Annotated in this window: 52 protein-coding genes and 1 tRNA gene (2 of these 53 running past the window's edge); 27 read left to right on the plus strand and 26 right to left on the minus strand. The window is 52.8% G+C overall.

All coding sequences use genetic code 11. The features are described 5' to 3' along the window. Positions 1–543, minus strand: partial view of a SulP family inorganic anion transporter gene (locus AC0LWE_RS12305; RefSeq protein WP_219347543.1) — the 5' end (the start) only. 705 nt of this gene lie to the left of the window's left edge; the window shows 543 of its 1248 coding nt (coding positions 1–543); its start codon is at positions 541–543; its stop codon lies beyond the left edge, outside the window. Between the two features lie 241 nt (positions 544–784). On the opposite strand from AC0LWE_RS12305, the gene mqo reads away from it, so the two are divergent. Continuing rightward, positions 785–2440, plus strand: coding sequence for a malate dehydrogenase (quinone) (gene mqo, locus AC0LWE_RS12310; protein WP_219347685.1), 1656 nt, complete (start codon positions 785–787; stop codon positions 2438–2440). A gap of 37 nt (positions 2441–2477) precedes the next feature. Here mqo and eco read toward each other — a convergent pair whose 3' ends face one another. Beyond that, positions 2478–2987 (minus strand): serine protease inhibitor ecotin, encoded by a 510-nt coding sequence (gene eco, locus AC0LWE_RS12315; RefSeq protein WP_202693211.1) that lies wholly within the window; start codon positions 2985–2987, stop codon positions 2478–2480. 207 nt (positions 2988–3194) lie between these two features. On the opposite strand from eco, the gene AC0LWE_RS12320 reads away from it, so the two are divergent. Next, complete coding sequence (locus tag AC0LWE_RS12320; RefSeq protein WP_059179497.1) at positions 3195–3455, plus strand: DUF2534 family protein; 261 nt, start codon at positions 3195–3197, stop codon at positions 3453–3455. Positions 3456–3511: 56 nt separating this feature from the next. Here AC0LWE_RS12320 and AC0LWE_RS12325 read toward each other — a convergent pair. From AC0LWE_RS12325 to AC0LWE_RS12335, 3 genes are all read right to left on the minus strand, one after another. Then, positions 3512–3588: transfer RNA gene (locus AC0LWE_RS12325), tRNA-Pro, on the minus strand. Positions 3589–3662: 74 nt separating this feature from the next. Then, the gene (gene yejM, locus AC0LWE_RS12330) at positions 3663–5423 is read right to left on the minus strand and encodes an LPS biosynthesis-modulating metalloenzyme YejM (RefSeq protein ID WP_219347544.1); all 1761 of its coding nucleotides are present in this window, start codon (positions 5421–5423) and stop codon (positions 3663–3665) included. A 19-nt stretch (positions 5424–5442) separates the two neighbouring features. Next, positions 5443–5670 (minus strand): YejL family protein, encoded by a 228-nt coding sequence (locus AC0LWE_RS12335; protein WP_059179284.1) that lies wholly within the window; start codon positions 5668–5670, stop codon positions 5443–5445. A 142-nt stretch (positions 5671–5812) separates the two neighbouring features. Between AC0LWE_RS12335 and yejK the strand changes: the two genes are divergently transcribed. Then, on the plus strand, positions 5813–6820 hold the full coding sequence (gene yejK, locus AC0LWE_RS12340; RefSeq protein WP_059179283.1) for a nucleoid-associated protein YejK: 1008 nt from the start codon (positions 5813–5815) through the stop codon (positions 6818–6820). 51 nt (positions 6821–6871) lie between these two features. On the opposite strand, the gene rplY is transcribed toward yejK, so the two are convergent. Continuing rightward, on the minus strand, positions 6872–7156 hold the full coding sequence (gene rplY, locus AC0LWE_RS12345; RefSeq protein WP_059179282.1) for a 50S ribosomal protein L25: 285 nt from the start codon (positions 7154–7156) through the stop codon (positions 6872–6874). Positions 7157–7280: 124 nt separating this feature from the next. Then, complete coding sequence (gene radD, locus AC0LWE_RS12350) at positions 7281–9041, minus strand: DNA repair helicase RadD (protein WP_219347545.1); 1761 nt, start codon at positions 9039–9041, stop codon at positions 7281–7283. A gap of 150 nt (positions 9042–9191) precedes the next feature. Between radD and rsuA the strand changes: the two genes are divergently transcribed. The 3 genes from rsuA (at position 9192) to AC0LWE_RS12365 (ending at position 11787) form a co-directional block, all read left to right on the plus strand. Beyond that, positions 9192–9899, plus strand: coding sequence for a 16S rRNA pseudouridine(516) synthase RsuA (rsuA, locus tag AC0LWE_RS12355; protein WP_059179280.1), 708 nt, complete (start codon positions 9192–9194; stop codon positions 9897–9899). Positions 9900–9914: 15 nt separating this feature from the next. Further along, on the plus strand, positions 9915–11111 hold the full coding sequence (locus tag AC0LWE_RS12360; RefSeq protein ID WP_202693207.1) for a Bcr/CflA family multidrug efflux MFS transporter: 1197 nt from the start codon (positions 9915–9917) through the stop codon (positions 11109–11111). Positions 11112–11442: 331 nt separating this feature from the next. Then, positions 11443–11787, plus strand: coding sequence for a YejG family protein (locus AC0LWE_RS12365; protein ID WP_059179278.1), 345 nt, complete (start codon positions 11443–11445; stop codon positions 11785–11787). 3 nt (positions 11788–11790) lie between these two features. On the opposite strand, the gene yejF is transcribed toward AC0LWE_RS12365, so the two are convergent. From yejF to AC0LWE_RS12410, 9 genes are all read right to left on the minus strand, one after another. Next, positions 11791–13380 (minus strand): microcin C ABC transporter ATP-binding protein YejF, encoded by a 1590-nt coding sequence (gene yejF / locus AC0LWE_RS12370; protein ID WP_219347546.1) that lies wholly within the window; start codon positions 13378–13380, stop codon positions 11791–11793. Between the two features lies 1 nt (position 13381). Continuing rightward, positions 13382–14407 (minus strand): ABC transporter permease, encoded by a 1026-nt coding sequence (locus tag AC0LWE_RS12375; RefSeq protein WP_219347547.1) that lies wholly within the window; start codon positions 14405–14407, stop codon positions 13382–13384. Continuing rightward, positions 14407–15501, minus strand: a complete 1095-nt coding sequence (locus AC0LWE_RS12380; protein ID WP_059179275.1) for a microcin C ABC transporter permease YejB — start codon at positions 15499–15501, stop codon at positions 14407–14409. The genes AC0LWE_RS12375 and AC0LWE_RS12380 overlap by 1 nt, the downstream gene beginning before the upstream one ends. A gap of 9 nt (positions 15502–15510) precedes the next feature. Next, positions 15511–17313, minus strand: coding sequence for an extracellular solute-binding protein (locus AC0LWE_RS12385; RefSeq protein WP_202667472.1), 1803 nt, complete (start codon positions 17311–17313; stop codon positions 15511–15513). 89 nt (positions 17314–17402) lie between these two features. Further along, positions 17403–18959, minus strand: a complete 1557-nt coding sequence (locus AC0LWE_RS12390) for a cyclic di-GMP phosphodiesterase (RefSeq protein WP_216981131.1) — start codon at positions 18957–18959, stop codon at positions 17403–17405. A 194-nt stretch (positions 18960–19153) separates the two neighbouring features. Further along, positions 19154–19723: a bifunctional murein DD-endopeptidase/murein LD-carboxypeptidase gene (gene mepS, locus AC0LWE_RS12395; RefSeq protein WP_015959769.1), complete on the minus strand. Its 570-nt coding sequence runs from the start codon at positions 19721–19723 to the stop codon at positions 19154–19156. Positions 19724–20133: 410 nt separating this feature from the next. Further along, positions 20134–20850 (minus strand): phosphatase PAP2 family protein, encoded by a 717-nt coding sequence (locus AC0LWE_RS12400; RefSeq protein ID WP_219347686.1) that lies wholly within the window; start codon positions 20848–20850, stop codon positions 20134–20136. Between the two features lie 32 nt (positions 20851–20882). Then, a complete protein-coding gene (locus AC0LWE_RS12405; protein WP_059179494.1) occupies positions 20883–21869 on the minus strand; it encodes a CobW family GTP-binding protein in 987 nt (328 codons plus the stop codon). A gap of 122 nt (positions 21870–21991) precedes the next feature. Further along, positions 21992–23458, minus strand: a complete 1467-nt coding sequence (locus tag AC0LWE_RS12410; protein ID WP_219347548.1) for a mannitol dehydrogenase family protein — start codon at positions 23456–23458, stop codon at positions 21992–21994. Between the two features lie 205 nt (positions 23459–23663). Here AC0LWE_RS12410 and uxuA point away from each other — a divergent pair, with 205 nt between their 5' ends. After that, complete coding sequence (gene uxuA / locus AC0LWE_RS12415; RefSeq protein ID WP_204771483.1) at positions 23664–24854, plus strand: mannonate dehydratase; 1191 nt, start codon at positions 23664–23666, stop codon at positions 24852–24854. A 33-nt stretch (positions 24855–24887) separates the two neighbouring features. Here uxuA and yeiP read toward each other — a convergent pair whose 3' ends face one another. After that, positions 24888–25460 carry an elongation factor P-like protein YeiP gene (yeiP, locus tag AC0LWE_RS12420; RefSeq protein ID WP_015959764.1) on the minus strand — a complete coding sequence of 191 codons (573 nt, stop codon included), beginning with the start codon at positions 25458–25460 and terminating at the stop codon, positions 24888–24890. A gap of 165 nt (positions 25461–25625) precedes the next feature. On the opposite strand from yeiP, the gene AC0LWE_RS12425 reads away from it, so the two are divergent. Next, positions 25626–25880 (plus strand): YkgJ family cysteine cluster protein, encoded by a 255-nt coding sequence (locus AC0LWE_RS12425; protein ID WP_202667477.1) that lies wholly within the window; start codon positions 25626–25628, stop codon positions 25878–25880. Here AC0LWE_RS12425 and setB read toward each other — a convergent pair. Next, on the minus strand, positions 25877–27058 hold the full coding sequence (gene setB / locus AC0LWE_RS12430; protein WP_059179270.1) for a sugar efflux transporter SetB: 1182 nt from the start codon (positions 27056–27058) through the stop codon (positions 25877–25879). The two genes, AC0LWE_RS12425 and setB, sit on opposite strands and share 4 nt — an antisense overlap. Positions 27059–27423: 365 nt before the next feature. Between setB and fruB the strand changes: the two genes are divergently transcribed. From fruB to fruA, 3 genes are read left to right on the plus strand one after another with little or no spacing between them, the layout of a single operon-like run. Further along, on the plus strand, positions 27424–28554 hold the full coding sequence (gene fruB / locus AC0LWE_RS12435; protein ID WP_202693199.1) for a fused PTS fructose transporter subunit IIA/HPr protein: 1131 nt from the start codon (positions 27424–27426) through the stop codon (positions 28552–28554). Further along, the gene (fruK, locus tag AC0LWE_RS12440; protein WP_059179268.1) at positions 28554–29492 is read left to right on the plus strand and encodes a 1-phosphofructokinase; all 939 of its coding nucleotides are present in this window, start codon (positions 28554–28556) and stop codon (positions 29490–29492) included. Before fruB ends, fruK begins: the two co-directional genes overlap by 1 nt. A gap of 16 nt (positions 29493–29508) precedes the next feature. Then, positions 29509–31200 (plus strand): PTS fructose transporter subunit IIBC, encoded by a 1692-nt coding sequence (fruA, locus tag AC0LWE_RS12445; RefSeq protein WP_216981136.1) that lies wholly within the window; start codon positions 29509–29511, stop codon positions 31198–31200. Between the two features lie 49 nt (positions 31201–31249). Here fruA and nfo read toward each other — a convergent pair whose 3' ends face one another. Together nfo and AC0LWE_RS12455 are read right to left on the minus strand one after the other, a co-directional pair. Further along, complete coding sequence (gene nfo, locus AC0LWE_RS12450; protein ID WP_174343167.1) at positions 31250–32107, minus strand: deoxyribonuclease IV; 858 nt, start codon at positions 32105–32107, stop codon at positions 31250–31252. A 64-nt stretch (positions 32108–32171) separates the two neighbouring features. Then, the gene (locus AC0LWE_RS12455; RefSeq protein ID WP_059179265.1) at positions 32172–33218 is read right to left on the minus strand and encodes a YeiH family protein; all 1047 of its coding nucleotides are present in this window, start codon (positions 33216–33218) and stop codon (positions 32172–32174) included. A 98-nt stretch (positions 33219–33316) separates the two neighbouring features. Here AC0LWE_RS12455 and yieE point away from each other — a divergent pair, with 98 nt between their 5' ends. The 3 genes from yieE (at position 33317) to cirA (ending at position 38076) form a co-directional block, all read left to right on the plus strand. Then, entirely contained in the window at positions 33317–34183 is an 867-nt protein-coding gene (gene yieE / locus AC0LWE_RS12460; protein ID WP_059179264.1) for a DNA-binding transcriptional regulator YeiE, read from the plus strand. 158 nt (positions 34184–34341) lie between these two features. Beyond that, positions 34342–35811: a lysine-specific permease gene (gene lysP, locus AC0LWE_RS12465; RefSeq protein WP_059179263.1), complete on the plus strand. Its 1470-nt coding sequence runs from the start codon at positions 34342–34344 to the stop codon at positions 35809–35811. A 294-nt stretch (positions 35812–36105) separates the two neighbouring features. Then, on the plus strand, positions 36106–38076 hold the full coding sequence (cirA, locus tag AC0LWE_RS12470; protein WP_216981137.1) for a catecholate siderophore receptor CirA: 1971 nt from the start codon (positions 36106–36108) through the stop codon (positions 38074–38076). Positions 38077–38125: 49 nt separating this feature from the next. Here cirA and fghA read toward each other — a convergent pair whose 3' ends face one another. Next, on the minus strand, positions 38126–38962 hold the full coding sequence (gene fghA, locus AC0LWE_RS12475) for an S-formylglutathione hydrolase (protein WP_202667481.1): 837 nt from the start codon (positions 38960–38962) through the stop codon (positions 38126–38128). A gap of 138 nt (positions 38963–39100) precedes the next feature. On the opposite strand from fghA, the gene AC0LWE_RS12480 reads away from it, so the two are divergent. The 7 genes from AC0LWE_RS12480 to mglC all read left to right on the plus strand — a co-directional run bounded on the left by AC0LWE_RS12480 (position 39101) and on the right by mglC (position 47298). After that, positions 39101–40249 carry a YbfB/YjiJ family MFS transporter gene (locus AC0LWE_RS12480; RefSeq protein ID WP_216981138.1) on the plus strand — a complete coding sequence of 383 codons (1149 nt, stop codon included), beginning with the start codon at positions 39101–39103 and terminating at the stop codon, positions 40247–40249. Between the two features lie 104 nt (positions 40250–40353). Then, positions 40354–41022: a GTP cyclohydrolase I FolE gene (folE, locus tag AC0LWE_RS12485; RefSeq protein WP_204771478.1), complete on the plus strand. Its 669-nt coding sequence runs from the start codon at positions 40354–40356 to the stop codon at positions 41020–41022. Between the two features lie 16 nt (positions 41023–41038). Continuing rightward, complete coding sequence (gene yeiB / locus AC0LWE_RS12490; protein ID WP_219347550.1) at positions 41039–42196, plus strand: DUF418 domain-containing protein YeiB; 1158 nt, start codon at positions 41039–41041, stop codon at positions 42194–42196. 155 nt (positions 42197–42351) lie between these two features. Beyond that, positions 42352–43374 carry an HTH-type transcriptional regulator GalS gene (gene galS / locus AC0LWE_RS12495; protein WP_219347551.1) on the plus strand — a complete coding sequence of 341 codons (1023 nt, stop codon included), beginning with the start codon at positions 42352–42354 and terminating at the stop codon, positions 43372–43374. Positions 43375–43671: 297 nt separating this feature from the next. Then, positions 43672–44670 carry a galactose/glucose ABC transporter substrate-binding protein MglB gene (gene mglB, locus AC0LWE_RS12500; RefSeq protein WP_059179257.1) on the plus strand — a complete coding sequence of 333 codons (999 nt, stop codon included), beginning with the start codon at positions 43672–43674 and terminating at the stop codon, positions 44668–44670. A gap of 81 nt (positions 44671–44751) precedes the next feature. Next, positions 44752–46272: a galactose/methyl galactoside ABC transporter ATP-binding protein MglA gene (mglA, locus tag AC0LWE_RS12505; protein WP_059179256.1), complete on the plus strand. Its 1521-nt coding sequence runs from the start codon at positions 44752–44754 to the stop codon at positions 46270–46272. A gap of 15 nt (positions 46273–46287) precedes the next feature. Then, positions 46288–47298 (plus strand): galactose/methyl galactoside ABC transporter permease MglC, encoded by a 1011-nt coding sequence (gene mglC, locus AC0LWE_RS12510; RefSeq protein ID WP_015959746.1) that lies wholly within the window; start codon positions 46288–46290, stop codon positions 47296–47298. A gap of 48 nt (positions 47299–47346) precedes the next feature. Here mglC and sanA read toward each other — a convergent pair whose 3' ends face one another. From sanA to AC0LWE_RS12530, 4 genes are all read right to left on the minus strand, one after another. Then, a complete protein-coding gene (sanA, locus tag AC0LWE_RS12515) occupies positions 47347–48066 on the minus strand; it encodes an outer membrane permeability protein SanA (protein ID WP_015959745.1) in 720 nt (239 codons plus the stop codon). A 127-nt stretch (positions 48067–48193) separates the two neighbouring features. Next, positions 48194–49078: a cytidine deaminase gene (gene cdd, locus AC0LWE_RS12520; RefSeq protein ID WP_219347552.1), complete on the minus strand. Its 885-nt coding sequence runs from the start codon at positions 49076–49078 to the stop codon at positions 48194–48196. 128 nt (positions 49079–49206) lie between these two features. Beyond that, the gene (locus AC0LWE_RS12525; protein ID WP_059179254.1) at positions 49207–49902 is read right to left on the minus strand and encodes a CidB/LrgB family autolysis modulator; all 696 of its coding nucleotides are present in this window, start codon (positions 49900–49902) and stop codon (positions 49207–49209) included. Beyond that, complete coding sequence (locus tag AC0LWE_RS12530; protein ID WP_059179253.1) at positions 49899–50297, minus strand: CidA/LrgA family protein; 399 nt, start codon at positions 50295–50297, stop codon at positions 49899–49901. The genes AC0LWE_RS12525 and AC0LWE_RS12530 overlap by 4 nt, the downstream gene beginning before the upstream one ends. A gap of 215 nt (positions 50298–50512) precedes the next feature. Between AC0LWE_RS12530 and AC0LWE_RS12535 the strand changes: the two genes are divergently transcribed. From AC0LWE_RS12535 to AC0LWE_RS12555, 5 genes are all read left to right on the plus strand, one after another. Beyond that, positions 50513–50776: a hypothetical protein gene (locus AC0LWE_RS12535; RefSeq protein WP_059179252.1), complete on the plus strand. Its 264-nt coding sequence runs from the start codon at positions 50513–50515 to the stop codon at positions 50774–50776. 87 nt (positions 50777–50863) lie between these two features. Continuing rightward, positions 50864–51796: a tRNA dihydrouridine(16) synthase DusC gene (gene dusC / locus AC0LWE_RS12540; protein WP_219347553.1), complete on the plus strand. Its 933-nt coding sequence runs from the start codon at positions 50864–50866 to the stop codon at positions 51794–51796. A 183-nt stretch (positions 51797–51979) separates the two neighbouring features. Next, positions 51980–52813 (plus strand): transcriptional antiterminator BglG, encoded by an 834-nt coding sequence (gene bglG / locus AC0LWE_RS12545; RefSeq protein WP_059179250.1) that lies wholly within the window; start codon positions 51980–51982, stop codon positions 52811–52813. A gap of 136 nt (positions 52814–52949) precedes the next feature. Beyond that, positions 52950–54806 carry a PTS beta-glucoside transporter subunit IIABC gene (bglF, locus tag AC0LWE_RS12550; protein WP_219347554.1) on the plus strand — a complete coding sequence of 619 codons (1857 nt, stop codon included), beginning with the start codon at positions 52950–52952 and terminating at the stop codon, positions 54804–54806. A 15-nt stretch (positions 54807–54821) separates the two neighbouring features. Next, the gene (locus AC0LWE_RS12555) at positions 54822–56219 is read left to right on the plus strand and encodes a glycoside hydrolase family 1 protein (protein ID WP_202667488.1); all 1398 of its coding nucleotides are present in this window, start codon (positions 54822–54824) and stop codon (positions 56217–56219) included. A 45-nt stretch (positions 56220–56264) separates the two neighbouring features. Here the strand turns inward: AC0LWE_RS12555 and yohP are convergent, their stop codons facing one another. Continuing rightward, the gene (gene yohP, locus AC0LWE_RS12560) at positions 56265–56348 is read right to left on the minus strand and encodes a small membrane protein YohP (protein ID WP_015572324.1); all 84 of its coding nucleotides are present in this window, start codon (positions 56346–56348) and stop codon (positions 56265–56267) included. Between the two features lie 220 nt (positions 56349–56568). Here yohP and mdtQ point away from each other — a divergent pair, with 220 nt between their 5' ends. Beyond that, positions 56569–57671 carry the 5' portion of a multidrug resistance outer membrane protein MdtQ gene (gene mdtQ / locus AC0LWE_RS12565; RefSeq protein WP_219347555.1) on the plus strand. Its footprint extends 316 nt past the window's final position, so only the first 1103 of its 1419 coding nucleotides appear in the window; its start codon is at positions 56569–56571; the stop codon falls past the right edge of the window.

The raw sequence follows: 57671 nt of genomic DNA on the forward strand, positions 1-57671 counted from the left end.
CGGAACGCTTTTAATAAAGCGCGGCACCCACAGAACGATCAGGAGCGTCAGCACAAACAGGCCGACAATCAGCGGGCTTTTGGTCCAGAAATGGGGAACCTGCGCAAAGAAAATCAGCACCCCGAGGGCATTAACAAACCCGGTCATCACGGGCTGCGGAATAAATCGCATCAGGCGCGCCATACCGAGAACGCCAAACAGAATTTGAATGATCCCGGCCAGGATCACGGCAGGCAAAATGTACTGCACGCCATGCTGAGCCACCATCGGGCCGATGACTAACGCAACGGAACCGGCTGCGGCAGTGACCATCGCCGGACGACCGCCCATTACGGAAAGCGCCAGACACAGCACCACTGACGCAATCAGACTGACTTTCGGGTCAACGCCCGCGACCACGGAAAAGGAGATCACTTCAGGTATCAGGGCCAGCGCCGTAATAACGCCCGCTAAGGTTTCACGCATGAACAGTTTCGGTGAACGCAGGACGTTCGCAACGCGGCCATCATCAGGCGTCAGGGTAGAGGAGTGTGGTATTGACATAAAATTCGCAGGTTAGGGCAGGCTTCCGTGCGCGCGATCACAAAGTGCAGCATAGTAGCCAGAAAAGACGCGTTTTGCCAGTCGGCAAAATAATACCCTTATAAACATTCCATCATTAAATTTCACAATTACAATAATTTCGTAACCTTTAAACGCGAGTTGATAATTGATACCGTTGCCCCGCAGCTTATTTCACCTGCAATTCCACGTACAAACCAAGACAACAAGTAAGGCATAAATGATGAAAAAAATGACTGCCATGCTCTTCTCTATGGCGGTGGGGCTGAACGCTGTCTCCATGACCGCGATGGCCGATGCGCCGAAAGAGCAGGAAACGGATGTCCTTTTAATTGGCGGCGGTATCATGAGCGCCACTCTGGGAACGTATCTGCAAGAATTACAGCCGGACTGGTCAATGACCATGGTTGAACGCCTCGATGGCGTGGCAAAAGAAAGCTCGAACGGTTGGAATAACGCCGGCACGGGGCACTCGGCACTCATGGAACTGAACTACACACCGCAGAAAAAGGACGGTTCCATTAGTATCGAGAAGGCCGTTGAGATCAACGAAGCCTTCCAGATTTCACGCCAGTTCTGGTCACATCAGGTCAACAGCGGCGTGATGCACGACCCGCACTCATTTATTAACACCGTGCCGCACATGAGCTTTGTGTGGGGCGATCAAAACGTAAACTTCCTGCGCGCACGTTACGCCGCTTTGCAGCAGAGCAGCCTGTTCCGTGGCATGAAGTTCTCTGAAGATCATGCTCAGATCAAAGAGTGGGCACCGCTGGTCATGGAAGGGCGCGACCCAAACCAGAAGGTTGCAGCAACACGTACTGAAATCGGCACCGACGTTAACTACGGCGAAATTACGCGTCAGCTGGTTAGTGCCTTGCAGAAAAAAGATGATTTCCATTTGCAACTCAGCACCGAAGTGCGCGGCTTTAAGCGTAACGCGGATAACAGCTGGAGCGTGACGGTTGCCGATCTGAAGAACAACGAAGCAGAACACGTCATTAAGGCGAAATTTGTCTTTATCGGCGCGGGTGGCGCAGCGTTAAAACTGTTACAGGAAACCGGTATTCCAGAAGCTGACGACTATGCGGGCTTCCCGGTCGGCGGACAATTCCTGGTATCCGACAATCCGGAAGTAGTGAATCGTCACCTGGCGAAAGTGTATGGTCAGGCTTCTGTCGGTGCGCCGCCAATGTCTGTGCCACATATCGACACCCGTATGCTGGACGGTAAGCGCGTGGTGCTGTTTGGGCCGTTCGCCACCTTCTCCACCAAATTCCTGAAAAATGGTTCGCTGTGGGATCTGCTCAGCTCCACCACCACGTCTAACTTCATGCCGATGGTGGATGTGGGCATGGATAACTTCGATCTGGTGAAGTACCTGATGAGTCAGGTGATGCTTTCCGATGACGATCGTTTTGCGGCACTGAAAGAATACTATCCGCAGGCGAAAAAAGAGGACTGGCGCTTATGGCAGGCTGGTCAGCGCGTGCAAATCATCAAGCGTGACCCGCAAGAAGGCGGCGTATTGCGTCTTGGCACGGAAGTGGTGAGTGATAAAGACGGCACAATTGCGGCACTGCTGGGTGCCTCTCCGGGCGCATCAACGGCCGCGCCTATCATGCTGCATTTGATGGAAAAAGTGTTTAAAGATAAAGTTGCCAGCCCGGAATGGCAGGCGAAACTGAAAACCATTATTCCGTCTTACGGCACCAAGCTGAACGGTAATGTGGCAGCGACAGAACAAGAGCTGGAGTTCACCAGCCGCGTTCTGCAGCTCAAGTACGAAAAACCGCAAACGGCTGTTGCTGCGCCACAAGCGCAACCGCAGTTAAAACCTCAGCCGGACTCTAAACCGGTCGCGGATATCGCACTCTGAGTATAAAAAAGCCGGGTATCGATACCCGGCTTTATTTTTAACGCACGACCGCGTTTTCGATTTTCTCTTCCGCTTTCCAGACCCGATATTTCACGTCGATATTCTCAGGCGTATACACCACGATCGGTAGCTTGCTGTTATAACGCAGCAGACTATTATCACCCAGATACGCCGTCACAAACTTCTGCGTTTTCGTGTTTTCCGGACAAGCCATCATAGTAGATACCGGAGAGGTGACGTTATCGAAGACGTAATAGTCATAGCCCCAGCCTTCCAGCGTTTTGCTTTCCAGTTTGCCGCCAAGACGATGCTGGTTGCAGTCTACTTCCAGATTCTGGCCAATCAGCAATTCAACCTTGTAACCGGACTCATCATCCTGAGCAGGGAGCTGGATAACCTGTCGCTTCATCCCTTTGTCGGCCTGCGGCCACGGGGCGATTTTTTCCAGCGGCTCATTTTTCGGCGTCTCACTGGCGAACGCGCTGGTGTTCATGCAGGCAGCGGCGAGAAGGGCAATAGCAAATTTAGGTGCGTTTTTCACAGTCATTCCTTGTATGTCAAACGATCGGTACAAGGCTAGCATAGCAAAATGTGAAGGTTGATATTATTTACTCATATTTTCATATTAAGCAGTATATGTGCCTGGTGATTTTGTCTTTTTGTGGCTGTAAATGCTGATATGGAACGAAAGGGGTGAACGTGTTAGGGTTAGCAGCAAATATTGTTATTCATCTGTGAAGGGAAGAGAGACATGATGGTTCGCGCTAAGCTTAATACGCCCGAGGGCAGAAAATTTTTAGTGGCACTTTTCGTTGTGTTTATGATTGCCGCGACGTGCGTGGGTCGGGCGACCATTGTCGGGGTGATCGAACAATACAACATTCCGCTTTCGCAGTGGACCACCAGCATGTTCGTGCTGCAATCGGCGATGATCTTTGTCTACAGCCTGGTCTTTACGGTTCTTCTTGCCATTCCGTTGGGGATATTTTTCCTCGGGGGCAGTGATAAGAAATAAGTCATTAGACATAAAAAAACCAACCCTGAGCGGTTGGTTTTTTTATGTCGTAATTTTGGTCGGCACGGAGAGATTTGAACTCTCGACCCTCGCCACCCCATGACGATGCGCTACCAGGCTGCGCTACGTGCCGTTACCGTAGAAATTTATACTAACCTTTTGCAGAATGAATGCAAGTCTGCGTCACGCTAACTGACTCATTTTTAATCAGTTAGCGATAAACCGTTTCTCGTCAGTCAGCACCTGAAGGAGCAGACTCAACTGCGGTTTCTGGTCATGTATTTTCTCGCCCTGCAGATTATACGTCTGGTAATTACCGTTGCTGCTGAGCACTAAGGTTATTGCTGGCGTCGTCACTGCCAGAGTATTTCCGTTGGCTGCCGTCACCCAGTTGTGGCGACGCGTTGCGCTGAAAATATCCTGCCCCTGCGAGTACTCATTCGCCGGTGTGCTGACGTGCAGCAACCGCTGCATCAACGTCGTCATAATATCTTTATGATCGGTCAACATGCTGATGCGTTGTGCAGGTGTGCCCGGCCAGTGAACAACCAGCGGGACGTGCAGGTTAGGGCGCGACCAGTCCATTTCTTTTGTCTCATCACCCAGCGGCACACCGTGGCCTGCGGTAATGATCACCACGGTATTATCCAGTTTGCCGGATTCACGGAGTGCGCTAATGACGCGCGCGATCTGCGCGTCGACATCACCCGCCGCACGGCTGTAACGTCGGGTAAAGCCTTTCTGATTGCTGTCATCCAGCGTCGTGCCGTTAAACGCAACCCAGGAGAACCAGCGGTTATCTTCCTGCGCATAGCGATTCAGCCAGTTCATCCACTGATCCGCCGTTTTTTCGTCGGACTGACTCTGCGCAGCAGGCAGCGAGAAGTCGGATAACAACGCCTGGCGATAAAGCGGGCTGCTGAAACCGTCCGATGAGAACAGCCCCAGTTGATAACCCTGCTGATTAAGAGAGGTAATCAGTGCCGCTGGCGTACGGGAAGACAACACACCGTCCATATAACCCGCAGAAATGCCATAGAACAGACCGAAAATGCCTGCATCGGTGCTATTCCCGGCGCTCATATGTTGCGTAAAGTTAATGTTCTGCTCGGCGAATTCAGCCAGCGCGGGCATCTGTTTCTCATAGCGAGAATAATTGAGACCGTCGACGGTAATGAGCAAGACGTTCTGGCCTTGTCCCATATCGCGATAGCGCAAATCACTCAGAGGATACTGTACCGATACGGCCTCTGGATTGCCTTGCTCGACCAGACGACGCTGATATTCCTGCGCATCAAGCAGCCCGTGTTTTTCAAGGAAGCGACGCGCCGTCATCGGATAGGAAAGCGGCAAGTTGGCGCGCTGCATGGTAATAGGGCGATAGAAGTTGGCATCAGCCCAAATGTACATCACATGCGAGCTGATAAACGCCACGAAAAATAGCGCGGCGACAGGTTTGGCGTAGTGACGCCGACGCGTCAGGCTACGGAGTTTTTGCCAGCTCCATGTGGCAAACAGCATCTCAATCAGCAGAATAATGGGCACGCTGATAAACATCAGCTGCCAGTCACGTGCGGTTTCGTTCTGGTCGGGGTTAATCACCAGTTCCCAGACGATGGGATTGAGATGCAGGTGGAAACGTGTGAAGACTTCGCTGTCGATAAGCAGCAGCGTCATGCCCGCAGTGGCAAGGATCGCGGATAAAAACCGCATCAGCCGCTGCGACATGACGATAAACGTCAGAGGGAAAAGAATCAGCAGGTACGTGGCGAACACTAAAAAGCTAAAATGCCCAACCACGCTTATCCAGGAGTATACACGCCCGGTTAGCGTCGTCGGCCAGTCGGCCACGAACAGATAACGGCTGCCCAGCACCATGCCCAACAAAATGTTGAACAAGGCAAACCAGTGCCCCCAGCTAACCATCTGGGAGACTTTTTCGCGGTAGCGCTGACGATTCGTCACCATAAACTGTTGTTCGTTTCCCTTAGTGCGCCTGATCGTTGCTCACCGAGGACTGCAAAGCCTGGGCGAATGATTTTGCGATCGCCTGACGTTGAGCCGGAGCAACGCTGGTATTGATAAGGTTGGTGACCATATTTCCCAAAACCATCAGAGAAAGATCGGTCGGCGTTTTGTTTTTTTCAAGTACGTTGGCCAGCTCACTGAGCAGGTGTTCAACGTGTTCATCACTATAGCGGGAATGTTGTGGCATAAATCGAAATCAGTTTGTTGATGAAAGGGCAACATATTACCGTAGCAACAGCTTTTTTTCCCCTTTTTTATCTGCCGTTCTTCTGTTGCACAGATCCGAAGGGGGTGATTGAATACCGCCCGGTCTAAAAGGAGAGTTTATCATGAGTCTGGATATCAACCAGATTGCGTTGCACCAGCTTATCAAGCGTGATGAGCAAACCCTTGAGCTGGTGCTGCGCGATTCGTTACTGGAACCAACGCCTACCGTTACGGAAATGATGGCGGAATTACACCGTGTTTACAGTGCCAAAAATAAAGCCTATGGCATGTTCAACGAAGAGAGCGAGCTGGCGCAAAGCTTGCGTTTACAGCGGCAGGGCGAAGAGGATTTCCTGGCGTTTAGCCGGGCGGCGACAGGGCGTCTGCGCGACGAACTGGCGAAATATCCGTTTGCGGATGGCGGTATCGTGCTGTTCTGCCAGTACCGTTATCTGGCGGTGGACTATTTGCTGGTCACCGTGCTGAACAATCTGAGCAGTATGCGTGTGAATGAGCAGCTCGACATCAGCTCCACGCACTATCTGGATATCAATCATGCCGATATTGTGGCGCGTATTGATTTAACCGAATGGGAAACCAACCCGGAATCCACGCGCTACCTGACGTTCCTGAAAGGACGTGTCGGGCGCAAAGTGTCAGACTTCTTTATGGACTTCCTCGGTGCCAGCGAAGGCCTGAACGCGAAAGCGCAGAACAAAGGGTTGTTACAGGCGCTGGATGATTTCACCGCAGAGGCACAACTTGATAAATCTGAGCGCCAGAACGTGCGTCAGCAGGTTTACAGCTATTGCAGCGAGCAGTTGCAGGCCGGCGAAGAGATTGAGCTTGAATCGCTGTCGAAAGAGTTAGCGGGCGTTAGCGAAGTCAGCTTCCAGGAATTTACGGCTGATAAAGGCTATGAGCTGGAGGAGAGTTTCCCGGCAGATCGCAGTACGCTGCGTCAGTTAACCAAATTTGCCGGCAGCGGCGGCGGGTTAACCGTCAATTTTGACGCCATGCTGCTGGGTGAGCGCATCTTCTGGGATCCCGCAACCGACACGCTGACCATCAAAGGGACGCCACCGAATCTGCGCGATCAGCTGCAGCGTCGTACGTCAGGCGGTAAATAGCCGCCATAAAAAAACCCCGCAGCGCGGGGTTTTTTCTCAACCTGTTGGCGATTAAGCGCGAACGAAGTCGACGTGAGACAGTTTTGGCTTGAACGGGTGACGCTGAACAGCCTGAACTTTCACTTTTTCTTCTTTACCATCGATAACGATAGTCAGAACTTCAGTGTAGAACCCTTCTTTGGTCTGCTGGTTCCAGACTTTATCCTGTTCCAGTTCGATAGCAACTGGAGCGGCTTCGCCACCATAAATGATAGCCGGGAACTTGTTAGCTGCGCGCAGGCGGCGGCTCGCACCCTTACCCTGCACTGCACGTACTTCTGCATTGATAGTGAACATTGATTTCTCTCTGTAAATAAGTCCTGCTACAGGCGACCCAGCAGCAGGTAAGTGTTCTGCCTCACGGATGTGAAGCGGGCGGCATTTTATACTCAAACGCACTTTACATCAATCAAAAGTCCCTTTAACCCCGCAATTCATTGGCCCGGCGGAAACGTCCTTCGTAGTCGAACACTTTCTCACGCACCTGCCAGAACTGGCCTTTTTTACGGGCGACAACAAAATCAGGATGGCGCAAAAACGCCTGCTGGTGGACGATATCCGCGACGGTAATCCAGCGCAACGGCACGCCAGGCGTTCGGGTATGCGGGCGGATAAACAGCTGTTCGAACGCCGTGCGCTGAGCGGGCGTGTGCAGCCGGAAACGTTCGCTGACGTCCGCGCCGTCTTCGTCGTAATAGGTTATTTTCAGCCACTCGCCTTTGTCATCTGCACCGGGTTGCAGCGCCATACCGGAGCAGCGCAATACCAGCGCATCTTTGAGCTTCAGCGCGGCTTTCAGCATGTCATCAGGGTCGACCAAAACGGTGTCACATTCCCGACATCGTCGTGCGGCGATATCATTTTCAGCGTTGCACTGCGGACAGTTTTTGAAGCGGAAGCGAAAATCGCACTGTTCGCGATGGCCTTCGTCGTCCTCAAACCAGCCCTGACAGCGGCGGCCAAAATGCTCAACAAGCGTGCCCTCAGCGGTCATTTTTCCCCAAAAGGTGTTGGCAAAACCGCAGGCCGGGCAAAAAACTTGTACCGGAACATTGCCGCTTTTGCCTTTTGGCGTGCCCACTTCGGGCGAATACAGGTCGTGCGGATTACCGGCGTAATCGAGAATCAGGCAGTCAGTTTTTCCGGGGGCCAGCCGTAATCCGCGCCCGACGATTTGCTGATACAAGCTGACGGATTCAGTGGGGCGCAGAATCGCAATCAAATCGACGTGTGGCGCATCAAATCCGGTGGTCAATACCGATACGTTCACTAGGTAGCGGAACTGCTGCGCTTTAAAGGCCTCGATGAGCGTATCGCGTTCCGGGCTGGGTGTTTCACCGGTAATCAACGCGGCGTCGTTTTTCGGTAGCAAACCGGTGATTTCGCGGGCATGCTCCACGGTGGCGGCGAAAATCATCACGCCTTTGCGTGTCTGAGCAAACTCTTCAATTTGGCTGATGATATGTGGCGTAATGCGCTGCTGCTTTTTCAGCTCCAGATTCATGTCCGCTTCGCTAAACAGCCCATTGCTTTGCGCCTGTAAGCGGCTGAAATCATACTGTACGACGGGCATATCCAGACGTTCAGGTGGCGTCAGATAGCCGTGTTTGATCATGTAGCGCAGCGGCAGTTCATAGATGCAATCGCGAAACAGCGCTTTATCATCGCCACGCACCATACCGTGATAATGAAACTGATAAATCCAGCCTTTGCCCAGACGAAAGGGGGTAGCGGTCAGCCCCAGTAAACGCACCTGCGGATTCACTTCCTTCAGGTGCGTCAGAATCTGCTGATACTGGCTGTCGTTGTCATCGCTGATGCGATGGCACTCATCAATAATCAACAGAGAGAACTCGCTGCGGAACAGCTCAAGATTGCGCGCCACCGACTGAACGCTTCCAAAAACGACCTTGCCGTGGCTCTCTTTACGTTTGAGTCCGGCAGCGAAAATGTCCGCCTCCAGACCCAACGCCAGGTATTTAGCGTGATTCTGTGCGACCAGCTCTTTGACGTGCGCCAGCACCAGCACGCGGCCACGCGCCAGTCGCGCCAGCTCAGCGATGACCAGGCTTTTTCCTGCGCCGGTGGGCAGGACAATCGCAGCCGGCTCTTTGTGTTTGCGAAACCAGGCGAGCGTCGCGTCAACGGCTTCCTGCTGATAGGGGCGAAGTGTAAAAGTCATAGGTTCTCGTTTTGGTTCTCTCGCATTAGTATGCCACGAAACTTTTTCCCTTGAGTGGCGCAGATAGGCCGCTATACTGGACAGTTCTTGACTGCTTCTTTTTCGGACATGTTGTCCGACTTCCTGCACCTTTAAGGCTAATTAGATTTCATGCGACTTGATAAATTTATCGCTCAGCAACTCAGCGTCAGCCGCGCTATTGCCGGACGTGAAATTCGCGCCAGCCGCGTTACCGTGGACGGCGATATTGTGAGAGACAGCGCGTTCAAACTCCTCCCGGAACATGACGTAGAGTTCGACGGTAACACGCTGACCCAGCAAATCGGCTCACGCTATTTTATGCTCAATAAGCCGCAAGGCTACGTCTGTTCGACGGATGACCCTGATCACCCGACGGTGCTTTATTTCCTTGAAGAGCCGGTCGCGCACAAACTTCATGCGGCGGGGCGTCTGGATATTGATACGACCGGTCTGGTGCTGATGACCGATGATGGTCAATGGTCGCACCGAATTACGTCTCCGCGCCACCACTGTGAAAAAACCTATCTGGTTACGCTTGAGTCGCCGGTCGCGGATGACACGGCTGAACAATTCACCAAAGGCGTTCAGCTGCATAATGAAAAAGATCTCACCAGGCCCGCAGTGCTTGAGGTTATTACGCCTACCGAAGTGCGTTTGACCATCAGCGAAGGGCGCTACCACCAGGTGAAGCGGATGTTCGCCGCCGTGGGTAACCGTGTGGTTGGCCTGCATCGTGAACGTATTGGTGAGATTGCCCTCGATCCGGATCTTGAACCCGGTGAATATCGCCCGTTAACGGAAGACGAAATTGCCAGCGTTGGCATGCCGCCACGCTAATTTCAGGAGCACACGGTGACCACCAGGCCACACTCATCAATTAGCATCGTCTTTATCCTTGGCCTCCTGGCCATGCTGATGCCGCTGTCTATCGACATGTACTTGCCTGCGCTGCCGGTGATTTCCGCGCAGTTCGGCGTACCGGCGGGCAGCGCGCAAATGACACTCAGCACCTATATCCTCGGCTTTGCCGTTGGGCAATTGCTGTACGGCCCAATGGCGGACAGCATTGGGCGCAAGCCGGTGATTCTGGGGGGAACGCTGGTGTTTGCCGCGGCGGCGGTGGCGTGCGCACTGGCGCAAACAATCGAACAGCTGATCGTGATGCGTTTCTTGCATGGTCTGGCGGCTGCGGCGGCGAGCGTGGTGATTAATGCCCTGATGCGCGATATCTACCCGAAGGAAGAGTTCTCGCGCATGATGTCGTTTGTCATGCTGGTTACCACCATTGCGCCATTGCTGGCACCCATGATTGGTGGGGCTGTGCTGGTATGGTTTAGCTGGCATGCCATTTTCTGGATCCTGGCGATCGCCGCGCTGCTGGCGTCGGCGATGATCTTCTTCTTCATTGATGAAACCTTGCCGGTGGAACGTCGGCAGAAATTTCACATTCGCACCACCATCGGCAACTTTGCCTCGTTGTTCCGCCATAAACGCGTGTTGAGCTATATGCTGGCGAGTGGTTTCAGCTTTGCAGGAATGTTTTCGTTCCTGAGTGCCGGGCCTTTTGTTTACATTGAGATTAACCACGTTTCGCCGCAGGACTTCGGTTACTACTTCGCATTGAACATTGTGTTCCTGTTCGTCATGACCATTATCAATAGCCGCTTTGTCCGTCGTGCCGGGGCGCTGAATATGTTCCGGGCGGGCCTGTGGATCCAGTTTGTGATGGCGATTTGGATGGTGTTCACCGCCTTCTTTGACGTCGGTTTCTGGGCGCTGGTGGTGGGCGTGGCGGCGTTTGTCGGTTGCGTGTCGATGGTTTCATCGAACGGGATGGCGGTTATTCTCGACGAGTTTCCGCACATGGCAGGAACCGCCTCGTCGCTGGCAGGCACGTTCCGCTTTGGGATCGGTGCGATTGTGGGCGCGTTGCTCTCAATGGCGACGTTTAACACCGCCTGGCCGATGATTTGGTCTATCGCGTTTTGTGCCACCTGTTCGATACTTTTCTATCTCTACGCCAGCCGGCCGAGAAAATCAGCGCATTGATAAATGAAAAGGGACCAAAGCGGTCCCTTTTTTGATGCGCGTCAACCAAACCGATGTTTGTTTACCCCGTGATTGTTTCTTTTATGTAAAATCTATTTATGTAAAAAGTCACATCGTTGTAGTTAAAAAGGTTGAGTTAGATCGCAGAAACGGGTACATATAGCGCCGAAGCGAGCCTGTAACTTACATAATAACGCCCTGAAAAATGAGATACCAAAGCCCGTAACATAAGGCTGTAAGCGTTTCTCATCAAAAAAAAGGCAGGTCAGCAACGATGTGTTACTATAAATGTAAATAAATTGTGAAGGCTTTTTGCTTCCGGGGAAAGAACGTGAATACATTACAGCTCTCCATCGTCCATCGCCTGCCACAAAGCTATCGCTGGTTGGCGGGTTTTGCAGGTTCGAAGGTTGAACCGATTCCGCAAAGTGGAAACGACAGTGAGAATTGCCTCGTGGCGCTGAAATTACTCAGCTCCGACGATGAAAATGCGTGGCCGGTTATGGAGCGCTTGAGCCAGGCCCTGACGGATATCGAAGTGGTCAGCTCTATCGTGGAATGCGAAGGTGAACCTTGCCTGTTTGTTAACAGCCAGGATGAATTTGCCGCCACCTGCCGCCTGAAGAATTTTGGCGTCGCCATCGCTGAACCGTTTTCCCGTCAGCAACCTTTCTAAGCCTTAACGCAAGGCTAACAGCTGGCGTGTGTATTCATGCGTCGGTGCGGCAAACACGCGCTGGCAGTCACCTTGCTCGACCACTTCCCCCTGACGCAGCACAATCACCTGATGGCACAACGCGCGCACAACCTGCAAATCGTGACTAATAAAGATATACGCCAGCTGATGCTTTTCCTGCAGCGCTTTCAGTAACGCCAGGATTTGCGCCTGCACGGTTTTGTCGAGCGATGAGGTGGGTTCATCCAGGATAATCAATTCCGGTTTCAGGATCAGCGCCCGTGAAATGGCGATACGCTGACGCTGCCCCCCAGAGAAGGCAGCCGGATAACGAAAGCGAGTCTCCGGATCCAGTCCGACTTCTTCCATCACGCGAATGACTTCTTCTTCACGCTGCCGGGCGCTTAGCTCTGGCCGATGCACGCGCAGGCCTTCTTCAATAATTTGCAACACGTTGAGTCGAGGGTTGAGTGAGGAATTGGGATCCTGAAAAACCACCTGCATCCGATGACGCACGGGCAACATCTGTCGCCGATTCAAGCCGTGCAGCGGTTTTCCATCAAACAGGATGGCTCCCTGTGAGGCAATTAACCGCAGCAGCGCCAGCCCGGTGGTGCTTTTACCCGATCCCGACTCGCCGACTAAACCTAGCGTTTCGCCTGGCCGCAGTGAAAAGCTGACGTTCTTCAGCACATTATTTTGATCGACGACGCGACGGAAAACCCCCTTCCGCACAGGGAACGAGACGGCAAGCCCCTCAACGTTCAATAACGGCGTGCCGTGAGGTGGGAGCGGCACCGGATCGCCCGACGGCTCGCTGTTGAGCAGACGTTGCGTGTAAGGGTGTTGTGGCGCGTGGAAGAGCGCTGTCGCGGTGTTTTGTTCAACGCAGCGGCCTTTTTGCATGACGGCCACATTATCGGCGAGTTTTTTCACAATCCCAAGATTGTGGGTGATAAATAGCAGGCTCATGTTCAGCTCTTCTCGCAGTTCTCGCAGCAACTGCAAAATTTGCGCCTGTACCGTGACGTCGAGTGCGGTTGTCGGCTCATCGGCAATCAACAGTTCTGGACGGGTCAGCAGAGCCATAGCAATCATCACGCGCTGGCGTTCACCGCCAGAAAGCTGATGCGGGAAATCGGTCAGGCGTTTAGCGGCGTTGCGAATACCGGTGCGCTCAAGGAAGTCCAGAATTTCCCCTCTGGCGGCTTCTTTACGCATTCCGCGATGCAGCGACAGCACTTCGTACAGCTGTTTTTCCAGCGTGTGCAGCGGATTCAGTGAGACCATCGGTTCCTGAAAGATCATCGCGATTTTATTGCCGCGAATACCGCGTAACGTGTGTTCGTCTGCATGCAGCAGCGACTGGCCGTGGAACAGAATATCGCCCTGCGGATAGACAACGGGAGGGGAGGGTAACAGGCGCAGCACAGACAGCGCTGACACGCTTTTTCCTGAGCCCGATTCGCCCACCAGCGCCAGCGTCTCTCCGGCCTGAATCTGCAGCGACAGCTCGCTCACCACCTCGCGTGTTTCGCCCTGGTGGGTAAACGCGATAGAGAGATTGTCGATACTGAGAAGGGGTTGCGTCATCTTATATCGCCTTATTGGGATCGAAGGCATCGCGGACCGCTTCGCCAATAAAAATCAGTAACGAGAGCAACACGGCAACGGAAAGAAATGCCGTAATACCCAGCCAGGGAGCCTGAAGGTTATTTTTGCCCTGCAACAGTAATTCGCCCAGCGACGGTGAGCCAAGCGGCAGACCGAAGCCCAGAAAATCCAGCGACGTGAGCGTGGTGATTGAACTGCACAAAATAAACGGCAGGAACGTCAGCGTCGCGACCACGGCATTGGGCAGCATATGACGAAAAATAATGCTGCGATCGCTAACGCCGAGCGCCTGAGCGGCGCGGATATAATCAAAATTACGCGTGCGTAAAAATTCGGCGCGCACGACGCCGACCAGCGCCATCCAGCCAAAAATAACCGTGATGCCAAGCAGCCACCAGAAATTCGGCTGAACCACGCTTGAGAGCAGAATAATCAAAAATAATGTCGGCATCCCGGACCAGACTTCGATAAAGCGTTGACCCCACAAATCAATTTTGCCGCCGTAATAGCCCTGAATCGCGCCGGCTATGACGCCCATTACGCTGGAGAACAGCGTGAGCATCAGCCCGAACAAAATGGAAATCCGCGTCCCGTAGAGAATGCGCGCCAGCACATCGCCACCGTTCGCATCCGTTCCCAGCCAGTTTTGTGCCGAAGGTGCGGAAGGGAAAGGGGAAGACGTCGCAAAATTAATGCTGTTGGCACCAAAGCGGATCGGCGCCCACAGCGCCCAACCGTGATGGTCTATCTGCTCACGAAGCCAGGGATCCTGATAATCAGCGGGGGTCGCGAACGGACCGCCGAAATCGCTTTCGCTGTAGTTATTCAACACTGGCGTATACCAGCGATCGTTAAAATGAACCAGCAGCGGTTTGTCGTTGGCAATCAGCTCAGAGCACAGGCTGAGCACAAACAGCACGGCAAAAATCCACAGCGACCAATATCCACGCCGATTGTGACGGAAACGCGCCCAGCGGGCCTGGTTGACGGGGCTTAAATGCGGCATCAGCGGCCCTCAAAATCAATACGGGGATCGACCAGCGTATAACTGATATCGCTAATAATATTCAGCAGCAGGCCGATCAGGGTGAAAATATAGAGTGTGCCAAACATCACCGGATAATCGCGTGACACGGTGGCTTCATAGCCGAGCAGCCCCAGCCCGTTCAGGGAGAACATCACTTCAATCAGTAGAGAACCGGTGAAAAACATGCTGATAAACGTGGCGGGAAAACCGGCAATCACCAGCAGCATGGCGTTACGAAAGACGTGTTTCCACATGATCTGTTTTTCACTGACGCCTTTCGCGCGCGCGGTGACCACATACTGCTTGCGGATCTCATCGAGGAACGCATTTTTTGTCAGCATCGTCAGGGCCGCAAATCCGCCGATCACCGTCGCCAGCACCGGCAGGGTTATGTGCCAGAGGTAATCGGTGATTTTTTGATACCAGGGAAGCGAACTGAAATCAGCGGACACCAGACCGCGCAGCGGGAAGATATCGAAATAGCTGCCGCCCGCGAAGAAAACAATCAATAGCACGGCGAACAGAAATGCGGGGATCGCGTAGCCAATAATAATGAAGGTACTGCTCCAGATATCGAAACGGCTGCCGTTGTACACCGCTTTGCGTATCCCCAGCGGGATCGACACCAGATAGATGATGAGCGTGCCCCACAAGCCAAGCGTAATTGAAACCGGCAGACTGTCTTTGATGAGCTGTAAAACAGAGGCGCTACGGAACAGGCTGTTACCGAAATCAAATCGGACGTAATCCCACAGCATCTTGAAATAACGCTCATGAAGAGGTTTATCAAAGCCGTAGCGCTGGGTGATCTCGGCGATCACTTCGGGGTCCAGACCGCGTCCACCACGATAGCTGCTGTCACTGATATTCCCGGTACCGGTTTGAGCGTGACTGGCGCGCAGACCCTCGCTGCCGCCTCCCGGCAGGCCATTGCTATGGCCAAACTCAATAGCCGCAATAGCCTGATCAACGGGCCCGCCCGGCGCAATTTGCACAATGAAGAAGTTGATGGTGATAATCGCCCACAGCGTGGGGATAATCAGCAATAAGCGTCGAATCAGATAAGCGCCCATCGTTATTCCTTAGCGCCGCTCTGCAGGCAGTTTTGCGGCTTTATTGACGTCATACCACCAGTTATCAAATCCCAGCGAGTAAATAGGGCGCACGGACGGTTTAGCAAATTTGTCCCAGTAGGCCAGCCGATCCTGAGCCATGAACCACATCGGCAGCATGTAGTAATTCCAGGTTAATACCCGATCAAGTGCGCGACCTAACGGGAGTAACTTTTCTTTATCGCCTTGCGCCGCAATGATCTTGCCGATCAGCGTGTCGATTGCCGGGCTTGAGACGCCAGGGGCGTTATAGGTAGAGTTGATATATTCCGATGCCCATGAGATGCGTAAGTTAGTGCTGGGCCATGGCTGGGCCTGCCACAGACGCGTCATCATATCGTAATCACGATTGCGCATTCGATTGGTTATCTGCGCGTTATCAACCTGACGGATTTCCAGGGTGATCCCGAGTCGTTCCAGATTGTGCTGGAACGGCAGAACCCACTGATTATTTCCGCCAGAGGAGAGCAGCAGCTCAAAGGTGAGCGGTTTGCCCTGGGCATTCACTCGTTTTTGATTTTTTAACACCCAGCCGGATTCATCCAGTAAAGCGCTTGCTTTGAGCAAATTGTCACGATCGTAACCGCTCCCTTTAGTGGTGGGCGGCACAAAAATGGTCGTGAAAACTTCAGGGGGAACTTCTGCTTTCAACGGTGCGAGCAACGTTAGCTCTGCGGCGTCGGGGTAGTCGCGGGCGGCATATTCTGTATTCTGGAAATAGCTGTTGGTCCTGCTGTAGGCATTGTAAAACAGCGCCTTGTTCATCCACTCAAAATCAAAGGCGAGGGTAATGGCCTGGCGTACACGCCTGTCGGCGAAAACAGGACGTTGTATATTAAATGCCAGCCAGCGAGTGTCCTGCGCTGATTCATTTTTTTGCTCATCTTTGACGATGTAATGATTCGCAAAATTCTTGCCGATGTAGCGGGTGGCCCAGTTTTTGGCGCTGACTTCCTGGCGCATATCGAATGCACCGGCTTTAAAGGCTTCAAAGGCCACATTATCGTCGAGATAGTAGTCGTAGCGGATAGTATCGAAATTCCAGCGGCCGCGATTGACCGGTAAATTGGCGGCCCAGTAGTCTTTTACGCGCGAGTAAACAAGATATTGCCCCATCCTCCAACTCGTGATGCGGTAAGGACCGCCAGCCAGCGGAGGCGTGGAAATCGGGTCGCTCAGCTTATGATCTTTCCAGAATGATTCCGGCATAACGGGCAACGAGAAAAGACTCAGCATGCTCTCTTTGCTGGGCTCCGCCAGTTGAATACGCACGGTTAGCGGCGCAATCGCTTTAACCGTTGTTCCTTTAAACACCAGACGGAACTGCGGCACGCCTTCGGTCATAAACTTATGAAAGGTAAAGGCGATATCGCTGGCTTTGACCGACGACCCATCATGAAAACGTGCGCGGGGATTGATCGTGACTTCTGCCCATGAAAAATCATCAGCGTAACGAGCCGCCTCGGCGACGAGCGGGTAGTAGCTTCCGGGCTCGTCATCGGAAGTGACAAAGAGTGTGTCATAGAGCGAATCGGTGCGTTCGGCGGCAACACCACGCAGCGCAAAGCGGTTGAAGTTATCGAACGTTCCCATTGCGGAGAGCGTGATGTTCCCGCCTTTTGGTGCTGCCGGATTTACGTAATCAAAGTGGGTAAAGTTAGCGTCGTATTTGGGTTCACCCAGAACGGCAAAGGCATAGCTCTCTTTGATGGTCTGCGCCTGGCAGGTCACGCTGAACAACGTCAGCAGTAGCAAAACAAAGCGCATAGTCATGTGCAGCGTATCCCTCTTTTATTCTGACTCACCCGCAGTGAGGCTTTCGGTTTAGCTGAATAATAAGTGACGACGCTGCCATTGTGAAATTATTCACTGTGTTTCGTGGAATCTGGCTTCCAGTTAAGGAATTGCATCAGCGGCATCGGGCGGCTGATCCAATAACCCTGCAGGAAGTTAACGCCGTGTTCACGCAGCCAGGCGGCTTGTTCTGGCGTTTCAACACCTTCCGCCACCGTGGCCATGTTGAGCCGTCGCGCCAGCGTCAGCACGGCGTCGAGCACCGGGGACGTGACCGTTTCCGTTCCAATGGCGTTCACAAAGCCGCGATCGATTTTAAGATAATCCATCGTAAAACGTTCCAGATAAATCAGCGCGCTGTGGCCTGTCCCGAAATCGTCGATGGCTATCTCAAACCCTTCGTGCTGTAGCCATTCGAATAATGGCGCGGCTTCAAGCTGATTTATCATGTCGCGCTCGGTGATTTCCAGCACCACCTGGAAGTGATCAGGGGGTAACGACGCGGAAAATCGACGCATGTCATCTTTAAAACTGTCGGCATGCAGATGCCCAGGCGCAATGTTAACGCCGAGTTTTGCGCCTGCGGGCAGCACCGTTTGTAACTGTGGCGCATCGCGGACAATCAGATCAAACAGATGTAACGTCAGAGGCACGATCAGTTTCTGCGCTTCGGCAAAATTGATAAACGCATCCGGCGGGATTTCGCCCATCGTCGGATGTTTCCAGCGCATCAGCACTTCGGCGCCCTGCATCTTGAGGTGTGCGGCATCGACAACCGGCTGATAGACGACATAAAATTGACCCTGCTTGATGGCCGTCAGGATCTCTTTGCCAGGATTCAGTCGAATGGAGAGGATGTAATAGGAAAGCGTGCCCGCGGCAATGCCGCATATCAAACCAAAAAATAGCGCAAACAGGATTTCATCGCTGGTCCACTCTTGCGCGTAGAGATTGATGGTCAGCGGCACGTCTTTAAGCGTCGTACTGCGGGTGGCTGGTTCATGTAAATCATGAACATTGACCAGGCGGTTTGACTCGGTTGATAACGCCGTATCGCCAATAATGATCGCAACACCCGCGAATTCGTCCTGACGTGCTGTATAAAGCAGATATGGCGTCATATTGATATTGATCGACGTGAAGACACCGCCACCTTTCACCAGCGGATTTTGGTACCAGATAGCGATAGCGGGTTTGTCCGGCAGCATCGGCGTTCCGGGCAAAAGGGCCATGTCGACGGATTTAGTCGTATTCAGCGTGGGTATGAGTTCAGTCAGGGGAACATTCATGGCGCCTGTAGCTGAAGAACAAAACGCAATGTTGTCTTTTACCAGTAGAAAAGCACGAACGTTGACGCTAAACGCGGCGCGCGAGGTTAACTCATCGCGCACATCCTGACAGGCGTCCAGCGTATAGGGCTGCAGGGTATCAATGGACGTTTTAAGCTCGGAAAAGTAGCTCTCCATGTACACACGAAGGTCGACGATCAGGGTGTCGAATTTTACTTCCCGCTTATGATAGCTAAGGAAAAATTGCAGCATTCCGCAGAGGAGGGCGACGAGTAAGGCTGCCAGAATACTGCCTGTCAGAATTTTACGGCTGGTGGAAAAGTAACGGGTGAACATAAACGTCATTGTTCCTGAACGACCGTCAGTTGCGGCACGACGGCTAAACTTACGAATTTACAAGACTATAGCCTGGATTATCTCGCTTCCCCTTCTTGCAGGGGGAGATATCTCGCAGGCAAAAAAAAACACCGCCGAAGCAGTGCTTTTTTTTATTATGTCGCCAGCCAAGGGATAACCAGCGACATAACAGATTAACTGCGGGTCAGAACACGGCGCGCTTCGTTATAGCGCTTCTTCCAGTAGGGCTCATTCATGCTGGAAATCGTCACACCGCTGCTGGTGGATGCATGAACAAACTGGTCGTTGCCGATGTAAATGCCGACGTGTCGACCGGTTGAACCCGCACGGAACAGCACTAAATCACCGGTACGCAGTTTCGTGCGTGAAATAGATTTACCTGTTTCCTGCTGTTCGTAGGTAGAACGCGGAAGGTCTAACCCGAATTGCTCGCGGAAAGTACGCTGTACAAAACCGGAACAATCGATACCTTTTTTGGTGCTGCCGCCCAGACGATAGCGCACGCCTTTCCAGTCAGCATACTGGTCCATAATACGAGACTTAACGTCCAGATTACGTACCATATTCTCAAATTCATCCTGAGAGGCTTGCAGTGACGAGGCATCTTCCATGCCCACAACACGCGTCTCAGGATGCATATTCTTTGCAGTGTTTGTCGAACTACATGCAGACAGCAGTACTGCAACTGCTATTGCCGGGATTCCCCGCAAGATATATCTCAAAATCGGTTGAGATTTGACCATGTTGATTATTTTCCCTTGAAGTCCTTAACGATAAAAGTCGTTATAAAATGCCAAACGTGACGAGACTAAATATCTGCGCACAATGAGACAATTCTTTATGGTCAAATCTGTGGTCTAACGCACAAACTTATTCACTGTGAGAATAATTATCTCTGTGAGGCAAAACGAGTTCGAGATTAACTGATCGGCTTAGTCATTGCGAGCAATAATATTGGTTTTTTTATAAGAAATTGTGATAGAGAAAGTGATTAGTTGGGATTGCGCAAAATACCGTCAATTTAGCTTAAAAAGCATGCAATGCATTCATTTACAACGTGAATGATATTACGAAGAGATGACAATCGAGTAGAAATATAGCGGAGAATTTCCAGGGATCTAAAATGATCCCTGATGAATAGCGTTAATTTAAGTTAGTTATTTGTCTTTTCTTTGTTGCATTTTAGAGGCAGATACCGATCGAAAAGGGCAATTAGACGATCGCTCAACGGCGTCATTAAGACCCAGGGCAAACCAATCAGGACGGCAGAAAGTGAACCGACCACAATATCGGTCAGCCAGTGAGCGCCGATCATTACGCGTGGGAAAGCGAAAACCACAACAATAATCAGGGCAACCCCAAACGCTTTTTTGCCAAAATAACGCAGCGTGAATGCCGAAAAAATAAGCAGCATCATTCCGTGATCCCCAGGGAAGCTATCCTTCGAGGCATCCTTAGTCGAAATATGCAGTAATTCACTGACGCGGTTGATGTCCGGGAAAAAGAGCGACGGACTGGATCGCTTAACCGGCATCAGCCCTTGAGCCAGTTGATTCACCACCACGGCAGTCAGCAACATCACCAGCCCAATGGCGATGATGCGGCGACGGCCAGCTGCGTCCTCTTTTCGCCAGAAAGAGAGCATCAGGCAGCCCATGGCGAGCAATGAAAACCCGTCGAAGGCGCGGTTGTTGGTGACGGCTATCAGCCACAAAAAGGCCTGGCTTTTTGCCAACAGCTGGTTAAAAAAGTGGAAAATACCGGAGTCCAGCGGGAACCAGAAGCCATGATTCGCTGGCAGATACCAGGACAAAAACAGCGCAAAACCGGCAGCGTTAAGCAGTAAAATGTATGGAAGTCTTTTAATCATCATCATCTTGAATAGTTTAGTCGGTGACAACGTTAATCACCCAAACTTAAACGAAGCTTCAACAGGCTGGCCTGAAGCAGGTTCCAGTCGGTGTTAACCGCACTAATGAGCTCTATTCGGCTATCAGGTGGTGCAACGTTCTGCGTTTCGATAAAGAAATCTGTTCCCTGACGATTGATCCGCACCAGCCCATCCTGCGTTCGCATCACACCTTTTACGCGTTCGACCGGGGCGAGCCTCGCCCATTCCAGAATACCGATCGTATCAAAGCGCGTATCAGCATCAAAAATCCAGCCGCAGGCCTGATGGCCCTGACCGCTATTGAGACTGCGGCGCCAGCGCTGATGAGCTGGCAGGCTCAGTGCCGCCAGACCTTTTTTCTCGACATGACTGTGCGAATGCGCAGCGCTTGCAGGCAGTTCAGCTGAATTCATACGCGGAAGATCCAGCAACGCGTTATCGATATGACCCTGAGTGGTCTGCACAAACTGGCGGTCGCCGCCAAAATGCTGCCACCACAGCGTAAACGCCGCTCGACTCTCGTCCGTAGCACGGTCTTCTTTATTCACTACAATGATGTCTGCGCTGGCAAGCTGGTCGCGGAAGTTTTCATTTTGCACGGATTTCTCATCCAGCAGCTGGCGTGGGTCGAGAACGCAAAGTGTGGCCCGAAGATCGATCCACGGCTCATATACCGGCGCGGTGAGCAGGTCGAGGATCTGTTTGGGATGGCCCAGACCGGTGGGTTCGATGATTAAACGGTCCGGCTTCCCCTGACGCAGCAGCGTATTTAGCCCCACCTGCATCGGTAAACCGTTGACGCAGCACATGCATCCGCCTGGGATTTCTTTGACCATCGCGCCGCTGTCTGCCAGCAATGCGCCATCAATTCCGACCTCGCCGAATTCGTTGACCAACACGGCCCATTTTTCTGCCGGATCTTTATTGGCCAGCAAATGAAGGATGGAAGTGGTTTTACCGCTGCCGAGAAAACCGGTTACGAGGTTTGTTTTGGTCACATGTGCTCCAGGAAAAATTGTAATACATCACAATTATCAATAATCCTGGCGAAAAATGACAGCCTTGAGAAGGGGAAGGGCGAACGGACAGTGTCTCCATTCGCCCTTTAGAGCAAAAAAAGTTAAATCGCGAGGGTATCGATAACGGCCTGACGTGCGCCACGCTCGACAATACGCTGGTAGGCATCAGTTATCGCATCGACAAACTGGGCGTGCTGTGGCAAGTCGCTGCCAAAAATTTCTGAAAGGGCCAGTAACGCTTTTACGCGGCCTTTTTCGCTGCTGGTTTCAACAATCGCCCGAATTTTTTCGCTCAGCGGATCGCGAACATCGATGACATTCCCTGCATCATCAACGCCGCTCACATAGCGCATCCATCCGGCAATACCAAGGGCCAGCAGTGGCCAGGCGCTTTCACGTTGCAAATGTACGCGCACGCCTTCCAGCATTCGCTGCGGCAATTTTTGGCTGCCGTCCATCGCGATTTGCCAGGTGCGATGCTGTAACGCCGGATTGGCAAATCGGTCGATCAGGCTGTCAGCATACGCCGTTAAATCGACATCCGTGATGCGCAATGTCGGCGCTTGTTCATCCAGCATCAGGCGACGCGCGGCTTCGCGAAACGCGTCGTCCTGCATGCAATCACTCACATGCGCAAAACCCGCGAGGTAACCCAGATACGCCAGAAACGAGTGGCTCCCGTTGAGCATGCGTAATTTCATCTGCTCCCACGGCAAAACGTCCTGCACCATCTGAACGCCCGCGATTTCCCATTCCGGGCGACCGGCCACGAAATTATCTTCTATCACCCACTGGATAAACGGCTCGCAGCTGATCGCGCAGGGATCTTCAACGCCTAACTCTTGAGTGATTTCTGCCAGCGATACTTCCGTGGCGGCGGGCACAATGCGGTCAACCATGGTGCCAGGGAAACTGACGCGCGTCTCAATCCATTTGGCCAGCTCTGGCGAGCGTTTTTCTGCCATCCCCAGCACCGCATTTTTGACCACATGTCCATTATCAGGGATGTTGTCGCACGACAGGACAGTGAAAGGTGCGAAACCGCGTTCGCGGCGGCGATGGAGAGCTTCAACCAGAATACCGGGCGCTGAGTGCGGTTCTGTGGGGTTTTCAAGATCGTGAAGGATACGTGCATTTTGCGTGTCCAGCTTGCCCGTCGCCGGATCGATGCAATAGCCTTTCTCGGTTATGGTCAGCGAAACAATGGCCACCTGCGGTTCGCAAAATTTCTCAATAATGGCCGCCAGCGAATCGAGTTTGGCATTCAGGCATTCATGCACAGCGCCGATAACAATCGGCTGATTTCCGTCAGCGCCTTTTTCCAGCACAGTAAACAGGTGATCCTGTTCGCGAAGCTGACTCATCAGCACATCGCCACTGAACAGGCTAATCTCACAGATACCCCAGTCGCCCCCATTGGCGTTTAGCACACGGTTTGTTAACAACGCCTGATGCGCACGATGAAAAGCGCCAAAACCGAAATGAACAATGCGGGAGCGCAGTTGCTGGCGATCGTACTGCGGCAGTTGCACGTGCGGAGGAAGCGTGGTGGAGGCAATATTCTTCATGTGGTACACACCTGATTAACCATTAATTAACAACGGCAGTGTAAAGTTATATGACAGCAAATTGAATTGGTAAGCCGTAAATATCCAGATTCTGTGAGTTGGATCAATCAATACTGCCGAGCGCGTTGACCGTTATGATCAAACATGTATGGTAGTCGTCATTGCAGTATCACATATTGGTATAACAACTTTAGAGGGTGAAGCGATGGAACAAACCTGGCGTTGGTACGGGCCGAATGATCCGGTTTCTCTTGATGATGTGCGTCAGGCTGGCGCAACAGGCGTCGTGACCGCATTGCACCATATTCCAAACGGTGAAGTTTGGCCGGTGGAAGAGATCAAAAAACGTCAGGCCGTGCTGGCAGAGAAAGGGCTGACCTGGTCGGTTGTTGAAAGCATCCCGGTTCATGAAGATATCAAAACGCATTCAGGACAATTTGAAAGCTGGATCGCCAACTATCAGCAGAGTATTCGTAACCTGGCGACCTGCGGTATCGACACCGTGTGCTACAACTTCATGCCAATTCTGGACTGGACGCGTACCGATCTCGAATATCAAATGCCAGACGGTTCCAAAGCGCTGCGCTTTGATCAGATCGCCTTTGCAGCCTTTGAACTGCACATTCTAAAACGTCCAGGCGCGGATGCGGATTATTCCGCAGAAGAGCAGCAGCAAGCGCTGAAATGGTTTACCGATGCCTCTGACGCGGATATTGAAAAGTTGACGCGTAACATTATCGCAGGTCTGCCGGGTGCTGAAGAGGGTTATACGCTGGATCAGTTCCGCGCGCGCCTGGCGGAATACGGCGACATCGACAAAAACCAGCTCCGTGAAAATATGGCGTATTTCCTGCGTGCAATTGTGCCGGTGGCGGAAGCCTGTGGTTTACGCCTGGCCGTTCATCCGGACGATCCACCGCGCCCGATTCTCGGTCTGCCACGCATTGTTTCCACTATTGAAGACATGCAATGGCTGAAAGAGACGGTTGATAGCATTCATAACGGTTTCACCATGTGCACGGGCTCGTACGGCGTGCGTGAAGATAACGATTTGGTGAAGATGATTGAAGCCTTTGGCGATCGCATTCACTTCACCCATTTGCGTGCTACCTGTCGCGAAAATAATCCAAAAACCTTCCACGAAGCGGCTCATTTGGGGGGCGACGTGAATATGGTGGCGGTAGTGGATGCGATTCTGAGTGAAGAACAGCGTCGTAAGCACGCTGGCGATGTGCGTCCGATTCCATTCCGTCCGGATCACGGGCATCAAATGCTCGACGATTTACGCAAGAAAACGAACCCGGGTTATTCTGCGATTGGCCGTCTGAAAGGAATGGCGGAAGTGCGAGGCGTTGAACTGGCGCTGAAAATGCTCAAGTATCCAGAACTGCTGTAAAAGAAAAACCCGGCGAAAGCCGGGTTTTTTGTATCAGTCTGCGCGACCCATATAACGTTTTTCTTCAATATGGATGCGAATTTTTTCGCCAGCGGAAAGGTATTCAGGAACCTGAACGACCAGACCTGTAGTTAGCGTCGCGGGTTTGTTACGCGCACTTGCTGACGCGCCTTTGATGCCCGGTGACGTTTCTACGATTTCCAGATCAACCGTCTGCGGCAATTCAAGCGCCAGCAGTTGGCCATCCCAGGTCAGAACCTGCATATCCGGCATGCCGCCTTCAGGAATAAAGAGCAGCTCGTCTTCAATCTGATCTTTGGTGAAGATATACGGCGTGTAGTCTTCTTTATCCATAAACACATATTCGTTGCCGTCAATGTAGGAGAAATCGACGAAGCGGCGCGTCAGGGTCACGGTATCAACAATATCATCACCTTTAAAACGCTCTTCAACCTTCAGGCCGGTACGCACATCGGCAAAGCGCATTTTGTAAAGCGTTGCTGCGCCACGGGCGCTAGGAGACTGAACATCAATGTCTTTCACAATCAGCAATTTGCCGTTGTAGTTCAGCACCATACCTTTCTTAATTTCATTCGCTCTTGGCATTGCAGTAATCCTGTTTACTGTGAGGTAAAAAATATCGCGTCAAATTACTCGTGCGCAGCCTTTCAGGCAAGCGGAATTCGTGGCTTTTGCTATCAATACGCAAAAGGTGTTACTGTGCGCGGCATGCCTGACAGCACGGGCCTTAGTGACTTATAGAGAGTGTTTATGGATTGTCGCCCAGACTGTGGCGCGTGTTGCACCGCACCGTCCATCACCAGTCCTATTCCGGGCATGCCGAATGGTAAACCCGCCAACACCCGTTGCGTTCAGCTTTCTGACAATAATCTGTGTAAAATCTTCGGTTCACCGTCACGCCCAAAGGTGTGCGCCGGGCTGCAACCCGCGAAAGAGATGTGCGGTAATACGCGTGCGCAAGCGATGACCTGGCTTCTTGAACTGGAAATGCTAACCGCGCCCTAAATATCTTTGATGCGCGTCAGGCAGCCTACGGTGATAATGCACATCACCAGTGCGAACCAGAAGACCGTGTGATAGCTCCAGATTTCCGCCACAATTCCTGCTAACGATCCGGCAATAATCCAGCCCACGCGCGTGGTGTTGGTGTAAAGGGTTGTCGCCGCGCCTGCCTGGCCAGGCATCAAATCCTGAAAATAGAGCATGCCGATACCCGCGAGAATGCCGATGTAGATCGCGTTCAGGAGTTGTAAAGCCAGCAGCAGGGCCGGTTCTTGTACCGTCAGCATTCCGATGTAAAACAGCAGACCTGCCACCACCGCGATGCGCATCAGAAAACGCTTCCCGAAGCGTTTTGCATAATATCCCGCAATAAGCATGGTCGGAATTTCAAGACCGGCCGCCGTCCCCATCATGATGCCCGCCAGTTTTTCCGGCAGATGCAGCTCATCAATAATAAACAGCGGCATATTAATGATATAGAGGCTGTTCGTGCCCCACATCAGCGTGCAGATGATGAACAGGAGTAAGGCGTCGCGACGGTTACGCCGTGGCGCTTCCAGCGTGCCGGTTGCCAGTTTTGGCTCTTTGCGCATCGACGGCAGGAAAAACCACACCATCGCGCCGCAGACGATAAAAGCGGCGGCAGCGCTGAGATACATCACGGTGAAGCCAAATCCCATCGCCAGGGCGTAAGCCAGAGGGGGCCCGATAACCCACGCCAGTGAGACCTGAGCACGTAAAATGGAGCTGAACATCACTGCTTCACGCCCCGTATGGTCGGCATGTTCCCGTGCGAGGGCAAACATTTGCGGGTTGGCAGTCGATCCAAAGCTACTGAGAAATACGCCGACAAACAGCAAGACAAAATAGTTGCGGTTCCAGGCGAAAAGTACGCAAGCGAACACGCCCAACAGACAGCAAAAAACAATCAGACTTTTGCGGTCACCTTTTCTGTCCGAGCGGCCTGCCAGGAACTGGCTGACCAGGATGCCGATAACGGCGCTTCCGGTAAAAAAGAAGCCGACCATAGCCGGACGGGCATGGACTTCATTAGTCAGAAATAAGCTAAGCGTTGGCGTTTGCAGTGCACCGGCAATACCCGTGAGGAAGGCAACAATCAAAAACGCCGATGACGTCAGATCGAATGGCTTTGGTGAGGCGGCAGCGGGGGTATTGTGCATGTTTCTATATCAGTGATGTAAAGAGGAGCGGAGTTTACGCCGCTTGTCAGATAATAAACAGGTGATGCGGTCAATTATCCCACAACTAAATCAAAATAGCATTTCAAAATTATAGGTTGCTGAACAGTGCTGAAGCGAAGCGGCAGGCATCACCCAACCATCAGCAGATGTAAGTCAATCGTTGAAGAAATGTGCTGCACTTCTAAATTCTGAAACAGAAACGGCAACTTTCCTTGCAAGCTTTATCAGAAAGCGCAAGACTCCTTGAAACGTTTCAGCGCTATCCTATCTCTCTAACAGAGCACGTTAGCGCATTTTTTCTCATTAAGGCTGAAACGATTCAAGTTCAGCGAGAGAGGAGAACCATGTTCAAGTTATCAGTGCAAGACATCCATCCGGGCGAACAGGCCGGTAATAAAGAAGAAGCCATTCGTAAGATTGCGGCGAGCCTTGTGCAGGCAGGGAACGTTGCTGAAGGCTACGTTGACGGCATGCTGGCGCGCGAGCAACAGACCTCAACCTTCCTGGGTAACGGTATCGCTATTCCTCACGGCACTACGGATACCCGCGATCAGGTCCTGAAAACCGGCGTTCAGGTTTATCAGTTCCCGCAGGGCATTTTGTGGGGCGAAGGGCAGGTGGCATACGTTGCCATCGGTATCGCCGCCAGTGGTGATGAACACCTGGGCTTGCTGCGTCAGCTGACGCATGTGCTGAGCGACGACGCTGTGGCTGAACAACTTCAGTCAGCGACCACGGCTGAAGAGCTGCGTGCGCTGCTGATGGGTGAAAAGCAGAGTGAAGTGCTGAAACTGGATAACGATACGCTGACGCTTGATGTTCTCGCCACCGATCTGGTGACGTTACAGGCGCTTAACGCGGGTCGCCTGAAAGAAGCCGGTGCGGTTGAGACCGCCTTTGTCGCCCGCGTAATCAACGACAAGCCGTTAAATCTCGGTCAGGGTGTCTGGTTGAACGACAGCGCAGAAGGCAATGTCCGCAGCGCAATCGCGGTGAGCCGTGCAGCAACAGCATTTGATGTGGATGGCGAGCAGGCAGCGCTGCTGGTGACCGTCGCGATGGCGGATGAGCAGCCGGTTGCGGTGCTTAAGCGCCTCAGCGACATGCTGCTGAGCAGTAAAGCTGACCGTTTGCTGAACGCAGATACCGCTACGTTGCTGGCACTGCTGACCAGCGATGACGTTTCTACCGATGACGTGCTCAGCGCTGAATTTGTAGTGCGTAACGAGCACGGCCTGCATGCCCGTCCGGGCACCATGCTTGTCAACACGATCAAACAGTTCGACAGTGAAATCACCGTGACCAATCTTGATGGTTCCGGCAAACCGGCCAATGGCCGCAGCCTGATGAAAGTGGTCGCGCTGGGTGTCAAAAAAGGCCATCGCCTGCGCTTCACTGCGCAAGGTGCTGATGCTGAACAGGCGCTGAAAGCGGTTGGCGACGCCATCGCGGCAGGTTTGGGGGAGGGCGCATAATGAGCAGACGTGTCGCCACTATTACGCTAAACCCCGCATACGATCTGGTTGGTTTTACGCCAGAAGTGGAACGCGGTGAAGTCAACCTCGTGCGGACCACGGGCCTGCACGCTGCGGGTAAAGGCATTAACGTTGCTAAGGTGCTCAAAGATTTGGGTATTGACGTGACCGTGGGCGGATTCCTGGGAAAAGACAACCAGGATGGTTTTCAGCAGCTGTTCAGCGAGCTGGGGATTGCGAACCGCTTCCAGGTCGTTCAAGGCCGTACCCGTATTAACGTGAAGTTGACAGAAAAAGACGGAGAAGTGACCGACTTCAACTTCTCCGGTTTCGAAGTGACGCCCGCAGACTGGGAACGCTTTGTTAACGACTCTCTGACCTGGCTTGGTCAGTTTGACATGGTTTGCGTGAGTGGCAGTTTGCCATCCGGCGTAAGCCCGGAAGCGTTCACCGACTGGATGCTGCGTCTGCGTAGCCAATGCCCATGCATCATCTTCGACAGCAGCCGCGAAGCGCTGGTTGCCGGTCTTAAAGCGTCTCCGTGGTTGGTTAAACCCAACCGTCGCGAGCTTGAGATCTGGGCGGGTCGTAAACTGCCAGAATTAAAAGATGTTATTGAAGCCGCTCATGCGCTGCGTGAACAAGGTATCGCTCACGTTGTGATTTCTCTGGGTGCGGAAGGTGCGTTGTGGGTTAACGCGTCTGGCGAATGGATTGCCAAACCACCGTCGGTGGAAGTTGTGAGTACCGTGGGCGCAGGGGATTCGATGGTCGGCGGCCTGATCTATGGCCTGCTGATGCGTGAATCCAGTGAACATACTTTACGTCTTGCAACCGCTGTTGCTGCCCTGGCCGTAAGCCAGAGCAATGTTGGTATTACCGAACGTACCCAGTTGGCCGCGATGATGGCGCGCGTTGACTTAAAACCTTTTAACTAACAGCAGGAGAGGCATAATGAAAACGCTGCTGATCATTGATTCCAGTCTTGGACAGGCTCGCGCCTATATGGCGAAAACGCTGCTGGGCGCAGCGGCAGACAAAGCGCATGTTGAAATTGTCGATAACCCGAATGACGCTGAACTGGCGATTGTTCTGGGCGACAAAATGCCCGCTGACAGCGCGCTGAACGGTAAAAAAGTGTGGCTGGGCGATATTAACCGCGCCGTGGCACACCCAGAATTATTCCTGAGCGAAGCGAAAGGCCATGCGGCGATTTACAGCGCGCCGGTCGCCGATGCTGATGTATCCGCAACGGGTCCAAAACGTATTGTGGCTATTACCGCATGCCCAACCGGCGTGGCGCATACCTTTATGGCGGCTGAAGCCATCGAAACCGAAGCGAAAAAACGCGGCTGGTGGGTGAAGGTTGAAACCCGTGGTTCTGTCGGCGCAGGCAATGCGATTACGGCTGAAGAAGTGGCTGAAGCCGATCTGGTGATTGTGGCGGCTGATATCGAAGTAGACCTGGCAAAATTTGCCGGTAAGCCGATGTATCGCACTTCAACCGGCCTGGCGCTGAAGAAAACAGCACAGGAGTTTGACAAGGCGCTGGCCGAAGCCAAGCCGTATCAGGCCTCTGCAAAATCACAATCTGCAACTGAAGGTAAGAAAGAGTCCGCGGGCGCCTATCGTCACCTGCTGACCGGTGTTTCTTACATGCTGCCGATGGTGGTGGCGGGCGGTTTGTGTATCGCGCTCTCATTTGCCTTCGGTATCGAAGCGTTTAAAGAGCCGGGCACACTGGCTGCTGCGCTGATGCAGATTGGTGGCGGTTCAGCGTTTGCGCTGATGGTACCAGTGCTGGCGGGTTACATTGCATTTTCCATCGCTGACCGTCCAGGGCTGACGCCAGGTCTTATCGGCGGTATGCTGGCAGTGAGCACCGGCTCCGGATTTATCGGCGGTATTATCGCGGGTTTCCTGGCGGGTTACGTTGCGAAAGCGATCAGCTCGAAGCTGAAGCTGCCGCAAAGTATGGAAGCGCTGAAACCGATCCTGATCATTCCACTGATTTCCAGCCTCGTGGTTGGTCTGGGCATGATCTACCTGATTGGTAAACCGGTTGCTGGCATCCTTGAAGGTCTTACCCACTGGCTGCAAACCATGGGTACGGCGAACGCGGTACTGCTGGGCGCAATCCTCGGCGGCATGATGTGTACCGACATGGGCGGTCCGGTAAACAAAGCGGCATATGCCTTTGGTGTTGGCCTGCTGAGTACCCAGACCTATGCGCCGATGGCGGCAATCATGGCAGCGGGTATGGTGCCACCACTGGCCCTGGGCCTGGCAACGATTATTGCACGTCGTAAGTTTGATAAAGCGCAGCAGGAAGGGGGCAAAGCAGCTCTGGTTCTCGGTTTGTGCTTCATCACTGAAGGTGCCATTCCGTTTGCAGCACGTGACCCAATGCGCGTTCTGCCATGCTGTATCGTTGGTGGCGCAGTGACGGGTGCTATCTCCATGGCAATCGGCGCAAAACTGATGGCACCGCACGGTGGTCTGTTCGTTCTGCTGATTCCTGGTGCGATTACGCCGGTGCTGGGTTATCTGTTCGCGATTATTGCGGGTACGCTGATTGCTGGTCTGTCTTACGCGGTGCTCAAGCGCCCGGAAGTGGAATCCGCAGCGGTAGCAAAAGCAGCATAAGTTCGTTGAATCAATAAAAAAGCCGGGTGCTAATGCGACCCGGCTTTTTTTATGCCGCTTGTTCAGCGGTCTGCTGTGCTTTCAGCCATGCGATTTCTTCCGCCCAGATATCCGGATTAACCGTCTCCAGCACCATTGGAATACCGTCAAAGCGCGCGTCTTGCATAATAAAGCGGAACGCATCGTGACCAATGTTGCCTTCGCCGAGGCTATGGTGGCGGTCAACACGGCTGCCAAACGCGCTTTTCGCATCGTTTAAATGCATACCGCGCAGATACTTGAAGCCGACAATGCGCTCAAATTCTGCAAAGGTTTTCTCGCACTCTTCGTGACTGCGCAGATCGTATCCTGCGGCAAAGGCATGGCAGGTATCGATACACACGCCCACGCGCGTTTTATCTTCCACGCCATCGATAATTGCCGCCAGATGTTCAAATTTGAAACCCAGATTACTGCCCTGGCCGGCCGTATTTTCGATAACCGCCGTGACGCCTTCTGTTTGCGCCAGCGCGATGTTGATGGATTCCGCAATGCGCGCCAGACAGGCGTCTTCGTCGATTTGCATCAGATGGCTGCCCGGATGGAAATTCAGCAGCGTCAGGCCAAGCTGTTCGCAACGCTGCAATTCATCAAGAAAGGCCTCACGTGATTTATCCAGCGCTTCCTGAACCGGATGGCCCAAGTTGATGAGGTAACTGTCGTGCGGCAGGATCTGCCCCGGCCCGAAGTTGTACTTTTCGCAGGCGGCTTTGAAATCATTAATAATTTCAGGGGTGAGCGGCGCAGCGCGCCACTGGCGCTGGTTTTTGGTGAACAGGGCGAACGCGGTCGCCTCAATTTCGGCGGCGCGGATGGCGGCATTTGCAAGGCCGCCTGCTGCGCTAACGTGCGCTCCAACATATTTCATAAAGGGACTCCTGTTAACCCGAAACGCTTATGATAGCGGGTTAACAGGAGAAGGATGTAGTGCTTTATGCCATCAGGCTGTGTACGGCCAGGTTGATAGCGCCCCCGCCGACAATCAACCAGACAAAGAGCATTAATGCCATCAGCAAAGGTTTTGCACCTGCTTTTTTCAGCGCGCTGACGTGCGTGGTGACGCCGAGCGCTGCCATCGCCATTGCCAGCAACACGGTATCCAGCGTGACGAGCATATCAACCATTGCTTTTGGCAGCAGATGGAATGAGTTAAACACCGCCACTGCGATAAACAGAATCGCAAACCACGGAATGGTAATTTTACTTTTTTCACCTTTCCCGGCGGGTGTCAGCTGTTTAACACGTGCGGCCAGAATAATCAGGAACGGTGCCAGCATCATCACGCGCAGCATTTTGGCAATGACCGCTGAATTTTCCGCCTCAGGGCTGATGGCGTGACCCGCAGCGACAACCTGTGCCACTTCGTGCATCGTTGAGCCAATATAAATGCCGTACGTTTCAGGCGTGAACCAGTGTGCGACCAGCGGATACATCGCCGGATAAAGGAAAATCGCCAGCGTACCGAAGATAACCACGGTCGCCACTGCAACCGTCACTTTACTGGATTCCGCCTTAACCACCGGTTCTGTCGCGAGTACTGCCGCGGCCCCACAAATACTGCTGCCCGCACCAATCAGCCAGCTGGTTTTTTTATCCAGCCCGAAGACTTTTTGGCCGATAAAGCAGGCCAGCAAAAAGGTGCTGGTCAGCGTCAGAGCGTCAATGGCAATCCCGCTGACGCCCACGTCCGCAATCTGCGAAAAAGTGAGGCGAAAACCATACAGAATAATGCCCAGACGCAGCAGGTGCTGTTTGGCGAAAATCACACCGCCGTCGCAGGATTGTGAAATCTGTGGATATACCGTATTGCCGACCACCATGCCGAGCAGAATAGCCAACGTGAGTGCGCTAAACCCGGCACCTGCGACGGCCGGAATACTCCCGCCCCATAATGCTGCACCGGTGATGGCGGCACTGAGCGCAAGCCCCGGCGCGTAATGCCACACTGAACGATGATTGTGTAGGGTAATTGCTGTCATAACCTTCTCCTCTCTCTGGTTAAAAGATTACGGCGCTCTGGCTTAAAAATAAAATTGATTATATATTTATAATTAATCTTTATAAGTGGTAAGCAACCATGCACATAACATTGCGTCAGCTTGAAGTTTTTGCCGAGGTCCTGAAAAGCGGATCAACGACTCAGGCCTCTGTGCGCCTGGCATTGTCACAGTCTGCAGTCAGCGCGGCACTCACCGATCTTGAGGGCCAGCTTCGCGTTCAGCTTTTTGACCGGGTAGGCAAACGCCTGGTGGTAAATGAACATGGGCGCTTGCTGTACCCGCGTGCGCTGGCGTTGTTGGAGCAAGCGGTTGAAATCGAACAGTTATTTCGCGAGGAGAATGGCGCCATCCGTGTGTTCGCCAGCAGCACCATCGGGAACTATATTCTCCCGGAGGTAATCGCCCGCTACCGTCGCGATTTCCCGACGCTGCCGCTGGAGATGAGCGTCGGCAATAGCCAGGATGTGATTAACGCTATTATCGATTTTCGCGTGGATATCGGGCTTATCGAAGGGCCGTGTCATAACGTCGATATTATTGCCGAGCCGTGGCTGGAAGATGAACTGGTGGTCTTTGCTTCTCCGGCTTCTGCGTTGTTGCACGGCGACGTCACGCTGGAACGCCTGGCGCAGGCCCCGTGGATTTTACGTGAACACGGTTCCGGCACGCGCGAAATCGTCGATTATCTGCTGCTTTCCCATTTGCCGCAGTTTCATCTGGGGATGGAATTAGGGAACTCCGAAGCCATTAAACATGCTGTGCGCCACGGCCTGGGAATCAGCTGTTTGTCACGTCGGGTGATTGCCGAACAGCTTGAGAGCGGCTCGCTGGTGGAAATCCCCGTCCCGTTGCCCAAGCTGGTGCGCACACTGTGGTGTATTCATCATCGGCAGAAACACCTCTCCAGTTCTCTTCAGCGTTTTCTGCGTTATTGCAACAACTAGCCTTCTCTTTCCCCGCGCGGGAGAGGGGAGGTCGCTCAGCTTTACTTATAATCCTCGGCCAGTCATGAAGCTCTCTTATAACTGCGCATTTCTGCCAGAAGGAACGCGGATCGTCTGCTACAATCGCGCCTCATTTTTAAAATGGACAGCATTTTCACATGGTTTCAGAAAATAAAACCACAGAAGCGCCCGCGCTACGTCGCGAACTCAAGGCGCGTCACCTGACAATGATCGCCATTGGCGGATCCATTGGGACAGGTCTTTTTGTTGCATCCGGTGCAACCATTTCAGCAGCAGGTCCTGGCGGCGCGCTGTTTTCGTATATGTTGATTGGCCTGATGGTGTATTTCCTGATGACCAGCCTGGGCGAACTGGCGGCATACATGCCGGTTTCCGGCTCCTTTTCGACTTACGGTCAAAAATACGTTGAAGAAGGCTTTGGCTTCGCGCTGGGCTGGAACTACTGGTACAACTGGGCGGTAACTATCGCTGTTGACCTCGTGGCCGCGCAGCTGGTGATGAACTGGTGGTTCCCGGACACGCCGGGCTGGATCTGGAGCGCCATTTTCCTGGCGGTGATTTTCCTGCTGAACTACATCTCCGTACGTGGTTTTGGTGAGGCAGAATACTGGTTCTCCCTGATCAAAGTGACGACCGTGATTATCTTCATCATTGTCGGCGTGGCGATGATTGTGGGCATCTTTAAAGGGGCCGAACCTGCGGGCTGGAGCAACTGGGAAATTGGCGAGGCGCCGTTTGCCGGGGGATTTGCGGCCATGATTGGCGTGGCGATGATTGTTGGTTTCTCCTTCCAGGGAACCGAACTGATTGGTATTGCTGCCGGTGAATCGGAAGACCCGGAGAAGAACATTCCGCGCGCAGTGCGTCAGGTGTTCTGGCGTATTCTGCTGTTCTACGTATTCGCGATCCTGATTATCAGCCTGATCATTCCTTACACCGACCCGAGCCTGCTGCGTAACGATGTGAAAGATATCAGCGTCAGCCCGTTCACGCTGGTCTTCCAGCATGCTGGTCTGCTTTCAGCGGCGGCGGTGATGAACGCGGTTATTCTGACGGCGGTGCTTTCTGCGGGTAACTCCGGCATGTACGCCTCAACGCGTATGTTGTACACCCTGGCGTGCGACGGTAAAGCGCCACGCATTTTCGCCAAACTGTCACGCGGCGGTGTTCCGCGCAATGCGCTGTATGCCACAACGGTGGTCGCGGGGCTGTGCTTCCTGACCTCTATGTTTGGTAATCAGACGGTCTATCTGTGGTTGCTTAATACCTCCGGTATGACAGGCTTTATCGCCTGGCTCGGGATTGCCATCAGTCACTATCGTTTCCGTCGCGGTTACGTTATGCAAGGGCATGATATTAACGACCTGCCATACCGCTCAGGATTCTTCCCGATTGGGCCGATCTTCGCCTTCGTTCTGTGCCTGATCATCACGCTCGGTCAGAACTACGAAGCCTTCCTGTCAGACACCATTGACTGGGGCGGCGTGATGGCGACATATATCGGGATTCCGCTGTTCCTGATTATCTGGTTTGGTTACAAACTGACAAAAGGCACGCGCTTCGTCAGCTACAGTGAAATGGACTTCCCTGGACGATTCAAAAAATAATCGCTTTTCCTCTCTTTCAAACCCGCTCACATGAGCGGGTTTTTTTATGTCCACAGTATGGAGAAAAGACATAATTGTTAACAATTTAATTGATAATAGTTATCGTTTGCTTTATCGTTACGGCGATTTTCAACAGGATGAAAGCGTCAGCGTGGCGGTCTGTTTTTGACGATGACGTGACGGCCACACCTGCACATAAACACCCATCCGACCGGCCAAAGAAGCAGGCGGAGCGCAAGGCATTGTGAGCAATAAATATTTGATATTGTTGTGTTTACCTCATGGAGAAATGGAATGTTTAGGTTGAATCCCTTCGTAAGGGGAGGACTTTGTGCGTCCGCACTGTCCCTTGCCCTGCCTGTTATTGCTGCGGAATCTGGCGACACGATGGTTGTCACTGCATCGGCCACCGAACAAAACCTCAAAGATGCGCCTGCCAGTATTAGCGTCATCACTCAGCAGGATCTGCAACGTAAGCCGGTCAACAACCTGAAAGATGTCCTGCGGGAAGTGCCAGGCGTGCAATTAACCAGCGAAGGGGATAACCGTAAAGGCGTGAGCATCCGAGGACTGGACAGCAGCTATACGCTGATTCTGGTTGACGGCAAGCGCGTCAGCTCGCGCAATGCCGTATTCCGTCATAACGACTTCGATCTCAACTGGATCCCGGTTGACGCCATTGAGCGTATCGAAGTGGTGCGCGGGCCAATGTCATCGCTGTATGGTTCCGATGCGCTGGGCGGGGTGGTGAATATCATCACCAAAAAAATTGGTCAGAAATGGACCGGTACGCTGACGGCGGACACCACCATCCAGCACCACCGCGATCGTGGCGATACCTATAACGGCCAGTTCTACACCAGCGGTCCGCTGGTGGACGGCGTTCTGGGGCTGAAAGCCTTCGGAAGCCTCTCTAAGCGTGAAAAAGACGATCAGCAAAAATCCTCCACGACAGCGACCGGCGAAACGCCGCGCATTGAAGGCTTTACCAGCCGCAGTGGTAATGTGGAACTCGCCTGGACGCCAGACGAAAATCATGATTTTACCGCGGGGTACGGTTACGACCGTCAGGATCGCGACTCCGACTCGCTCAACAAGAACCGCCTGGATCGCCAGAACTATTCTCTGAGCCACAATGGCCGCTGGGATGTGGGCAACAGCGAGCTGAAAGTTTACGGTGAAAAAGTCGATAACAAAAATCCTGGCAACAGTAGCCCGATCACCTCGGAAAGCACTGCCGTGGACGGGAAATACGTGCTGCCGCTGGGTGAAATCAGTCAGCTGCTGACTCTGGGTGGCGAATGGCGTCACGATAAGCTGAAAGATCCTGTCAACCTGACGGGTGGTACCAGCAATAACACCTCGGCCAGCCAGTACGCGCTCTTTATCGAAGATGAATGGCGTATCTTCGAGCCGCTGGCGCTGACCACCGGTGTACGTATGGATGACCATGAAACCTATGGCGATCACTGGAGCCCGCGTGCGTATCTGGTGTATAACGCGACCGACACGATGACGGTGAAAGGTGGCTGGGCCACGGCCTTTAAAGCGCCATCGCTGCTGCAGCTTAGCCCTGACTGGACCACCGGTTCCTGCCGCGGCGCATGCGAAATTGTGGGGAGCCCGGATCTAAAACCGGAAACCAGCGAAAGCTTCGAACTCGGCCTATATTACGCCGGGGAAGAGGGCTGGTTAGAAGGCGTTCAGGCCAGCATCACCACCTTCCAGAATAACGTGGATGATCGCATTAGCATCACCCGTACCGCCAACGTTAACGATGCGCAAAGTTACCCGAATTATGTCGGGTTGAACGGCGACGGCGAACCGATTTTCCGCTATTACAACGTCAACAAAGCGCGTATTCGTGGCGTCGAAACGGAACTGAAATTCCCGCTGGCAGAAGACTGGAAAATGACGCTGAACTACACCTATAACGATGGGCGTGATATCAGCAACGGCGGTAATAAACCGCTGTCCGAACTGCCGTTCCATACGGCAAACGGTACGGTTGACTGGCAGGCGACCCAGGCATGGTCATTCTACGTGCAGGGTAACTACACGGGTGAGAAGCGCGCCGTTGCCGACGGTGATACAACGCCTGGCGGCTATGTCGTCTGGAATACGGGCGGAGCGTGGCAGGCAACGAAAAACGTTAAGCTGCGTGCCGGCGTGCAAAACCTGCTGGATAAAGATCTCAGCCGTGACGATTACAGCTATACGGAAGATGGCCGTCGTTACTTTATGGCCGTAGATTATCAGTTCTGATGTATGAAATGCCCGGTGAGCGAAAGGCTACCGGGCATAATGCTCGGGCTTACTTGAACAAATGCTCCGCATGGAAGCGGAGATGATCTTCAATATACGATGCGATGAAATAGTAGCTGTGATCGTGACCCGGCTGAATGCGTAACGTCAGCGGCCAGGCTTTCTGGCGCGCCACTTCTGCAAGGACAGCTGGCTGGAGCTGGTTGGCGAGGAACTGATCCGCATCGCCCTGATCGATAAGCGTAGGGATGGCGTCTCCCGGCTGGCTCGCCTGCATTAGTGCGCAACTGTCCCACTCCTGCCATTTATCCGCATCCTCACCCAGATAGTGTGAAAACGCTTTTTGTCCCCACGGTACCTGCGTGGGATTCACGATCGGGGCAAACGCAGAGACGCTGGTGAACGTGCCAGGATTTTTGAGCGCCATAATGAGCGCACCGTGTCCGCCCATCGAATGCCCGCTGATCGCGCACCGGTCACCGACATCAAATTCCGCTGCAATCAGCGCGGGCAGCTCATTACGAATGTAATCATACATCCGGTAATGGCTTGCCCACGGCTGCTGCGTGGCGTTCAGATAAAATCCTGCGCCTTTACCTAAGTCGTAACCCGCATCATCGGCGACATCATCGCCACGGGGACTGGTGTCCGGCATAACAAGAGCAATGCCCAGCTCGGCGGCAACGCGCTGCGCGCCTGCTTTGGTAGTGAAGTTTTCATCGTTGCAGGTCAAGCCAGAAAGCCAGTACAGCACCGGCGGTTTTGCCTTCCCGTTGGTCGGCGGTAAAAAAATACTGAACGTCATCGCGCAATTCAGTGCTGTGGAGTCGTGCCGCCAGCGCTGCTGCCGACCTTCAAAACAACGGTGCTCTTCGAGCAGTTCCATGCAAGGCTCCTTAATGCTTACAGATATTCATTAAACCCATAATACATATTATTCATTCACCTGTGAGCAACTTTCACTTCCGCTGTTACCCGATATACTGCATCATAAATTTACTTAAATTTAACATTTGGAGCGATTATGGCGCTGCGTATCGCGCTCAGTGGATTTGTGGTGCTTGTCGTCGCGATGGGAATAGGGCGTTTTGCCTTTACGCCCCAGGTTCCGCTGATGATCGCGGCTGGACAGCTTACGCTGACCAGCGCCGGATTAGTGGCAGCCATGAATTATCTTGGCTACCTGGTCGGTGCATGGGATGCCATGCGTGCGCATCGTTTTGTCGAAGGGCGCTTGTATCTGGGGATTGTAGGCGCCGTGGCGCTGACGCTGCTCTCCGCTGTGGCGGATAACGCCATCGTACATGGAATGATACGCTTTGTGATCGGCTGCATGAGCGGCTGGTCCATGGTGTTGATCGCCGCGTGGACCAATGAACGGCTGGCGCATTCCGGCAAGCCTGGTCTGAGCGCGGCGGTGTTTGCGGGTCCAGGGGCGGGCATTGCGCTCAGCGGCCTGCTGGCCGTCTACATTCAGGCGCGATCGCTTTCGGCGGGTGCAGCCTGGCAAATTTATGGCGTACTGGCGCTGATTTTAATTGTGCTGGTGGCGCGCTATTTACCGCGTGGCGGACAGCTGCACCGCCCTGGTACCGCACCCGATCCGCTGGTACTGACACCCGATTTGCGTCGCCTGGTCTGGAGCTATAGCCTGGCCGGGTTTGGGTATATTCTTCCGGCGACATTTTTGTCGCAGATGGCCGCTTTACGTTTCCCGGGAAGCCTGTTTGCCCAGTTTGTCTGGCCAATTTTTGGCGTAGCGGCCGTGGTGGGGATCGCGTTGGGTATCGCACTGCGCCATGTCTCGACGTCGAATCGACGTTTATCCATTGTGCTGTGGTTGCAGGGATTGGGCGTTTTTGCCGCTTGGTTAATGCCGGGGATCGCGGGTCTGGTGACCGGTGCGTTGCTGGTCGGAGGCGGATTTCTCTGCGCCGTTCAACTCTCGCTGCTGTGTGGCCGCGAGCTGGCACCCGAACATACCCGTTACATGGCGGGACTCTTGACCACGGGATACGCGATAGGCCAGCTGGTGGGCCCGGTGACATCCGCGATTTCCACCTGGCTGACTCACCAACTGGAGCCTGCGCTCGGTCTGGCGGGTGTCGCCCTGATTGTTGGCGGAGCACTGGTCTGGAACCGTCAGGCTGAAAGGCAACGGCAATCGCAATAATTATCGCTGTGAATACTGGATTATGTGCGTCACCTCACGCACAATGAGCGAACACTTTTGCCTCTATGAGGGTAAAAGGCAGCCACACCTGCAGGAGAAAAATAATGCCATCACTCAGTAAAGAAGCCGCTCTCGTCCACGAAGCGCTGGTTGCGCGTGGTCTTGAAACCCCGCTGCGTCCACCGGTCAACGAACTGGACAATGAAACACGCAAACGTCTTATTGCCGGTCACATGACCGAGATTATGCAGTTGCTGAATCTCGACCTGAGCGACGACAGCCTGATGGAGACGCCGCAACGCATCGCAAAAATGTATGTCGACGAGATTTTCTCCGGCCTGGATTATGCTAATTTCCCAAAAATCACCGTCATCGAAAATAAAATGAAAGTCGATGAAATGGTGACCGTGCGCGAAATTACGTTGACGAGTACCTGCGAACACCACTTTGTTACTATCGATGGCAAAGCGACCGTGGCGTATATCCCTAAAGATACGGTGATTGGCCTGTCTAAAATTAACCGCATTGTGCAGTTCTTTGCCCAGCGTCCGCAGGTTCAGGAACGTTTGACCCAGCAAATTCTGACTGCGCTTCAAACGCTGTTGGGGACCAACAATGTGGCTGTATCCATTGATGCCGTGCATTATTGCGTGAAAGCGCGCGGCGTACGTGATGCCACCAGTGCAACGACCACGACCTCCCTTGGCGGTCTGTTTAAGTCGAGCCAGAATACCCGTCAGGAATTTCTGCGCGCAGTGCGTCACCACAACTGATCGGAAGGCAGGATAAATGGAGCGTAATGTCACGCTGGATTTTGTACGTGGCGTTGCCATCCTCGGTATCCTGCTGCTCAACATTAGCGCCTTTGGTCTGCCAAAGGCGGCTTATCTCAATCCTGCCTGGTATGGCGAAATCACCCGCCGCGACGCCTGGACCTGGGCGATTTTAGATCTGTTTGCGCAGGTCAAATTCCTCACGCTCTTTGCATTACTTTTTGGTGCGGGTCTCCAGATTTTGCTCAAGCGCGGCAAGCGCTGGATTCAGTCCCGCCTCACGTTGCTGGTCATCTTCGGGTTTATTCACGGTCTGTTTTTGTGGGATGGCGACATTCTTCTGGCCTATGGTTTAGTCGGGCTGATTTGCTGGCGCATGATCCGCGACGCGCAGGATGCTAAAAGCCTGTTTAACACTGGCGTGATGCTCTATGCCATTGGCATTGGGGTCCTGCTGCTGCTGGGTATGATTTCGGGCGGCACCACCAATCGTTCGTGGATCCCTGGCGCGGCATCGCTCCAGTATGAGCAATACTGGAAGCTGAAAGGCGGCGTCGAAGCGATCAGCAATCGGGCGGATATGCTCGGAGACAATCTGCTCGCATTAGGGGCGCAATACGGCTGGCAGCTGGCGGGGATGATGCTGATCGGTGCCGCGCTGATGCGCACCGGCTGGCTGAAAGGGGCGTTTAGCCTCAGGCATTATCGCCTCACGGGAGCCGGACTGGTTCTGCTGGGCATGGCGATCAACCTGCCTGCGGTGAGTGCGCAATGGATCCTGGACTGGGACTATCGCTGGTGTGCTTTTCTGTTGCAGGCTCCGCGAGAGCTAAGCGCGCCGTTCCAGACCATCGGCTATGCGTCGCTTATTTTCGGGTTCTGGCCGCAAATTGCACGTTTCAGATTAGCCGCTGCCGTCGCGTGCGTTGGACGCATGGCTCTCAGTAATTACCTGCTACAAACCGTAATCTGCACGACGCTTTTCTATCGATTAGGCCTGTTTATGAAATTCGACAGGTTCCAGCTCATGGCATTTGTGATCCCCGTTTGGATGGTCAACATGCTCTTTTCCGTTATCTGGTTGCGCTATTTCCGTCAGGGCCCGGTGGAATGGGTTTGGCGTCAATTAACCGCACTTGCTTCGGGTGTTTCATTGAATAATACATCCAGATAACGATCTGGATCACAATCATTAACAAAACGGATGTAACCGTTTTCATCTGTGTGAGCTTCTTCACGTAGTCCCTTCTCCGTCGCTGCCAAAATAGCCTCCTTGCTAAACACAGGGGGTGTCTGTGAGTTGCTGCAATCCTACAAAGTGTGGTGAATATGATCACCATTCGTGACGTGGCCCGCATCGCGGGTGTTTCTGTTGCTACCGTTTCTCGCGTCCTGAACAACAGTGCGCTGGTGAGTCCTGAAACGCGTGAAAGCGTGATGAAAGCGGTCACGCAGCTGGGCTATCGCCCAAATGCTAACGCTCAGGCGCTCGCCACTCAGGTGAGTGACACCATCGGCGTTGTGGTGATGGACGTGTCAGATGCATTCTTTGGCGCGCTGGTGAAAGCCGTGGACGTTGTTGCCCAGCAGCACAATAAATACGTGCTGATCGGCAACAGCTATCATGAAGCTGAAAAAGAGCGTCATGCCATTGAAGTGCTGATACGTCAGCGATGTAACGCACTGATTGTTCACTCAAAAGCGTTGAGCGATGAGGAGTTGGCAGGTTTCATGGATCACATCGATGGGATGGTTCTGATTAACCGCGTTGTGCCAGGCTACGCCCATCGCTGCGTGGCGCTGGATAACGTCAGCGGCGCCATGATGGCCACGCGAATGCTGATCAATAACGGCCACCAGCGCATCGGTTATCTGGCCTCAAGCCATCACATTGAAGATGACGACATGCGGCGTGAGGGCTGGCAGAACGCGATGAAAGAAGCGGGGATTATGCCTGTCGATAGCTGGATAGGTACCGGTGCACCGGATATGCAGGGTGGGGAGGCCGCCATGGTTGAACTGCTCGGACGCAATTTGCAGCTCACGGCGGTATTTGCCTACAACGACAGCATGGCCGCCGGGGCGCTTACCGCGCTTAAAGACAATGGAATTGCGGTGCCACAGCATTTGTCATTGATTGGTTTCGATGATATCCCGATTGCGCGCTACACAGACCCTCAGTTAACCACGGTGCGTTACCCTATTGCGTCAATGGCGCGTCTTGCCACTGAGTTGGCGTTACAGGGCGCCGCAGGGGAGCTTGATTCGAGCGCAACACACTGTTTCATGCCAACTTTAGTGCGTCGTCATTCTGTTGCTATTCGGCAAATTGTGGCTCCGATCACTAACTGATAACGATGAGTGATGTAACCGTTTTCAATCTGTGAGTAAATTCACAGTATCTTAACAAGGCGCTGACTATGATGTCAGCGTTTTAGGAACTGAAACGCTATGTAACGGTGATTAATCACTTTTACTATAGCCAAAGTGCCGCAAACAACCATAAAGCGCATTTCTGGAGCGTTACCGAACACGGAAGAGAGAAATTTTATAAGTGAACTTCGGCGGTCAGTAACGTTTTATTAACACCCGCCTGCCGATCGTTATTCACAAGAAGAATTACCCTGCATAAAAAAAACCGGAGATACCATGAATAAGAAGGTTTTGACTCTGTCTGCCGTTATGGCAAGCATGCTTTTTGGCGCAGCAGCGCACGCTGCGGATACCCGTATTGGCGTGACAATCTATAAATACGACGACAACTTCATGTCTGTTGTGCGTAAAGCAATTGAAAAAGATGCTAAAGCAGCGCCAGACGTCCAGCTGCTGATGAACGACTCCCAGAACGACCAGTCCAAACAGAACGACCAGATCGACGTTCTGCTGGCAAAAGGCGTTAAAGCCCTGGCAATCAACCTGGTTGACCCGGCTGCGGCAGGAACGGTTATCGAGAAAGCGCGCGGGCAGAATGTGCCAATCGTCTTCTTTAACAAAGAGCCTTCCCGCAAAGCGCTGGACAGCTACGACAAAGCCTTCTACGTGGGTACTGACTCCAAAGAGTCCGGTATTATTCAGGGCGATCTGATCGCTAAACATTGGGCAGCAAACCCGAACTGGGATCTGAATAAAGATGGTCAGATTCAGTTTGTTCTGCTGAAAGGCGAGCCGGGTCACCCGGATGCTGAAGCGCGTACCACTTACGTTATCAAAGAGCTGAACGACAAAGGGCTGAAAACGCAGCAGCTGGCGCTTGATACCGCGATGTGGGATACCGCGATGGCAAAAGACAAGATGGACGCATGGCTGTCTGGTCCGAATGCTAACAAAATCGAAGTGGTTATCGCGAACAACGATGCGATGGCAATGGGTGCGGTTGAAGCGCTGAAAGCACACAACAAATCATCTATTCCAGTCTTCGGTGTGGATGCATTGCCAGAAGCGCTGGCGCTGGTGAAATCGGGCGCAATGGCCGGTACCGTTCTGAACGACGCTAACAACCAGGCGAAAGCCACCTTCGACCTGGCGAAAAACCTGGCCGCGGGCAAAGGTGCTGCAGATGGCACTACCTGGAAAATCGAGAACAAAATTGTACGTATCCCATACGTGGGCGTAGATCAGTCGAACCTGGCTGAGTTTGTCGGTAAATAAGTTATTGTTTGCATGTTCTCACAGGGCGCAATTCGTTGCGCCCTTTTATAACGCGATATGCGAGGCCGTCAAGGTATAATTATGGTCAGCACAACTACTCAGTCGTCACGCGAATTCTTGTTAGAAATGAGCGGTATTAACAAGTCATTCCCGGGCGTTAAGGCTCTCGATAATGTTAATTTAAAAGTGCGTCCTCACTCTATTCACGCGTTGATGGGAGAGAACGGTGCAGGTAAATCAACATTATTAAAATGCCTTTTTGGAATCTATCAAAAAGATTCTGGTAGCATCCTTTTTCAGGGGAAAGAGATCGACTTCCATTCAGCCAAAGAAGCGCTGGAAAATGGTATTTCGATGGTTCACCAGGAGTTAAACCTGGTGCTTCAACGTTCTGTTATGGACAATATGTGGTTGGGTCGTTATCCGACCAAAGGCGTATTTGTCGATCAGGACAAAATGTACCGTGATACAAAAGCTATTTTCGATGAACTGGATATTGAGATTGACCCGCGCGCACGCGTAGGGACATTATCCGTTTCGCAGATGCAGATGATCGAAATTGCAAAAGCGTTCTCCTATGATGCGAAAATTGTCATCATGGATGAGCCAACATCTTCATTAACGGAAAAAGAGGTGAATCACCTTTTCACTATTATCCGTAAATTGAAAGATCGCGGCTGCGGTATTGTGTATATCTCGCATAAAATGGAAGAGATTTTCCAGCTTTGCGATGAAATCACTATTCTGCGTGATGGTCAATGGATCGCCACCCAGCCTCTCGAAGGGCTGGACATGGACAAAATCATCGCCATGATGGTTGGGCGCTCTTTGAACCAGCGCTTCCCGGACAAACAGAACACGCCAGGCGAAGTGATTCTTGAGGTGCGCAACCTCACGTCGCTGCGTCAGCCTTCCATCCGCGATGTCTCTTTCGATCTGCACAAAGGCGAAATTCTGGGTATTGCCGGGCTGGTCGGTGCAAAGCGTACTGATATTGTGGAAACCCTGTTTGGTATCCGTGAGAAAGCCGATGGCACCATCACGCTGCACGGTAAAAAAATTAATAACCATAATGCCAACGAAGCCATTAATCATGGTTTTGCACTGGTGACTGAAGAGCGTCGCTCGACGGGTATTTACGCGTATCTCGATATTAACTTTAACTCGTTAATTTCGAATATTCGTAACTATAAGAATAAAGTCGGCCTGCTGGATACTTCCCGCATGAAAAGCGATACCCAATGGGTTATCGATTCAATGCGTGTGAAGACCCCAGGACATCAGACGCAAATTGGTTCGCTTTCCGGCGGTAACCAACAGAAAGTCATTATCGGTCGCTGGTTATTAACCCAACCAGAAATTTTAATGCTGGATGAACCGACGCGCGGTATTGACGTAGGAGCCAAATTTGAAATTTATCAGCTGATTGCTGAGCTGGCCAAAAAGAATAAAGGGATCATTATTATATCTTCCGAAATGCCGGAATTGTTAGGGATCACAGATCGTATTCTGGTTATGAGCAATGGTCTCGTTGCCGGAATTGTTGACACCAAAACGACAACGCAAAACGAAATTCTCCGTCTTGCGTCTTTGCACCTTTAAGATCAGGGGCTCCTCATGAGTGCGTTAAATAAAAAAAGTTTTCTCACTTATCTGAAAGAAGGCGGAATTTACGTCGTACTTTTAGTATTACTGGCCATTATTATTTTCCAGGACCCTACGTTCTTAAGTTTATTAAACTTGAGTAACATTCTGACCCAGTCCTCAGTGCGTATTATTATCGCATTGGGTGTGGCGGGTCTTATTGTCACTCAGGGTACCGACCTGTCAGCAGGACGTCAGGTAGGCTTAGCGGCTGTTATCGCGGCAACATTATTGCAGTCCATTGATAATGCAAACAAAGTGTTCCCGGAAATGGCTACCATGCCTATCATTCTGGTGGTGCTGATCGTGTGCGTTATCGGTGCCATTATCGGTCTGATTAACGGTATCATCATCGCGTATCTGAACGTAACGCCGTTTATTACAACGTTGGGCACGATGATTATCGTTTACGGGATCAACTCCCTGTATTACGACTTCGTGGGCGCATCACCGATTTCCGGTTTCGACAGTGGCTTCTCCACCTTCGCTCAAGGCTTTGTGGCGCTGGGCAGTTTCCGTCTGTCGTACATCACCTTCTATGCGCTGATTGCAGTCGCGTTCGTCTGGGTGCTGTGGAACAAAACGCGCTTCGGTAAAAACATTTTCGCTATCGGCGGTAACCCTGAAGCCGCGAAAGTGTCTGGCGTTAACGTTGCGCTGAACCTGCTGATGATTTACGCATTGTCCGGTGTGTTCTACGCATTCGGTGGTTTGCTTGAAGCGGGCCGTATCGGCTCTGCAACGAACAACCTCGGCTTCATGTACGAGCTGGATGCCATCGCAGCCTGCGTCGTAGGTGGCGTATCGTTCAGCGGCGGTGTGGGTACGGTAGTGGGCGTGGTCACCGGTGTTATCATCTTCACCGTAATCAACTACGGCCTGACGTATATCGGCGTGAACCCTTACTGGCAGTACATCATCAAGGGCGCGATCATCATCTTCGCCGTCGCCCTGGATTCACTGAAATACGCACGTAAAAAGTAATAGTCGTAGCCAAAAAAAGCCCGCTGAGATGCGGGCTTTTTTGTTTTCTTATTTTTTGTCTTTTATCTGTAGATCCAGAAGTTGCTCGGGTGTGACTGCCGGATAATCCTGCGCACCTTCGGGCACTTCGTGCAGCTCCGGAATAGGAACCAGCGGACCTAAAAAGCGTGGTTCACGTTTGAAGAGATACAGGTCGGCGAGCGCGCCAAAGCGAGCGCCAAACTCACGAACGCGGACGCTGAGCATATCTTTTGGCGACGGTACGGCGTAGCACTGGGCCTGAATGCCCATATGGAGCGCAATAAAGAGCGCGCGCTCGCAGTGGAAACGCTGCGTGATGATAATGAAATCGTTGGTATCAAATACTTTGCGGGTACGCACAATAGAATCCAGCGTACGGAAACCGGCGTAATCCAGAACGATATCCGCGGGATCGACACCTGCGGCAATCAAATCTTTGCGCATGGTCATCGGCTCGTTATAGCTTTGCTGCGCATTATCGCCGCTTAACAGCAGGTAATTCACTTTGCCGCTGTTGTAGGCATTTAACGCGCCCTGAATGCGGTAGCGGTAATATTGATTGATAACGCCCGTACGATAATATTTTGCCGTCCCCAGCACCACGCCAACCTGTCGATAAGGCAGATCCTGTAAATCGTCAAAAATATAGGGGGCGGTTTTCCAGCTCATCCAGCGGTCGAGGCCGAGCGCAGCCAACAGCAGTATGCCGACCAGGACAGACAGGCTGTAAAACACACGCTTTAACATGAAGATGACTCGTCCGTGGGTGAAATTTCACTCAGGCTACTTTACCCGCCTGGGAAGCGCAAGAAACTGCGATTTGATTGAGGGGAATTTCATCAGTTTTGCGGGCATTTCTGCCCGCAAAGAAAGATTACGCCAAGAGCGTGCGGTCGATATGAGAACAGCCCAGTGCTTTCAGGGTGGCCGCGGTGGCATCCCACTGAATCAGCGGCGCGTCGGCTTTTTCGGCGAGGATCGCGCGCTGAATTTCCGGGTAATCATAGCCGTTCAGGCTCAGCAAATTCAGGGCACCTTGCAGTGGTGGCAGGGTTGGGTTGAATGCGGCGTTCTCGGCATAACTGCCAGAGAAAATACGACCATCACGGCACTCCAGCGCAACACCACTCGGTGACTGGCTGTACGGCGCGTGACTTTTGTTGGCGGCGGCAATGGCAGACTGCGCCAGGTCATCGCCCGTTAACGCATAGCCGTGGTTCTGTTCATCCATCAGCAGCGTTTTGATGTCGAGGTCTTTCGGACCAAAAGCATCCGGCAGGTAATCTCCGAGCGTATGTGGCTCACGACCCGGCAGGTTGATGCGCAGTTCCAGACCGCTGTTCAGCTCATTCATAAACTGGCGACAGTGACCGCAAGGGGTGTAGTTAACGGTGATGGCTTTCAGGGCATGTTCCCCGCGCAGCCAGGCGTGACTGATCGCGCTCTGCTCTGCGTGGACAGTTTGTTGCATCGTCGCACCCAGGAACTCCATGTTCCCGCCGAAATACCATGTGCCACTCACGCCGCGCGCGATGGCACCAACGTTGAAGTGGGAAAGGTCGGCTCTTGCGCAGGCAGCGGCCAGCGGGAGCAGTGCGAAAGCCAGCGCGTCTTCGTCGAGTCCCGTAGCCTGTTTAAGCATCGTGACCTGCTCAGCCGTCAGCAAGGCGGGGAAGTGCTCATCCGCCAGAACCGGAGCCAGGGCTGATTGCAAATTCTCGGCGAGCTGGGCGAAAGCAGATTGAAAACGTGGGTGCATGGCAATGCCTCATAAAGGTTAATGGATCGGTAGTTTACGGAGCCACTACCGCTTTATATGTGATCCAGTTCTCATTATGTATGCAACTTATGAAATCAAAATGAAAATTGCGCGACGCATCGCAAATTTTAGCCCACCACAGCCAGAATGATCGGGAATAAGAACGGCGCAATGAGCGACGTCATGATCCCACAGATCACCAGGGCCAACGAGCTAAACGCGCCTTCCTGATAATCCAGTTCCGCGCAACGCGCAGTGCCGAGCGCATGCGATGCGGTTCCCATTGCCAGCCCACGTGCCGCTTTGGTTCGAATGCGCATCACATTCAGCAGCGAGTGACCGAATACGGCACCCAAAATACCGACAAAAATCACACACATCGCGCTAATCGCGGGAATGCCACCAATGCTGCCACCCACGGCCATCGCAATCGGTGTGGTCACGGATTTCGGTAATATTGAGGCGGCGATTTGCGGCGAAGCGCCCATCAGCAGGGCAACAGATGTCCCTGTCACCATCGCGACGACGCTGCCAATCAGGCAGATCGTGATGATGGATTTCCAGCGAGCCCGGATCTGGTGAAGCTGCTCGTAGAGTGGAAACGCCAGGGCAACGACCGCAGGCTGCAACAGATCGTTCAAAATTTTGCTGCCCGCAAAGTAGCGCTCGTAAGGAATGTGGGCGATCAGCAGGAAGGGAATAATCACCACCATGGCTACCAGCAGCGGATTGAGCAGCGGCATTTTAAAACGGGCAGCCAGTTTCCGTGCAGCGAAGAAAACCACCAGCGTTAACGGCAGTGACCACCAGATATTGGCCATCATTTTTGGTTTCCTTTTTGCCCTACCACTTTACGTTCGCCATGCACCAGATGCGAACTCCAGCTCACCACAAGGAACACCACCAGCGTGCTGATGGCGCATGAGACAACAATCGGACCAAACTGGGCTTTCAGCACATCGTAATATTGCATCACCCCCACGCCGATCGGCACGAACAGCAGCGCCATATAACGAATCAGCACGAAGCATCCAGGGTTGACCCACTTTGGCGGCAAAATTTGTAGCGCCAGTAGCAAAAACATAATCAGCATGCCGATTATGCTGCCCGGAATGGTGATAGGCAGTAGAGACGCGACGAAAATGCCTGCATAGAGGCAAGCGTAAATAAGGATAAACGCGCGCAGATATTGCCAGACAGCATTGAGAAATTTGATCATGGTGAAAGTCCTTGATGAAACGCATTCATCATACAATTAAACCTGGAAACGTGCTACGGATCACATCATGAAATTTGAGCATACCAGACATTCCTTTTTGGAACGTCGGGCATTTCCCCAGGATTAAGGGTAAAGGTGATATAAAACAGTGTAGTACCGGGCAGTTTTTCGGCGGTAATGATATGATAAATCTCTCGCACAGGCAGGAGATCCTCATGCCAGAATATTTCATTTTCAAAAAGGGCAGTGCGGTTCACGCACGGCCAGCTGCAGATATTGACGCCGCGTCTGCGCTCAAAGAGCAGGGCTACGAAAAGCAGTTCGAAGAAATCATTGCTTCAGATGAGAAAAGCGCCCTTGCGCGATTTGCTTCCATTAAGAAAGAAGAACAACTGACCGTGCACGCGTTTATGACGGGACCGGCGATCATTTCGCTGGCGCTTGTCATCATGGTGGTCATCGGTTTTGTGTTGACGTGATATCGCCTCGGGACGCGCGTTAAACAGCCCTTTCCACGCGCCAGGAGAGCGGCTACCATAGCGCGTCTTTTTTCACAGGTATTGAGAATGCGTGTATTACTGGCGCCGATGGAAGGTGTGCTCGACTCACTGGTGCGCGAGCTGCTGACCGAGGTTAATGATTACGATCTCTGCGTCACCGAGTTTTTGCGTGTGGTGGATATGCTGTTGCCTGCAAAGTCGTTTTATCGCCTCTGCCCGGAATTGCATCGTCAGAGTCGGACGACGTCAGGCACGCTGGTTCGCATTCAGCTTCTGGGCCAATACCCCGAGTGGCTGGCGGAAAACGCTGCGCGGGCCGTGGAACTGGGCTCTTATGGCGTTGATCTCAACTGCGGCTGCCCGTCGAAAATGGTTAACGGGAGCGGGGGCGGCGCAACGCTGCTCAAAGATCCTGAGCTGATTTATCGCGGCGCGAAAGCGATGCGTGAAGCCGTGCCTTCTCATCTGCCCGTCACGGTAAAAGTGCGTTTGGGCTGGGACAGTGGCGATCGCCAGTTTGAGATTGCGGATGCTGTTCAGCAGGCGGGCGCGAGCGAACTGGTCGTTCACGGGCGTACCAAAGAAGACGGTTACAAAGCGGAGCGCATTAACTGGCAGGCGATTCGCGACATTCGCCAACGGCTGAATATTCCTGTTATCGCCAATGGTGAAATATGGGATTACGCAAGTGCGCAAGCCTGTCTACAGGAAACGGGCTGTGACTCGGTGATGATCGGTCGCGGTGCCCTCAATATTCCAAATCTGAGCCGGGTGATTAAATATAACGAACCGCGCATGGCCTGGCCTGATGTGGTGACGCTGTTGCAAAAATATACTCGACTCGAAAAGCAGGGCGACACCGGGTTATATCACGTTGCTCGTATCAAACAGTGGTTGAGTTATTTACGCAAAGAATACGATGAGGCGCTGGGGTTATTTCACGAAATCCGCACGCTGCAAACGTCAGCGGATATTGCTCGCGTCATCCAGTCCAAATAAAACGGATAACCCCGTCTTTCCGGCGATACTAATCACGATCTAAATCACATTTTTACTCGTGACGCATTGAGGCCATGAATGAAAGTGATAGAGTGACAAAACTGGATTGTTACTGCTACGGCAGGCAAAACCTGATTTTCTGGCATTTGTCGGAGGTCAGGTTTTTTTGTTTCTGGGGTTCCAATGAAAATCGCCAAAATTCTTAATAATAATGTGGTGGTTGTTCTGGATGAGCACGGGCGTGAGCAGGTCGTGATGGGCCGTGGGCTGGCCTTTCAGAAACGCATCGGTGAAGATCTGGACACAGATAAAATAGAGAAAGTGTTCGCGCTGCAAAGCGATGAACTGGTCGGACGGCTTGGGGAATTACTCAGTCAAATTCCCCTTGAAGTGATGACCACCTGCGATCGCATTATTGGGCTGGCGGCGCAGAGACTCGGAAAATTGCAGGACAGCGTCTACATCACGTTAACGGACCACTGTAACTTTGCCATCGAGCGGCAAAAGAAAGGGGTCGCTATCAAGAACGTATTGTTATGGGAAATTCGACGTCTGTATCCGAAGGAATTCGCTCTGGGCCAGGAGGCTCGCGCAATTATTGCCAAACGGTTGGGGGTTGAGCTTGCCGAAGATGAAGCCGGTTTTATCGCCCTGCATCTGGTGACTGCACAACTCAACAGCGAAATGCCAGAAGTGATGCACGTGACCCGCGTGATGCAGGAAATCTTACAGCTGGTGAAATATCAGCTGCAGCTGGAGTACGACGAAGAGTCACTAAGCTATCAACGTTTTGTGACGCATTTGAAGTTCTTTGCCCAACGAATGCTGACCCGTACCGTGGTGCAGGACGACGATGTGTCGCTGCATACAGCGGTGAAGGATAACTACGCTAAAGCGTGGAAGTGTGCGGAAAAGATTGGGCAGCATTTGCAGAATAGCTATCAGCGAGAGCTGACGACCGAAGAAATTATGTTCCTCGCCATTCATATTGAACGGGTGAGAAAAGAAGGGCGTTAAGCCCCAAAACTGGATTGTTACTGCATACCGCAGGCAAAACCTGAGCGCGGCTTCTGAAAGGAAGACGTTCTCGGGTTTTTTTATTTTTATACTCAGTCAACCGGTGCCTGTGGGCATCAGATGTAAGGAAATCGAAATGGAATACCAAGCTTTGGCGAAGGATATTCTTGCCCATGTTGGGGGGAAAGAGAATATCGTCAGTCTGGTTCATTGCGCCACCCGGCTTCGTTTCAAATTAAAAGAGAATCAAAAAGCAGATGCGCAAGGGCTCAAGAAAAATCCGGGCGTAATTATGGTTGTCGAAAGCGGCGGACAGTTTCAGGTGGTCATCGGAAATCACGTTCACGACGCCTGGCAGGCGGTGCGGGCAGAAGCAGGCTTGACGGACGAAACCCCCGTGGCGGCTGATGAACAGGGTGATAAAGGCAATCTGCTGGGACGCCTGATTGACATCGTGTCAGGCATTTTCACCCCATTTATCGGCATACTGGCGGCCTCCGGTATTCTGAAAGGGCTGCTGGCACTGGCGGTAGTCTGCGGTTGGCTCTCGACCGACAGCGGAACGTACAAAATTTGGTTCGCGGCAAGCGATGCGCTGTTCTTCTTCTTCCCGCTGGTGCTGGGCTACACCGCCGGTAAAAAGTTTGGCGGCAATCCGTTTATCACCATGGTCATCGGCGGGGCGCTCACGCATCCGATGATGATTCAGGCGTTTGAAGCCAGCCAACAGGTGGGGGCGGTGTCAGAGGCGTTCATGGGTATTCCCGTGACCTGGTTTAACTACAGCTCCTCAGTCATTCCAATCATTCTTGCTGCGTGGGTGAGTTGCTGGCTGGAAAAGCAGAGCAGCAAATTATTACCGTCGTCGATGAAAAACTTCTTCGCGCCGCTCATCTGTTTAGTCGTGACCGTACCGCTGACGTTCTTGATTATTGGTCCCGTCGCTACCTGGCTGAGCCAGCTACTGGCGAACGGCTATCAGTGGATTTATGTTCTGGCACCGTGGCTGGCTGGGGCGGCAATGGGGGCACTGTGGCAGGTCTGCGTGATCTTTGGGCTGCACTGGGGGCTGGTGCCATTGATGATCAATAACCTGGCTGTACTTGGCCACGACTCAATGCTGCCAATGCTGCTGCCTGCGGTGATGGGGCAGGTGGGGGCCGCACTGGGTATATTCCTGCTTACCCGGGACGCGCGCCAGAAGATGATAGCGGGTTCCTCCGTTACCGCAGGGATTTTCGGCATCACCGAACCGGCTGTGTATGGCGTTAACCTGCCGCTGCGACGCCCGTTTATCTTCGGTTGCGTGGCGGGCGCGGTGGGGGGCGCGATTGTAGGCTTTAGCGATACGCACGTTTACTCCTTTGGCTTTGCCAATATCTTTACCGTGGCGCAGATGATCCCGCCGGGCGGCGTGAATTCCACGCTTTGGGGCGGCATTATCGGCACGCTTGTGGCGCTGGTCTTGAGCTGCGTCATGACGCTGATCGCTGGGTTACCTAAAAGTGCAGCGCAGGATGAGCAGGTTATAACAGCATGCGAGGACGACGTTTTGGCTCCAATGAGCGGAACCGTGTTGGCGCTTGATCAGGTGCCCGACGCCACCTTTGCCAGCGGCTTACTGGGGCAAGGTGTCGCGATTATTCCTTCCGACAACAGAGTCATTGCTCCCTTTGCGGGTGAAGTGGCGTCGTTATTCCAGACCAAACATGCCATCGGCCTTCTGAGTGAGAGCGGTATTGAGGTGCTGATCCATGTCGGTATCGACACCGTGAAGCTCGACGGCAAGCCCTTCACTGCGCATGTCAAGGTGGGAGACAAGGTTCAGCCCGGCGATCTGCTGCTGGAGTTCGATCGTCAGGCCATTATCGATGCAGGATACGATCTGGCGACCCCCATTATTATCAGTAACAGTGACGATTACCGTGATGTGGTGATTGTGGCGGCAACGTCTGTCAGTGCCGGAACACCGCTATTAAACGTAAGCCATTAATAACAGGAGAACGTGATGAAAACTTTCCCGAAAACCTTTTTGTGGGGCGGCGCGGTTGCCGCAAACCAGGTAGAAGGCGCTTATCTGGAGGATGGTAAAGGCCTGTCGACCTCTGACGTACAGCCGCAAGGTGTATTTGGCAAGGTGGTCGAGCGCGTTGAGGGCGACAGCGGCATTAAAGATGTCGCAATTGATTTTTATCATCGCTACCCGGACGATATCAAACTGTTTGCCGAAATGGGCTTTAGCTGCCTGCGCGTATCGATCGCCTGGACACGTATCTTCCCGAACGGTGACGAGCAGCAGCCGAACGAGGCTGGGCTGGCATTTTACGACAAGCTGTTTGACGAACTCGCGGTACACAACATCACGCCGCTGGTTACGCTGTCGCATTATGAAATGCCGTGGGGGCTTGTGAAGCAGTACGGCGGCTGGGGCAATCGTCAGACGATCGACTTCTTTGAGCGCTACGCGCGTACCGTCTTTGCGCGGTATAAACAGAAAGTAAAGCTGTGGCTCACCTTCAATGAAATCAATATGTCCCTGCATGCGCCGATGACCGGCGTCGGCCTGCCGGAAGACAGCAGCAAAGCGGACGTTTATCAAGCGATTCACCATCAGCTGGTGGCGAGTGCGCTGGCGGTGAAGGCCTGCCATGAAATTATCCCGGATGCCAAAATTGGCAACATGCTGCTCGGCGGCCTGGTTTATCCTCTGACCTGTAAGCCAGAAGACGTGCTGGAAGCCTTACAGGAAAACCGCGCGTGGCAGTTCTTCGGCGACGTACAGTGTCGTGGGGCGTATCCGGGCTATATGCTGCGATTCTTCCGCGATAACGGAATTACGCTTGAAATCACCGATGCCGATCGCGAAGCGCTGAAAGCCACCGTCGATTTTATCTCTTTCAGCTACTATATGACCGGCTGCGTGACCACCGACGAGGAGCTCAACCAGCAGGCGCGAGGCAATATTCTGAGCATGGTGCCGAACCCGCATCTGGCGAGTTCCGAATGGGGCTGGCAAATTGACCCCATTGGCCTGCGTACGCTGCTGAATGTGCTGTGGGATCGTTATCAGAAACCGCTGTTTATCGTTGAGAACGGTTTGGGTGCGAAGGATAAGCCAGACGCTAATGGCGTGGTGCAGGACGACTATCGCATTCGCTATCTCAACGACCATCTGGTGCAGGTGCGCGAGGCGATCGACGACGGCGTGGAAGTGATGGGCTACACCAGCTGGGGACCGATCGATCTGGTGAGCGCATCGAAAGCTGAGCTTTCTAAACGTTATGGTTTTATCTATGTCGATCGCGATGATAGCGGCAACGGTACGCTGGCGCGCAGCCGTAAGAAAAGTTTCTACTGGTATCAAGAAGTGATTGCAACCAACGGGGCATCGCTGAAAGCGGAGTGAACGTAGGACGTGCCCGTCAGGCGCAATACCTGACGGGCAAAATCATCAGAAAATCATCTTAAAGACGCCCGTCACGACCAGTAAACCAATCAAGAAAATAATCAGAATTACCCACAGTAAAATCTTCATTCCCTTCTCCCTCGCCAAATGAGCTTAAGTGAATAAAGTGTAGCAGCCCGAAAGAAAAGTAGACTTATAACTGCCATAAATAATGAGTTTTCATCAATTTAGCGGGTGTATATTTTTCTGGTTATGTGAATGTATGACAAATTGCGGGTTGCCACGGGTTACTAAAAAAAAGTAAAGCATCCAGCGTAATTTGCGCCTTTCTTTTTATGTGAATGGCGTAATGAAACGTTCAATTATTTTCTCTTTAAGCTTGCCTCTCGCTTTCATGATTGTCGCGTGTGCTCCGCATCACGACACGTCGGCATCGCTGGCGCAGTTTATTCCGGCAACAAAAATCAACACTCAGCTGGCGCAAAACTCGTGGCCACAAAACTCGTGGTGGAAAGCGTACAACGACCCACAACTGGATTCGCTGATCGCTCAGGCTCAGGCCGATGCACCGGATATGCAGATTGCGCGTCAACGCATTGCGCTGGCGGAGGCACAGGCAAAGCTGGCCGCAGCGGCGGAGGGTCCTCAGCTTGATTTCTCTGCGAATGCCGAGCGGCAAAAAATGTCGGCAGAAGGATTAATGGGGCCCTTTGCCACCACTGACCCGGCCGCAGGCACGACGGGCCCGTGGTACACCAACGGTACGCTTGGCTTAACCGCCGGATGGGATTTGGACCTGTGGGGGAAAAATCGCGATCGGGTTGAGGCTCGCATTGGCAAAGTGAATGCGCAGAAAGCCGAGATGGAACAAACCCGGCAATTGCTCGCGAGCAGCGTTGCCCGCCTTTACTGGGAGTGGCAGACGCAGAACGCGATGGAACAGGTACTGGCGGCGATCAAAAAAGAGCAAGGCAATATCATTGGTGCCGATCGCGAGCTGTATCAGAATGGCATCACGTCGTCCGTGGAAGGGGTGGAGACAGATATTAACGCCAGTAAAACGGATGAACGCCTGGCGGACGTGAACGGCAAAATGAAAACCATTGAAGCCCGCCTGCGGGCTCTCACCCACTCTTCAGCAATCGTATTAAAACCACACGCACTGCCGACGGTGGAGGCTTCTCTGCCCGCGACGCTGGGCTATGAACTGCTGGCCCGCCGTCCCGATCTTCAGGAGGCGCGCTGGTATATCGAATCGTCGCTGAGTGAAGTTGATGCCGCAAAGGCGGCCTATTACCCAGATATAAATCTGATGGCCTTCCTGCAACAGGACGCGCTGCACTTAAGCGATTTGTTCCGTTCATCAGCACAGCAAATGGGCGTCACGGCCGGGCTGACGCTGCCGATTTTCGACAGCGGCAGGCTCAACGCCAGTCTGGATATCGTCCAGGC

It is taken from the genome of Lelliottia sp. RD5 (assembly GCF_056032945.1).

What these genes read in the sequence shown, in the direction of transcription:
- mqo (WP_219347685.1), top strand. Translation starts at nt 785, where the DNA reads ATGAAAAAAATGACTGCCATGCTCTTCTCTATGGCGGTGGGGCTGAAC.
- eco (WP_202693211.1), bottom strand. Translation starts at nt 2,987, where the DNA reads ATGACTGTGAAAAACGCACCTAAATTTGCTATTGCCCTTCTCGCCGCT.
- AC0LWE_RS12320 (WP_059179497.1), top strand. Translation starts at nt 3,195, where the DNA reads ATGGTTCGCGCTAAGCTTAATACGCCCGAGGGCAGAAAATTTTTAGTG.
- yejM (WP_219347544.1), bottom strand. Translation starts at nt 5,423, where the DNA reads ATGGTGACGAATCGTCAGCGCTACCGCGAAAAAGTCTCCCAGATGGTT.
- AC0LWE_RS12335 (WP_059179284.1), bottom strand. Translation starts at nt 5,670, where the DNA reads ATGCCACAACATTCCCGCTATAGTGATGAACACGTTGAACACCTGCTC.
- yejK (WP_059179283.1), top strand. Translation starts at nt 5,813, where the DNA reads ATGAGTCTGGATATCAACCAGATTGCGTTGCACCAGCTTATCAAGCGT.
- rplY (WP_059179282.1), bottom strand. Translation starts at nt 7,156, where the DNA reads ATGTTCACTATCAATGCAGAAGTACGTGCAGTGCAGGGTAAGGGTGCG.
- radD (WP_219347545.1), bottom strand. Translation starts at nt 9,041, where the DNA reads ATGACTTTTACACTTCGCCCCTATCAGCAGGAAGCCGTTGACGCGACG.
- rsuA (WP_059179280.1), top strand. Translation starts at nt 9,192, where the DNA reads ATGCGACTTGATAAATTTATCGCTCAGCAACTCAGCGTCAGCCGCGCT.
- yejF (WP_219347546.1), bottom strand. Translation starts at nt 13,380, where the DNA reads ATGACGCAACCCCTTCTCAGTATCGACAATCTCTCTATCGCGTTTACC.
- AC0LWE_RS12375 (WP_219347547.1), bottom strand. Translation starts at nt 14,407, where the DNA reads ATGCCGCATTTAAGCCCCGTCAACCAGGCCCGCTGGGCGCGTTTCCGT.
- AC0LWE_RS12380 (WP_059179275.1), bottom strand. Translation starts at nt 15,501, where the DNA reads ATGGGCGCTTATCTGATTCGACGCTTATTGCTGATTATCCCCACGCTG.
- AC0LWE_RS12385 (WP_202667472.1), bottom strand. Translation starts at nt 17,313, where the DNA reads ATGACTATGCGCTTTGTTTTGCTACTGCTGACGTTGTTCAGCGTGACC.
- AC0LWE_RS12390 (WP_216981131.1), bottom strand. Translation starts at nt 18,959, where the DNA reads ATGTTCACCCGTTACTTTTCCACCAGCCGTAAAATTCTGACAGGCAGT.
- mepS (WP_015959769.1), bottom strand. Translation starts at nt 19,723, where the DNA reads ATGGTCAAATCTCAACCGATTTTGAGATATATCTTGCGGGGAATCCCG.
- AC0LWE_RS12400 (WP_219347686.1), bottom strand. Translation starts at nt 20,850, where the DNA reads ATGATTAAAAGACTTCCATACATTTTACTGCTTAACGCTGCCGGTTTT.
- AC0LWE_RS12410 (WP_219347548.1), bottom strand. Translation starts at nt 23,458, where the DNA reads ATGAAGAATATTGCCTCCACCACGCTTCCTCCGCACGTGCAACTGCCG.
- uxuA (WP_204771483.1), top strand. Translation starts at nt 23,664, where the DNA reads ATGGAACAAACCTGGCGTTGGTACGGGCCGAATGATCCGGTTTCTCTT.
- yeiP (WP_015959764.1), bottom strand. Translation starts at nt 25,460, where the DNA reads ATGCCAAGAGCGAATGAAATTAAGAAAGGTATGGTGCTGAACTACAAC.
- AC0LWE_RS12425 (WP_202667477.1), top strand. Translation starts at nt 25,626, where the DNA reads ATGGATTGTCGCCCAGACTGTGGCGCGTGTTGCACCGCACCGTCCATC.
- setB (WP_059179270.1), bottom strand. Translation starts at nt 27,058, where the DNA reads ATGCACAATACCCCCGCTGCCGCCTCACCAAAGCCATTCGATCTGACG.
- fruB (WP_202693199.1), top strand. Translation starts at nt 27,424, where the DNA reads ATGTTCAAGTTATCAGTGCAAGACATCCATCCGGGCGAACAGGCCGGT.
- fruK (WP_059179268.1), top strand. Translation starts at nt 28,554, where the DNA reads ATGAGCAGACGTGTCGCCACTATTACGCTAAACCCCGCATACGATCTG.
- fruA (WP_216981136.1), top strand. Translation starts at nt 29,509, where the DNA reads ATGAAAACGCTGCTGATCATTGATTCCAGTCTTGGACAGGCTCGCGCC.
- nfo (WP_174343167.1), bottom strand. Translation starts at nt 32,107, where the DNA reads ATGAAATATGTTGGAGCGCACGTTAGCGCAGCAGGCGGCCTTGCAAAT.
- AC0LWE_RS12455 (WP_059179265.1), bottom strand. Translation starts at nt 33,218, where the DNA reads ATGACAGCAATTACCCTACACAATCATCGTTCAGTGTGGCATTACGCG.
- yieE (WP_059179264.1), top strand. Translation starts at nt 33,317, where the DNA reads ATGCACATAACATTGCGTCAGCTTGAAGTTTTTGCCGAGGTCCTGAAA.
- lysP (WP_059179263.1), top strand. Translation starts at nt 34,342, where the DNA reads ATGGTTTCAGAAAATAAAACCACAGAAGCGCCCGCGCTACGTCGCGAA.
- cirA (WP_216981137.1), top strand. Translation starts at nt 36,106, where the DNA reads ATGTTTAGGTTGAATCCCTTCGTAAGGGGAGGACTTTGTGCGTCCGCA.
- fghA (WP_202667481.1), bottom strand. Translation starts at nt 38,962, where the DNA reads ATGGAACTGCTCGAAGAGCACCGTTGTTTTGAAGGTCGGCAGCAGCGC.
- AC0LWE_RS12480 (WP_216981138.1), top strand. Translation starts at nt 39,101, where the DNA reads ATGGCGCTGCGTATCGCGCTCAGTGGATTTGTGGTGCTTGTCGTCGCG.
- folE (WP_204771478.1), top strand. Translation starts at nt 40,354, where the DNA reads ATGCCATCACTCAGTAAAGAAGCCGCTCTCGTCCACGAAGCGCTGGTT.
- yeiB (WP_219347550.1), top strand. Translation starts at nt 41,039, where the DNA reads ATGGAGCGTAATGTCACGCTGGATTTTGTACGTGGCGTTGCCATCCTC.
- galS (WP_219347551.1), top strand. Translation starts at nt 42,352, where the DNA reads ATGATCACCATTCGTGACGTGGCCCGCATCGCGGGTGTTTCTGTTGCT.
- mglB (WP_059179257.1), top strand. Translation starts at nt 43,672, where the DNA reads ATGAATAAGAAGGTTTTGACTCTGTCTGCCGTTATGGCAAGCATGCTT.
- mglA (WP_059179256.1), top strand. Translation starts at nt 44,752, where the DNA reads ATGGTCAGCACAACTACTCAGTCGTCACGCGAATTCTTGTTAGAAATG.
- mglC (WP_015959746.1), top strand. Translation starts at nt 46,288, where the DNA reads ATGAGTGCGTTAAATAAAAAAAGTTTTCTCACTTATCTGAAAGAAGGC.
- sanA (WP_015959745.1), bottom strand. Translation starts at nt 48,066, where the DNA reads ATGTTAAAGCGTGTGTTTTACAGCCTGTCTGTCCTGGTCGGCATACTG.
- cdd (WP_219347552.1), bottom strand. Translation starts at nt 49,078, where the DNA reads ATGCACCCACGTTTTCAATCTGCTTTCGCCCAGCTCGCCGAGAATTTG.
- AC0LWE_RS12525 (WP_059179254.1), bottom strand. Translation starts at nt 49,902, where the DNA reads ATGATGGCCAATATCTGGTGGTCACTGCCGTTAACGCTGGTGGTTTTC.
- AC0LWE_RS12530 (WP_059179253.1), bottom strand. Translation starts at nt 50,297, where the DNA reads ATGATCAAATTTCTCAATGCTGTCTGGCAATATCTGCGCGCGTTTATC.
- AC0LWE_RS12535 (WP_059179252.1), top strand. Translation starts at nt 50,513, where the DNA reads ATGCCAGAATATTTCATTTTCAAAAAGGGCAGTGCGGTTCACGCACGG.
- dusC (WP_219347553.1), top strand. Translation starts at nt 50,864, where the DNA reads ATGCGTGTATTACTGGCGCCGATGGAAGGTGTGCTCGACTCACTGGTG.
- bglG (WP_059179250.1), top strand. Translation starts at nt 51,980, where the DNA reads ATGAAAATCGCCAAAATTCTTAATAATAATGTGGTGGTTGTTCTGGAT.
- bglF (WP_219347554.1), top strand. Translation starts at nt 52,950, where the DNA reads ATGGAATACCAAGCTTTGGCGAAGGATATTCTTGCCCATGTTGGGGGG.
- AC0LWE_RS12555 (WP_202667488.1), top strand. Translation starts at nt 54,822, where the DNA reads ATGAAAACTTTCCCGAAAACCTTTTTGTGGGGCGGCGCGGTTGCCGCA.
- yohP (WP_015572324.1), bottom strand. Translation starts at nt 56,348, where the DNA reads ATGAAGATTTTACTGTGGGTAATTCTGATTATTTTCTTGATTGGTTTA.